The following is a 57671-nucleotide window of genomic DNA, read 5'->3' as shown; positions in this document are numbered from 1 at the left end:
GGGCCGTCAATGACTTCCTGAAATCACGCGACTGTATGCAGCAGCTCGACGAGAAAGTTGACCTGCGCCGCTACCTGACTCAGCCTGGCCCCGACCCGTTCAATCATCTCGCCGAGAATTCCAGCGAGGACGATCTCTACCGCGCCTATCGGGCAGCGGTACACGTGTCGTTCAATCCGCTGGAGCAGATCGACGTGTTGCGCGTCAGCGCGTTTTCGCCGGAGGACGCCGCGACGCTGTCAAAGGCGCTTATCGAACTGGCTGAAGAGTTCGTCAGCTCGATGAACAAGAAAGGCGTCGCCGACAAGCTAAAGGTCAGCGAGGCGTCGGTCAAACTCGCCGAGCAAAAGGCGCTCGCTGCCCGCGATGAGTTGACGACGTGGCGCACCACGCACGGCAATATCGATCCGACTGCCACGGTGTCCATGCTGCTGAACCTCTCCAGCCAGCTTGAAGCCGAGCTCAGCACGGCGCAGATCAATCTCGACAAAATCCGCGCGCTCGGCAACAAGGACCATTTCATGCTGAAGCCTGCAGAACTGCAGGTCGCAGCATTGAAGAAACGGTTGGCGGCAGTGCGCTATCGTCTGAGCGGCGAAGGCAATACGGAAGCGCAGCAGTTGAAGTCATATGAGGCACTCCGAAATGCGCAGGTCTTTGCCGATTCAAACCTCACGCTGGCGCAGCAATCGCACCAGCAGGCCGTGACCGACGCCCTGCGCTTGCAACGCTATCTGTCCATTATCGCGCAGCCGGTCCCGACTGATCGGCCCAGCAGCCCACGCACTGCGCTTTTATTGCTGCAAGCACTGGCGTTGGGCTTTGTCCTCATGTTCGCCATTCGCGCAGCGATGGCATTGTTGAGAGGATTGCGTCATGGTTGATACGGCTACTGCAAATCGAGCTGCCGAGCCTGATGCCACGACGCGGCTGCGCGAAGTCATCAAAGCTATTCTGGATGCGGACGATCCGGTACATGAGATGGCCGCACTGGAGCCCGCGCTGGCGCAGGTGGGCGACGGCTGGCGTGATGGCCGCCGCTTGCTGGTTACACCCCTGGTACGAGCCGGCAGGATCGAGCCGGCAATTGCCGCGCTCGAGATACTCATCAAGGTCTATCCCTCGCGAGCCGATGAGCGCCGGTTGCTCGCGAGTCTTTTCGGCCGTACGGAACAGTGGGAGCGTGCCATCGGCGAGGCGGATGCCGCCGCACGCATCGACCCGGATGCTGCAGCACTGCACGCAGCGCGGATTCAACTGCGCGTACAGGCCGGGCGTGTGACTGATGCCGCCGAAGTAGCTAGAACGACTATCGACATGGCGAGGCGCCACCTCGACGAAGCGTACTGGTGGATGCTGGCCTTCGTGCGCAATGGTGACGTGAGCGAAGCGGCGAACCTCGCAGCAGACTTGAACGCGGACCAGCTGCCTAACGAACGCGTGGCCACGATGGCCGTGCGAGCCTTGCTCGAGGATGGCAGAGTCGACGCCTCGATCCAGCTTGGCAACGCCGCATTGAGCGTGGGACACGATTGCCCGCCCTTGCGCACGACGTTGGGCATGGCTCACCTGCGGCGCGCTCACGAAGACGATCGCAAAATACATGCGCTGACGCATTTCGAGGCGGGATTGAAGGCGTCGCCAGCGGATGTAAGGTTGCTGTCGCTGTATGGCGAGACCTTATTGCGGGCGGGACGCTATAAGGAATCGGTGGCGCCTTTGAAGCAGGCCGTCGACCTGGCACCAGAGCTGGAGCAGACACGCGGCCTCTATGCCCGCGCGTTGCGCTATACGCTGCAATATGACGAGGCCGCCGATCAGTTGATGAAACTGCTCGAGCGATCGCCCGAGAAACTGATGTGGCAGCGTTCAGCCATCGGCGCGCTTTCCCAGGCGGGCCGCAAACAAGCGGCCGAAACGCTGTTTGAACAGCATGTCGCACAACGCAGCGCGCAGCTCCCGACAACATTCCAAGCGGCCATGACTCAGCTTGAGGCACGATTGGATACCGCGCCCATACCGCAATCACGGCTCGACTGGGCCTGGTCGATGCGCGGCGATCGTACCGTCGATCGCGCGCAGTGGGAACGCCGGGCACGCTGGGGCCACCTGGTCGATCATCTGCTACTCGATTGGCTCGAATGCCGCGAAGACAACGCGGAGGAAGCCATGCATCTGCTGGGCGAGCTTGATACCGCCGAGCGTTTCTTCGCGCCACTGCTGGCGGCCGGTCGCGGCGTCGTCGTCGCCACCGCGCACGTCGGTCCCATGTACGCTGGGCTCATGGCCCTGGAACTGCTGGGCATTCCCTCGCGCTGGCTCGCCACGGCGCCCAGTGTTGCGCAGAGCAGCTATTCCACCGCCTTGATTTCCACCGCAGACCAAACCGAAGCGCAGGTCGCCAAGGCCTGCATGCGAGCACTCGGGTCAGGCTATGTGCTATGTCTGGCGATAGACGGCGCAGCGAACCCGGCCGCACCACGCACCCACTTCGAAGGCCAGGACGTGACCTATTCCAGCTTCGCGTCTCACCTGGCCCATCGGCACCGCGTGCCGTCGGTCTTCTACACACCCAGATGGGAAAATGGCCGGGTGACGTATACACTGGAAATGCTGCCCACCGCCGAGCCTGGCGAAGACGCCGAAGCGTACTCCCAGCGATGGCAGAAAGCGTATTTCGAACATCTCAGAGAACATCTGGCCGGACCGCCGGAGAACCTGCGCCTGAGCGGAGGAATCTGGCGTCACGTGACCGCCGCGGATCGATCCGCGCAGGTTTAGAGAGCGAACGTCAATGAAGCCAATGACGATGCTACGCGGGTTGCTCACCGCGCTCATGTTGTATGCCTGCGGGGCCGCGGCGAATGAGTCGTGCCAAACTCCGGCCGAGAGCTGCCCGTTTATTTCGTCCCTGCTCGAACATCGTGAAGGCTACGGGGCCAAGGCCACCGGGGGATTGAACGGGAAACTCATCGAGGTCACGTCCGACAAAAACGCCGGCCCCGGCACGCTGCGCGCTGCCCTGCAGCAAGCGAAAAAAGCGCCCGCCTGGATCCGCTTCGCATCCGACATGACCATCGTCCTGGAATCCCAGCTGCGTGTGCCGTCGAATACGACAATCGATGGGCGTGGCAGAAAAGTCACCTTGATCGACGACGGGCTAGGCGTATACGGCAGCAAGAATGTCATTCTCACGCATCTGACGATCGATGGCCGCCTGACCAGGCTCACACAGGCAGTCAATGTCGCCAATGGCAGCCGTGACGTGTGGATCAACCACCTCGATCTCTCGCGTATGTCTGACCGCCTGCTCAACGTGAAGAATGGCTCTACCGATGTCACTGTTTCTTGGACGAAATTCCATGACTCAAACAAGGTCATGTTGCTCAACAACATTACCTCGAAGGATTTGTTCAAGAATTATGACCGGGACTCCGTTGCACGGGTGACGCTGCATCACAATTATTTTTTCAATACCGTCCAACGCAATCCAAGAGCCCAATTCGGTAACTTCCACCTGTTCAATAACCTGCTGGAAAACTGGGATTTCTACGGTATGAGTTTCAGCCTGGAGGCCAAGGCCTTGGTCGAAGGCAACATTTTCAGCAATGACGCGCAACGGCCGTGCGTGGAGCCTGAGTTTTTCCCTACGGTGGAAGGCATCAACGTGAACTACTGTCGCTATATACCCATCGCGCCCAAAAGAACCGCGCTGGAAAACGGCGAGTCCGATCGCGGGGCGTACGAAAAGCGCAAGACCCAACATGGCTACACGCGAGACTACAAGGCTTTCTTGCGATTGAAAGACAACCTATATCTCGGCGATGCGGTGCCAGTGTTGGAGGACTACCGTGGCGAACTCGTACCCACGCCGCCGTATTGCTACAGTTATGAGGAGCCAACGCCGGGGTTGGCGCAAAGGATCCGCGAGTTCGCGGGAAATACCGCTGACGATGTCCCGTTGTCGAAACCCTGGGTCGGCGCAGATTGCTCCCGGTGAGCTGGGCCCGTTCATCTGAACGCAGGCTCTCCGCTGAGGCCGTGCTTGCCGAGTGGCGGCGCACCGCCATCTTTGCAGGCAACGACGATCTACGTTTGGCTCGTGTCCATCGCCACGCTATCGCTCTTTTGCGTCGGGCCAGTCACGATTGAAATGTGCACCGCGGCTTTCGTGGCGTGCCTCGGCGGCCTGGACGATCAGTGCGGCCACTTGCAGCAGATTGCGCAGCTCCAGCAGATCGAGACTGACGCCTTCTGCCTGCCATAACCGCTCTGTCTCTGACATCCACTCGGCAATGCGCCGCGCCGCGCTGGACAGCGTGGCGTCGCTGCGCACGATGCCGACCTCGCGACTCATCAGCTCACGCAACGCCCGTCGGGTATGCGCAATGTCAGCGTCAGCCTTGCCAGCGATCTGCACATGCCAGACGGGCGCCTCGGCGCGACGCGGATCAGGCATTGCTGCGCCAGACCGAACACGTACGCCAGACGACGCCAGGACAGTCTGCGCGGCCCCGCGCCCCATGACCACGCATTCCAACAATGAGTTGCTGGCCAATCGGTTGGCCCCGTGCAGGCCCGTGCAGGCGGTCTCGCCGATCACATAGAGGCCCGGCAATTCTGTACGGCCATCAACATCGGCAACGACACCTCCGCACGTGTAGTGCGCAGCCGGCACGACCGGAATCGGTTGGACCGCCATATCAATGCCGATCACCAAACAACGCGCATAAATGTTGGGAAAATGCGCCAGCAAAAAATCACGTGGCCGGTGACTGATATCCAGATACACGCAATCGAGCCCATGGCGTTTGATTTCCTGATCAATGGCGCGGGCCACTACGTCGCGCGGCGCCAGCTCGGCACGGTCATCGTACGCAGGCATGAAACGCGTGCCATCCGGCCGGCGCAACAAACCGCCTTCGCCGCGCACCGCCTCGGAAATCAAAAACGTCTCTCCCGCCGGGTCGTACAGACTGGTGGGATGGAATTGAATGAACTCCAGATTAGCGACACGGCATCCGGCGCGCCAGGCCATGGCAATACCATCGCCCGTTGCGGTCGATGGCGTGGTGGTATGCGCATATACCTGCCCCGCGCCCCCCGTGGCCAACACCACATGTGCCGCCGCTAAAGTCACGATCTGATTACGCCGCATATCCAGGACATGCAGGCCTCGGCACCCCGCTTGCGGCGTCCAGACCAGATCAATCGCGCAATGCTGTTCGAGCAAAGTGATGTTCGGATGGCTGCGCACTCGCGCACTGAGCGCGGCGATGATCGCGCGGCCTGTCGCGTCATCAACGTGCGCGATGCGGCGACGGCCGTGTCCCCCTTCCCGCGTCAAATGCAGCGCGCGCTGTCCTGTCGAGACCGGCGTGAAAACCACGCCCTGGCGTTGCAACCAGTCAATGGCATCGGGCGCGCTGGACGTCATCCGGCGTGTGGCCTCAACGTCGCACAACCCCGCTCCTGCGGTCAGGGTGTCCTGTACGTGCTCATCCACGCTGTCTTCGGGATCCAACGCGGCTGCGATACCGCCCTGGGCGCAATTGCTGGCGCTGTGGTCGATGGCGTCCTTGGCGATCAATGCCACACGCCGATGCGGCGCCAGTTCCAATGCCGCCGAGAGGCCAGCCAGACCAGTGCCGATGATAAGCACGTCGTAGTCCATATGAATTGCGCTCCTGTCCCTCAGGCCGGCCCTACATTGGCATACAGCGTCGTATCGCGTGCCATATCGCCGCTGGCGCGCACGCGTTGTTTGCGCTCGTCGGCAAACGCCAGCATGCGATCAATCGGTTTCTTGGCTAGCCTTCCCAGCTCCGGATCGAGCGTGATAGCGTTGCGACCGTGTTCCAACACAGCGGCCAGGTTTGACAACGCGTTCATGGCCATCCAGGGACAATGCGCGCAACTCTTGCAGGTGGCGCTGTTGCCAGCGGTCGGCGCGGCGATAAAGGTCTTGCCGGGCGCGGCCTCGCGCATCTTGTACAAAATGCCCTGATCGGTGGCGACGATGAATGACTCGGCATCCAGCTTGCGGACGGCGTCGATCAGTTGTGTGGTGGAGCCAATTACGTCCGCCTGCGCCAGTACCGGCTGCGGCGACTCGGGATGCGCCAGCACTTTGGCCTGCGGATAATCGGCGCGCAACAATTCGAGCTCGGTACCTCTGAACTCGTCATGTACGATGCAGGCGCCCTGCCACAGCAGCATGTCGGCGCCAGTCTGACGCTGCACGTAATCGCCCAGATGCCGGTCGGGTGCCCACAGAATGCGCTCCCCGCGCGCGTGCAGATCGGCCACGACGTCCAATGCGATAGACGACGTCACGACCCAATCGGCCCTGGCTTTGACCGCAGCGCTGGTGTTGGCATAGACGACCACGGTACGGCCCGGATGAGCGTCGCACCAGGCGCTGAAGGCGTCCGGTGGACACCCCAGGTCGAGCGAGCAGGTGGCCTCTAGATCGGGCATGAGGATACGTTTGTTCGGGCTCAGGATCTTGGAGGTCTCGCCCATGAAACGCACGCCGGCCACGACCAGTGTGTCGGCGGGATGGTCGCGTCCGAAGCGGGCCATTTCCAGAGAATCCCCCACACAGCCGCCGGTGGCCTCGGCCAGCTCCTGCAGATCGGCATCGACATAGTAATGAGCCACCAGTACCGCGCGTTCGCGCTGCAGCAGGTCGCGGATACGTTCGACTAATGCAGCCTTTTGCTCTGTCTGCAGCGGCTCTGGCACATGAGTCCAGGCCTGGGCTACGGGCGTGAGGCCGGCAGCAGACCGAACGGGTAGATCACATTCGATCGTTCTAGGGGCGAGCGTTTCCATCGCTAAGTCTCCATTGGGCGCCATCTCGACAGCATTCTTATATGCTCAGAATGAGCATATTTAGACCAAAAAAAGAGCACAGGCAGTTATGCTACCTTTGAGCATAAGTTCGTGTAAAGCCCTATTTCTGCGTCCGAGGCACTCGTGTGTCGAAGCACTCGTGGCGCACTATGAAAACACCGCAAGCAGCGCTTGGGCATTTTCAACCAGCGGTTTACGCATTCCAGCCAACGCGCGGTTTCGTTACAGACTTCCCCGCAGCTTTCACTCTACTGTCACGTCCCCCTTTTAGGCTTGCATCGGCTTGACGCCTCGTCGCGTCGAGCCGTTTTTCATCCTTCGCAAACCTCGGACCTATGCCCACCCTTTCCTCTATACGCCTGTTGGCCGCGTCTCTGGCGATGGCCGTTCTGCTGGCGGCCTGTGGCAGCGGCGATGACGACGACTCATCGCCCGCCCCCAGCGAGCCCGGTACCGAACAGCCCGCGCAACCCCAGTTGCGCTGCGCGCCCTGATGCCTGCCATCCGCCCACGACTGCCTCACCAATCTCCATGACCTCACGCCGCCAATTCCTGCAAACCACCACCGGCGCAGGCCTCGCCGCCGCCGTCCTCGCGACATTCCCGCCCAGCATCCGCAAAGCACTGGCCATCCCCGCCAACAACAAGACGGGCACCATCAAGGATGTCGAACACGTCGTCATCCTGATGCAAGAAAATCGTTCGTTCGACCACTATTTCGGAACGCTCAAAGGCGTACGCGGTTTTGGCGACCGGCTCACCATTCCCATGGTCAACGACCGCAAGGTCTGGCAGCAGGAGCGCGAAAACGGCGCGCTGTTGACGCCCTATCACCTGGATAGCACGGCCAATAATGCCCAACGCGTGTCAGGCACGAACCATACGTGGGTCGACAGCCAGGAGGCCTGGGACAATGGCCGCATGACCCAATGGCCCCGCTACAAGCAGGATCAATCCATGGGGTATTACAAGGAACAGGAGGTCCCCTTTCAATTCGCGCTGGCCAATGCGTTCACGCTCTGTGATGCCTATCACTGCAGCATGCACACAGGCACGGATGCCAATCGCTCATTCCACCTGACTGGCACCAACGGCCCCACCGCGCAGAATGTCGCCTACGTGAACAACGAATGGGACTGGATCGCCGGCACGGCAGGCAATGAGGAGACCGGCTACACCTGGAAAACCTACGCCGAGAATCTGGAGGACGCAGGCGTCAGCTGGATCTGCTACCAGAACATGCCCGACGAATGGGGCGACAACATGCTGGGCGCATTCCGTCAATTCCGTGCGGCCAATCTGGCATCGGGCTTTCCGGTTTCCAGTGGCGGCGAGCCGAATTCGCCGTATGCCGATACGGGCCAAGCGCTGCCGTATCACGCCTATGATGCAGCCACGGACAACCCCGGCAATCCGCTGTACAAAGGCATCGCCAACACCTTGCCCGGCACGACACCCGACACGTATCTGGATGCGTTCCGGCGCGATGTGCTAGAGGGGCGGCTGCCGCAAGTGTCGTGGGTGAATGCGCCCTCGATCTATTGCGAACATCCCGGCCCCTCCAGTCCGGTGCAAGGCGGATGGTTCGTCCAGGAAATTCTGGATGCGCTCACCGCCAACCCGGAGGTCTGGAGCAAGACCGTCCTGCTGATCAACTTCGATGAGAACGATGGTTTCTTTGACCACGTGCCCTCACCGTCCGCCCCCTCGCGCAATGCCGACGGCAGCCTCGCAGGCAAGACCACGCTGTCAGAGGGCGATATGGCATACGAATACTATACGCAGCCCTCGCCGACGGGCAGTTCTGGCCAGCCCCAGGCTGACGGACGTGTGTTTGGCCCCGGCCCTCGCGTTCCCCTGTACGTGATTTCCCCGTGGAGCCGTGGCGGGTGGGTCAACTCGCAAGTGTTCGATCACACGTCTGTACTGCGTTTTCTGGAGACGCGTTTCGGTGTCCAGGCACCCCACATCAGCCCATTTCGCCGTGCCGTCTGTGGCGATCTGACCAGCGCACTCAATTTCGCCACGCCTAATGAAGAAGTGCTGCCGACGCTGAATGGCCGCCTCACGCGCGCCGATGCCGATCAGTTGCGCGATGCTCAGGCTGCGTTGCCTCAAGTGCCGCTACCGACCGATTTGCAGATGCCGCTGCAGGCCAGCGGCACGCGTCCATCGCGCGCACTGCCCTATGAGCTGCACACCAGCGCACGCGCCACCGCCGACGGTCAGGTTCAACTGCTGTTCGCCAACACGGGCACGCAGGCTGCCGTGTTTCATGTCTATGACCGCCATCATCTGGACCGCATTCCGCGCCGCTACACATTAGAGGCCGGCACGACGCTGGACGACACGTGGAACGCGGGCCTGGACAATCTGGGACACTACGATCTGTGGGTGCTCGGCCCCAATGGCTATCACCGTCACTTCGTCGGCGACACGGCGCGCATCGCCGACAGCGGTGCGCACCCGGAAATACGTGTCTGCTATGACATCGCCAACGGCAATGTATACGCGGAACTGATGAATGGCGGCTCGGCGGATTGCACCTTCACGATCACGCCGCTGGCGTATCGCGAGGACGGCCCATGGACAGTCAGCGTCGCGGCAGGTGCCCAGGAATCCCTGCATTGGGAACTGGCCGACAGCGGCCGTTGGTACGATTTCCAGGTGAAATGCGACAGCGATGCCGCATTCGTACGCCGCTTTGCAGGCCGGGTAGAGACTGGCGAACACTCGGTAAGCGATCCGGCAATGGGCACTGAATCTCAAGCCTAACGCCACAAACAACAACGCCAACTCCGAAGAGTTGGCGTTGTTTTGCATCTGGTGGTGGGCCCTGCGAGACTCGAACTCGCGACCAACGGATTAAAAGTCCGCTGCTCTACCGACTGAGCTAAAGGCCCGACCGAAGCCCAAGATTATGACGGAACTGAATCAGCCTGTCAAATCTAAAATTACGTTCTTGCTCAAAATATTGTCGACGACAACGCGGTTGCCGTCGATTGGCGCCGTCCCAAATTACCAGGCGGCAACCACTGCGCCCTTGAATTTTTCAGCGATAAAGGCCTTGGTAGCGGCACTCTGGTAGATGCTGGCCAGCCTTTTCAAATCCGCGCGGTCTTTGTCCTGCTCGCGCACGACCAGCACGTTGGCATAGGGCGACTCTGACGACTCGCGCACGATCGCGTCCTTGTTGGGGTCCAGGCCTGCTTCCATGGCGAAATTGGTGTTCACAGCGGAGGCATCGACGTCATCCAGCGAACGCGGCAGTTGCGCGGCGTCCAGTTCCACAAAGCGAAGCTTGCGCGGGTTCTCCGTAATGTCGATCGGGGTCGCTTTCAGGCCCGCGTCGGGGTTCAGCTTGATCAGCCCATGCTGTTGCAACAGCAGCAAGGCACGGCCACCGTTGGTCGGATCATTGGGAATACCGATCTGCGCGCCCTCTTTCAGCTCGTTCAGGTTCTTGACCTTTTTGCTGTAGATGCCGATAGGGAAAATCACCGTCTTACCGATGCTGACCAGTTTGTAGCCACGATCCGCATTGGCCGAATCCAGGTAAGGCTGATGCTGATAGCTGTTCATATCCAGATCGCCAGCGGACAGCGCGGCATTGGGCTGCACGTAGTCGCTGAACTCGATGATCTGCACTTGCAGGCCTTGCTTGGCGGCTTCTGCCTTGACCACGTCAAAGATCTGCGCATGCGGGCCGGCCGTCACGCCTACCTTGAGCGGTTTGTCTTGAGCGAGCGCCGGCTGGGCCACGACTGCCGCACCCAGGGCCAATGCGGCCAACGATTTGAAAAACTTGATGCTCATGAAATACCTTCCTGATTAGCGATGCGACATCCGGCGCACGAGCCAATCGCCCATGCCCTGGACAAACTGCACCAGAACGACCAGCACGACCACGACGGCCAGCATGACTTCCGGTTGAAAACGTTGGTAGCCGTAGCGTATGCCCACGTCGCCCAGACCGCCGCCGCCGATGGCGCCAGCCATGGCGGAATAGCCGATCAGGCTGATGATGGTCACGATCGTAGCCGCCACCAGCCCTGGCAGGGATTCCGGCAGCAGGACTTTGACAATGATCTGCAACGGACTCGCACCCATGGCGCGCGCGGCGGTCAACAACCCCGAGTCGACTTCGCGCATGGCGTTTTCAGCGATGCGGGCCATGAATGGAATCGCTGCGACAGACAGGGGCACAATTGCCGCCGTGGTGCCGATCGAAGTCTGAGCGATAAACCGCGTGAACGGGATGATGGCCACCATCAAAATGATGAAAGGCACGGAACGGGTGATGTTGACGATGGCGCCCAACACGCGATTGACGGTCAGGTTTTGCAGCATCGCGCCGCGTGCGGTCACCACCAGGATGACACCCAGCGGGATACCGATGATGACGGCAATCAGGCTGGGCACGCCGACCAGCAGCAGGGTTTCCAGCAGCGAGGTGACGAGCAAGTCGATCAGTTGCGAACTCATGGGGCGATGTCTTCTACGGAAATATCTAGTGCGGTCAGGGTATTCAGCGCCTGATTGACGGCGTCAGGCTCGCCTTGTACCAACACAAACAAGGTACCGACAGCCACCCCCTGGATGTCTTCGACGCGAGCCTGGACCAGGCTGACATCCAGCGCATGCTGACGGGTCAGGTCGGACAACAACGTTCCAGCCGCGCCGCCCGCCAAGCGTATACGCAGCAAACGCGCCTGCGTCCCAGGCCGTGCGGCGGCCATGTCGGCCATGCGTGCATGTGTGGCCGCCAGGGTGGCGTCAGTCAGGTCCGAGGCGGTCGCAGCCGACACCATAGCGCTGGTCACCTCGTGCCGAGGCGAGGCAAAAATATCCTGAGTGCGGCCGGATTCGACCACTTGGCCATGAGACAGCACCGCCACGCGGTCACAGATCTCGCGCACGACCTCCATCTGATGCGTGATCATGACGACGGTCACACCGGTTTTCTGATTGATATCCCGCAGCAAGGCCAAAATATTGTGCGTGGTTTCCGGGTCCAGCGCCGAGGTCGCCTCGTCGCTCAGCAGCACATCGGGGTCGTTGGCCAGGGCGCGGGCAATCCCCACGCGCTGTTTCTGCCCGCCGCTGATCTGGCTGGGATAGCGATCGCGCAGATGTTCCAACCCGACCAGCGCCAGCAAGCGCTCGACTTTGGCGGGAATCTGATCACGCGGCACGCCTGCGATCTCCAGAGGCAAAGCCACGTTGCCGTACACCGTACGGCGAGCCAGCAAGTTAAAGCCTTGAAACACCATGCCGATACGGCGGCGTTGGTTGCGCAGCTCGGTCTCGTCCAGGCAAGTCAGCTCAGTGCCGCCAATAGATATTTGGCCGCTATCGGGACGCTCCAGCAAATTAATGCACTGGACCAGCGTGCTTTTTCCTGCCCCGCTGGGGCCGATGATGCCGAAGACTTCGCCCTGTTCGATCTGCAGGCTGATGTCGCGCAGCGCCTCAAAGCGGCCGTGCGGCGTCGCGTAAGTCTTCGATAGATGTTGGATGTGAATCATGGCGTTGCGATTGTGGAGGATCGCGCTTCTAAAGAGAACGACAGTTTCGTCTCTTTTTAATAACTATTAGAAATATAACCGCCCCACCTGCGAACCTGTCCGGCCCCAGCAGCAAGCAGAGGTCACGGGCGGATCAATGGGAACAGCAAGATCGGCGTCCATCGGCGTTTGCCGCCAATGGACGCCAGGAGACGCTGGTTACCGAGCGCGCGAGATGCGGACTTCGGCGCCGCGGCGTTTGACTTCCAGCCCCTCGGAGGGCAGGATGCGCAGGCCTTCGAGGCCCTTGATATAGCTGGACCCCTGCATTTGCATGACACGGATCTTGTTGCGCATCACCACGGGGTTGTGCACCGGCATGCCAAACATCCAGACCTCGTCCAGAATGCGCGCAGAGTTGAACTCGCCCGCATGCTGCGCCACAGGGCCCAGACACAACATATGCCCTTCGCGGCCAAAGACGGGGTATTTGTCCGTTCCCCATTCCACGGCCAAGGTGGTGCCGCCTTCGTAGCGATAGCCGGTGTTCAAATCCCACCAAGCATCGCCCTTGGGCAGATACACGTTCACGCTATTGCCCGGCTGCATCACCGGAGCCACCAGCAAGGCCGGCCCCAGCAGGTACTGCAGGTCCCAATTGTGGGCCTCGGGGTCATGCGGAAAGCTCAATGCCATCGAGCGCTGTACCGGCAGCCCAGTACGAGCCGAGTCTTCGATCGCGCCCAGGACATAGGGGACCAATCGATAACGCCATTGCAGCCAGGTGCGAGCCTGCTCGAGCGCCTCATCGCCAAACGCCCAGGGCATCAAGCCAGGAACGCCCTGGAAGCAGAAATTCGCCGAAAACACACCAACAGTCAGCCAGCGCAGATAAAGCTCGGCACTCATGCCATCGAGCGGAGCCTTGGCCGAACCGATGTTATGCACCTGCACCGGCACACCGCTCGCCCCGATGGACAACGCCGTGCGCAAGGTCTGTTCCAATCCGGCCCAGTCGTTGGTGACTTGCGGGCCGAGCTGCCACGGCAGGCGCTGGGCCGCCGGGAACAAATCGGTGCTGGGCACCACGCCCTCGGGCGGGACCTTGTGGCCAGCGACAGCCTCGAACAAGGCGCGCCGTGCCAGCAACGGATATTGGGAACGCAGGATCGCGCCGTTGTCGCCATTGCGTGCGCTGACATCATCAGGGATGGCAATCTGCGCATCACAGACCGGGGCGTCCAAGCCGTCCTCGATCAATTGGCGATGGCGCTCGATCCAGAGGTTATAGACGTCGCGATAGGTCAGATCCAGCAAGCCATAGGGCCGACCGGCCGTGGCGTCGTTGCCGTCAAAAACCTGGGCACCGCCGTCGTCGCGGGTCAATAGCCAGCCGCGATCCTCCAGTTCCTCGAACAGGGGGCTGGATTGGATGACACCAGGGAAACCGGTTGCCGCAACGTGAACGTGGTGCTTGTGAAACAGCGCCAGCATTTGTTTGGCATCCGGGAAACGCTGAGCGTCCCATTCAAAGACAGCCTTGTCGGACTGGAATCCCCAGGCCGACGGTGCGGCCAGCTTGACGGCATCCAGCGGCAATTGCAGCTCGCGCATCCGCTCGACCAACGCGGCGGTCTCGGTAGGCATCTCGCCCTCGGCCTGCTGCAGCCAGGCACCCATCGCCCACAGCACCGGCTGGCCGGCACGGCCCGTCAACGCCGTGTATTGGTTCAGGATCTCGCTGGGGTCGCCGACGAACAGGAACACGTCCAGCACGGTGTCTTCGACACTGACCGTATAAGCAGACGCCGTCGGCGCCACCCCCAGATCGTGGTGCACGCGATGCATCGTATTGACATAGATGCCCCAACCGCGCGGGCTCCAGGCCAGCGGCAGCGCGCGATGATCCGGGTCATCGGAAACGATCGCTTCTTCGCGACGATTCAGATCACCGGAGGTTTCGCCCAGGCCGTAGAGACGCTCATCAGCCTGCAGCGTGAAAGCCGCGCTCCAGACTGCGTCATCAACCTCATCCAGCGCGTCATGGCCGAAAGCGGGTTCGTGCTCGGAGATATCAGAAGCAAGCACCTGCGTTTCGCCACGATACAAGGCGATCCGCACGGGATCCGTCTGGATATCGAGCGACACCTCGCCCTGAGCAATACGCCAGCCTTTGCCGTCGTCTTGGGGCGTGACCGTACACTCGCCTACTGCTTCCTGGCGAGCCAGCAACATTTCCGCAACGGCGCGTACGCGCGCGCTGGGTTTCTCCTCATTAAGGACACTCGCCTGGCCACAGCGCAGGCGAAAGACACCAGGCGCATGCGCCTCGACTACCAGGTGCAACCCGTCACCCGCATCGAAATCGATGCGGCTGGGGCGTGACGACAGCAACTCGACGGACTCGAGCTGGGTAGTATGGGCAAAGTCGAACTTGGGCGGCACAGAGCATCCCCCGGCTTAAGCCAAAAAACCGTTAAAAAACGCTATTTTGACGGATTTGGCCCACGAAATAAAATCGCTTTCGTTTTTCGGGTCGAATTGCCTGTCCGAACAGGCCGAAAAGTTGAATACAAAACACCGAAAACCGGGGTGATTTCGGCATTTTTGCCGGGCGGATTTAGGCGATTTATTGGAGCTTCTGCCGCCAACAGCCGCCATCGTGACGTCAACGCGGCGCAATGCTGGCAAGCAGATCGGCTTCCAACGGCAGCGGTTCGCCGCATAGCGCACTGGCGATCAGGTCTCCGCTCAATGCCGACCAACTGAGGCCCCGCGACGCATAACCCGCCGCTACCCACACCCCGGGAGCATGCGACAACGGACCAATCGCCGGCAAGCGTCCGGGCAGCACGGCCCGCCATCCCGCCCATCCCGGCAGTTCGCCGGGCGTCAGCGACGCCCAGGCCGGCGGCAAGCCTCCCAAGAGCCCAGCGACCTTGTCGAGGTTGGTTTGCTGACCCGCTGTGCTGATGTCCGAGGTCAGGGCGCCATGCTCATACGTACTGCCGGCCACGCACTGTCCCTGTATTGCAGGCAGGAGATATCCCTCACCGCCGACGATACAGCGCGGGCCGGCATCTGCCTCGCGAGTGCCGCCCGTCTCGCGCCCCCCAGAGGCCGGTAACAAGCTGACTTGTCCAGCCAGCCGATGCATTTGCGCCAACCTCGGCAATGGGTCCAGTAATCCGCTCTCTCGCAGCAAGGCCTGCGCCCCGAACGCGTTGGCCAGCACCACGGTCGTGGCCTGAGCCAGCACTCGGCCGTCGGCAGCTCGGACTTGCCAACCCGAGGCAACACGCTGCAAATCGAATGCACATCCCGACACACGCCGCACACCAGGCGTATGCAACAAGGCGGGGATCAATGCCGCAGGCTGCACCAATAACCCATCTGCGAGAAACATGCCCCCTCTGGCGACGGACATGCCAGCCAGCGCCGACGCCTCGTCACGATCAACGACTCGCACCCAATCTGCCGGAAACTGCAGTTGCCGCAACGTGTCGTCCAACGCCGCGGTACGGCCCGCATCGCGCTCGAGCTGCACCGTGCCGCAACGCAGCGGGGCAGCATCCGGTGCCAGATCAGCCCAGCGGGCTTGGGCTCTGAAACTGCCCGCGCGCGATAGCCGCGCGCGGGCATTATCATCACGGGCGATCACTGGCGTCAGGGCTGCCGCGACGTGTCCGGCATGTGCCATGTCGCCCGCCGAATTCGCGGGATCAATCACCACCACCGACCGGCCGCGTAGCGCCAACGCCTGTGCGATACCGGCTCCTGCCAGCCCCGCGCCGACAACGACGATCTCGTCGGTGCCGAGACTGTCTGCGTCACGCGCCAGGGACCAAGCCTCGTCTAATGCAACGGCCCTGTCGCCGAACGACGTGGCGCCTTTCGCGTGTGCAGGCTGCCTCGTTGGTGCAGACGGCCGCGTTTGCGCCGTCCGCACGCCCACCGTCATGTGCACTTTGCCCGCATATCCTGGCTGCTTGCGGACCTCGAACCCCGCATCGGTCAAGGCCCGACGCACCGCGCCCGCGCTGGCCCAGGTAGCCAGGGTGGCATCAGGCGCGGCCAAGCGCGCCAGGTCGTGCATCAATGCGGGTTGCCACAAATCGGGATTGCGTTTTGGCGCAAAGCCGTCCAAGAAATACGCATCTACGCGGGCGCGCAATTGCGGTACGACGGTCTCGGCTCGGCCAAAAGCCAATGTCAGGGTGACGGCCCCCCGTTCGAACTCCAGGCGATGCAGCCCCGGCAGGCAGGCTGGCCATTGGGCCACCAACTGATCAACCAATGCACGCAATGACTCGGGCGCCAACCGCCGCAACACCTGGGCCAGAGTATCGCGCGCAAACGGATGCGCTTCGACCGAAAGCATATGCAATCGCGCACAACGGGCGGGATCTTTGCGCCATGCGTCCCACAACGCCAGAAAATTCAACCCCAATCCGAAACCCGTTTCGCACACGGTAAAGGCGCCCCGCCCACGCCACCGTTCCGGCAAACCATTGCCTCGCAAAAATACATACTCTGCTTGCCCAAGCGCACCTGCGGTCGAATGATAAACATCGCCATACGAAGTATTGCGAAAATGGCCATCGGCATCGAAACCAACGTCAGGAGCAGTCAGCGGAACGTAAGAAGACATAAATAAAGAGACACGACCACAAGGCGCGCAACGCGGCTATTTTGCGGGAAATTACGAGATTTTCACGATCCGGCGCCACGCAGCCCATCAATGCGTTGCGACATACAGCATACCTAAGACGACAAGCATATGACGTTGGGTGAAAGCCACGTATAAACGCCTGATTCTGACAGAAGTGGCGAGCGTGCAGCCGCAAGGGCTTACACTGGACTCATGCTGAAGACCGGACGTACTACGATGCCTTCACCCTCTGCGCTGGATCTGTGCGCTGCGATTGATACTGCCGCATCGGCAGCTCATTCAGGTGCTGCGATCCTGCAATCCTATGCTCATCATCGCAGCGACCTTGTGATTGATCATAAGGCCCGCAACGACTTGGTGTCCCAAGCCGATCGCGAGGCCGAGGCTGCGATTATCGAGGTGCTGCGTTCGCGCACCCCGGATTTCGGCATTGTGGCCGAAGAAACAGGCGGCACTCCTCAAGGCCCCGCCACCTGGTACATCGACCCGCTGGATGGCACGACCAACTTTCTGCACGGCATTCCTCACTATGCTGTATCGATTGCGCTCGTTGCCCATGCGGGCGCACGAGTTCCCGGTCCGGACCCCCTACAAGAAGACACGCCGGTCATTGGTGTCGTGTACGACCCCTGCCGCGAGGAGCTATTCACCGCTGTGCACGGCATTGGTGCATGGCTCAACGGCCGACGCGTTACCTGCTCGCGCACCAAATCGCTCGCTGACGCCGTCCTCGCGACGGGGTTTCCGTTTCGCGATTTCTCGTTCGCAGATCAATACATGCCTATGTTGAAAGAAGCGATCTGCATCACGCGCGGCGTGCGGCGCATGGGAGCCGCAGCGCTGGATCTCGCATGGACTGCATGCGGACGCTACGACGGCTATTGGGAAATGGGCCTGGCGCCATGGGACGTTGCAGCAGGCACGCTGCTCGTGCGCGAGGCAGGTGGAGTCTGCCACGACATGCATCAACATGACCCCTGGCCCATCGGCGGACGCGTGGTGGCCGGCAACCCCGACATTGTCGAGGCCTTGCACGGCATGATCGCCCCACACCTGCGCAAAGAATGAACCAACTAGTCCGGCCGTAATTCGCGCCGCAAGATCTTGCCCACATTACTCTTGGGCAACTCGGCGCGAAATTCCACGCTATGCGGGCGCTTATAGCCGGTGAGCTTGTCTTTGCACCATTCGATCAGTTGCGATTCAGTCAGGGATTCGTCCTTCTTCACCACAAAGGCTTTCACGGCCTCGCCAGAGTGTTCATCGGGCACGCCCACGACCGCGCATTCCAGAACGCCGGGATGTGATGCGATGACGGCCTCAACCTCGTTCGGATAGACCTTGAAACCGGATACGGCAATCATGTCTTTCTTGCGATCGACGATACGGGTATAGCCCTGCTCGTCCATGATGCCGATATCGCCCGTGCGAAAGAAACCGTCTGCTGTCATGCACTGGCGCGTTTCATCGGGCTTTTGCCAATATCCCAACATGACTTGCGGGCCGCGTATGCATACCTCGCCACGCTCGCCCAGCGGCACCGTATTGCCCTCGTCATCCAGAATCGCTACATCGGTCGATGGCAGAGGCAAACCGATTGAACCAGAATACGCCGTCGTGTCGGTAGGGTTGACGGTCGCCACGGGCGAGGTTTCCGACAAACCATAGCCCTCTACCAAAGGATGCCCCGTGATCTGCAACCATCGCTCAGCCACATGGCGCTGCACCGCCATTCCACCGCCCAGCGTCAATCGCAATCCGGAAAAATCCAGTTTGGCAAAATCGGGGTTGTTCGCCAGGGCATTGAACAAGGTATTTACGCCGGGGAAAATATTGATGCCGGTCTTGCGCCACGCATCGATCAAGGCGGGTTGATCGCGGGGATTGATGATCAGCACATTACGCATCCCCGCATAGAGTCCAAACAAGCCGCACACCGTCATGGCAAACACGTGATACAGCGGCAAAGCGCTGATGATGGTGAGTTGCACATTGTCCAGATCCTTCAGCGCCGGCCGGGCCACGGCCTCGAGTTGCAGCACGTTGGCGATCAGATTGCCATGCGACAACATAGCCCCCTTGGGTACGCCTGTGGTGCCCCCTGTGTACTGCAAAACCGCGACGTCATCATGCCCCAATGGCGGGGGAGTGAACGTGGCCGAGGCGCCCTGCGACAACACGCGAGACAATTGATGTGCTCCCTCAATCCGCCAATCGGGGATCATGCGCTTGATGTGGCGAGCCACGAAGTTCACCAGGGGCGCTTTCAAACCACCCAGCAGGTCGCCCGGCCCCGTCACCACCACATGCCGCAGCGCACCACGATCACTGACGGCCTGCAGGGTATGCGCAAAATTTTCCAGAATGACGATGACCTCGGCGCCGCTGTCGAGCAATTGCCGCTGCAATTCATCTGTCTTGTAGAGCGGGTTGACGTTGACCACCACCAGGCCCGCACGCAATGTACCCAACAGGCAAACCAGATACGCCGGCACGTTAGGCATCATCAGCGCCACGCGCGCGCCCTTTTGCAGGCCCTGGCTCTGTAACCATGCTGCAAACGCACGCGCCTGGCGATCCAGATCCGCATACTTGATATCCGCCCCCATGGCCGTGCATGCCACACGCGCGGCATGCTTGCGGCACGCCCGATCCAGCAAGTCAGGCAATGACGCATAAGGCTCGATAGATATTTCCGCAGGAACGCCAGCGGGATAATGAGCAAGCCAAGGACGCGACATAGTGAGGTCTCCACGTGTGATACATGTTCTGAGGGTTTTTGTTTGATAATACCCTTGTTGCCCTTGGCTTAACTCCAATCGAGACTCCGATGAATCTGTTAGAACCCATCGTCGCCTGGCACCAAGACATCGCCCGTATCCGGCGCGACATCCACGCACATCCAGAATTGTCTTTCGAGGAATTCCGCACGTCCGACGTCGTGGCCACCCAGCTCCTGGAATGGGGCATCGAGGTCGATCGCGGATTAGGCGGTACCGGCGTTGTCGGCATCATTCGCGGCAACATCGATAGTCCTCGCACCGTGGGACTGCGCGCCGATATGGACGCGCTACCGATGCAAGAGGCGAACACCTTTGAACACGCCAGCCAGAATGCGGGCAAAATGCACGCCTGCGGTCATGACGGCCATACTGCCATGTTGCTGGCCGCGGCACGCTATCTGGCGCAGCACCGCGATTTTCCAGGCACGGTCTATGTGATTTTCCAACCCGCCGAAGAAGGCGGCGGCGGCGCGAAACGCATGATCGACGATGGCCTGTTCAGCCGATTCCCGATGGAGGCCGTGTTCGGCATGCACAACTGGCCCGGTCTGAAAGTGGGTCAGTTTGGCGTAACCGCGGGCCCCATCATGGCGTCAAGCAACGAGTTCGTCATCACGATTCAGGGCAAAGGCACGCATGCAGGCATGCCCCACCTGGGAATAGATCCCGTCATGACCGCGGTGCAGTTGGCGCAATCGCTACAGACCATCATCACCCGCAATCGCAATCCGCTGGATGCAGCAGTGCTCAGCATCACGCAGATCCATACTGGCAGCGCGGACAACGTGGTGCCGAATGTCGCGATCATGCGAGGCACGGTACGGACGTTTACACACGAGACGCTGGACCTGATCGAGCGCCGCATGCATGACATCGCGCGGTATACCTGCGAGGCCCTGGATTGCACCGTGGAATTCGAATTCCACCGCAACTACCCGCCGACGATCAACCATGCCAACGAAACGGCATTCTGTGTCGAGGTCATGCGCAGCATCGTCGGCGAAGAAAATGTCCACGACCGCGTCCAGCCGACCATGGGCGCCGAGGATTTTGCATTCATGCTACAGGAGCTCCCCGGTTGCTATGTGTGGATAGGCAATGGTGACGGCACGCATCGTGACGTGGGGCATGGCGCGGGTCCGTGCATGCTGCATAACGGCAGCTACGACTTCAATGACGATCTGCTGCCGCTGGGCGGGACGTATTGGGTGGAGCTGGCTCGGAAATGGTTGGCCCGACCGGATTGACGCGCCGCTGATCACCCCTCGGGTCGCAGGGTCAGGCAAGACTCCAGAAAGCGCTCGGCCGCGCGGGCCGAGGTCTGCGAGTGCGGGACGAGGATACTGAGCGTGCGCGTCAAGGGCTGCGGCAGGAGCCGGATCACCGCCAAGGTGCCATCCTCGTGCCGCATCGACAGCAGCGAGACAAATCCAATTCCCAGGCCGGCGCGCACGGCCTGTTTCACGCCCTCGACGCCGGCCAGTTCCAAGCCCACCGCGGGCGCCAAACCCTCGTCGGCAAAGGCCCGTTCGACCAATTGCCGCACACCCGAGCCTGGTTCTCTCATGACCAGGGCGAAATGGACCAGTTCCTGCAAATGCGCGACGCCATGCCGCGCCAGAGGATGGTCGGCGCGCGCAATCGCCACGACCTCATCGTCTCGCCACTGGTGGACCATCGTATCCAGGGGCAGGCCTGCCGGCACTTCGCCCTCGATAAAGGCCAAGTCCAAGATGGGCAAACGCGCCACGATCTGACTGGTATTGCCGTCGGACAGATGCAGACTGACCGCGGGGAACCGCTGATGAAACTCGGCAACGAGCCCAGGCAGCAGATAGCTCGCTGGCGTCGTACTCGCCCCCAGCCGCAGCCGGCCCGTTTCCAACCCTTGCCAGGCCTCCCGCAGGGTTTGCGCCTGCTGATAGACCTGGCGTAACTGGCGCGCTTGCTCGGCCAGGCGCTCGCCAGCAGGGGTCAAGATCACGCCATGCCCCTTTCGGCGATACAGCGGCTCGCCGAACCATTCTTGCAGCAAACGCAACTGCCCCGAGACGGCTGGCTGGGATAAATACAGCAATTCCGCTGCGCGGCTGATATTGCCCACGTCCGCCACATACGCAAAAGTCAAAAGTTGATCTGGAGTCATAAGGGGAGCCATCGCCGCCAGCGATATCGTTATTTCGAATATTTAATATCCAAATTAAAAATTTCTCAAATAACGCGGTCAGATTTAATATTCCTCAAAGTTATTAAGTTATGCAGCAACCCCCATGTCGACTTCTACTACCCTCCCCCTGGCCACTCCATGGCGCGACAAGCTCAATGGCGTCTTCTTTGTCGCGCTGATGACGGTGGCGGTGATGCAGCTGAGCGATCTGCCGGCGATTCGGCAGCTGGGTTTTTCGCCTCTGATCATCGGCATCGTGTGCGGCATGCTGTATGGAAATTTCCTGCGCGGCACCATGCCGGCTGATTGGGCGGTGGGAGTCAATTTCACTGCCCGCCGCCTGCTGCGTATCGCAGTCGCGTTTTATGGGCTGAACATCAGCATCCAGCAGATCGCCGCCGTGGGGCTGCCGGGCTTGGCCGTGTCGGTAATCATTGTGGTGGGAACGCTGCTGATAGGGACCACCGTAGGCCAGCGACTGCTGGGCCTGGATCGCGATACCGCCATGCTGACGGCTGCGGGCAGCGCTATTTGCGGCGCGGCGGCGGTGCTGGCGTTTGAGCCCACACTGCGTGCCGCCCCTCACAAGAGCGCCGTGGCCGTGGCGACGGTAGTACTGTTTGGCACCCTCTCCATGTTCCTGTACCCAGTGGCCTATCAGGCAGGCTGGCTCGCGCTGACGCCCCAGGAACTGGGTCTCTATATTGGCGGCACTGTACACGAAGTCGCGCAAGTCGTCGGCGCCGCCAGCAATATCGATCCCGCAACGACCGACGTGGCCACGATCGTCAAAATGACCCGGGTGGCGTTGCTGGTGCCGGTATTGCTGGTCTTGGGCCTGTGGCTGCGTAGCGCGGCCTCGGCCAACGGATCAGGCCAGGCCAAGGCACGTTTGCCCATTCCCTGGTTTGCCGTGGGTTTTCTGGTCCTGGCCATCATCAATTCCCTGAACGTCCTGCCGGAAGACGTCATCACCGCCATCCGCCGCCTGGACGTCTTTGCCTTGACGATGGCGATGACGGCCCTGGGCATCGAAACGCGGTTCGGCCAGATCCGCCAGGCGGGCCCCAAGGTCATGCTGCTGGGATTGATCTTGTATGTCTGGCTGGTACTGGGTGGCTATGGGGTGGTGAAGTTGGTGATGTAGGGGCGTTTTCGCCGCCGGGCCGCCCCAAGGCGAAAAATCCCCGCCAATCAACCGCAGAGGGGCGCGTTTTGCTGCATAATCGGCCGGTTTTCATCAGGACTGGAGCCGGCCCATGTCTAGCGTCAAAGATTTCACGACTACCCTGCCTGCCGGTCGGGATCCCGTGTTGCGTGTCATGCCCATGCCCTCAGACGCCAATATCCATGGCGATGTGTTTGGCGGATGGATCATGTCGCAGGTCGATATCGCGGGCTCGATTCCTGCTGCACGGCGTGCCGCGGGACGTGTCGCGACCGTTGCTGTCAACGCGTTTCAGTTCAAGCAGCCGGTATTCGTAGGCGATCTGCTCAGTTTCTACACGACCATCGTCAAGACAGGCAAAACTTCGGTTACCGTATCTGTCGAGGTCTATGCCGAACGTAATCGCATGGACGCCGAGGTGGTCAAGGTCACCGAAGCCGTCCTGACCTACGTCGCCACTGACGAAGCCCGGCGCAGCCGCCCCCTGCCTATTCTGTAAGTTTGTAGCCTATGACGCAGCCCGCCGCCGCGCCCGTGACGCCCCGCCGCCTGGACCCCGAAGACGCTCAGCACGCCTTGGCTGAGGTCCAGGAACGCCTGCGCCGCCAACAACTCGTCGAGGACCTCGTTCATCGCCAGGAACAAGGCGACGACAAAGCGTCGCTGGTCGAGGACCTGGTCCATCGCCAGCACGAAGCCGAGCTCAAGTCCCTGGTCGACGCCTTGCATCCGGCCGATATCGCGTTCATTCTCGAATCGCTGCCCAAGGACGAACGTCAGACCGTCTGGAAACTCGTCAGCCCCGAGCATGACGCCGACGTGCTGCTCGAGGTCGAGGACTGGGTGCGGGAATCGCTCATCGAGGCCATGGATCGTCAGGATCTGGTGGCCGCGACGGGCAATATGGATGCGGACGAGCTGGCCGACCTGGCCCCCGATCTGCCTCCCGATGTGGTGGCCGAGGTCCAGAAAGGCCTGACCGAAGAAGAGCGTGCACAACTGCTCGAGGCCATGGGCTACCCCGAGGACAGCGTGGGCGCCATCATGGATTTCGAGATGGTGCGCGTGCGCGAGGATGTCACCCTCGAGGTGGTACTGCGCTACCTGCGCCGCCTGCACGAGTTGCCCGACCATACCGATCAGGTCTTCGTCGTCGACCGGCAGGACAAATTACAAGGCGTCTTGCCCTTGTCCCGCTTGTTGGTCAGCGAGCCCGAGACCGAAGTCCATGCGGTCATGAGTACCGATTTCCTGACGCTGAACCCGCTGGACTCCGATGCGGACGCGGCCGGTGCATTTGAACGTTATGACCTCGTCTCAGCACCCGTCATGGACGACCAGGGCCGGTTGATCGGCCGGGTTACCATCGCCGACGTGGTGGACGTGATGCGCGAAGACTCGCAAGAGCAAGCCCTCTCGCGCGCCGGTCTGCAAGAAGAAGACATCTTCGCCCCGGTGGCGATGGCCTTGCGCAACCGTGCACCATGGCTGCTCTTCAATCTGTGTACGGCCGCGACAGCATCGTTCGTCGCCTCGCGATTCGAAGACACAGTAAGCCATATTGTGATCCTGGCGTTTCTGATGTCCATTGTGGCCGGTATCGGCGGCAATTCGGGCAATCAGACGATGACCATGATCATTCGCGCTCTCGCCATGGGCCGCATCACCGGCCGCAACCTGTGGCAGTTGGTCAAACGCGAGATGATGGTCACGTTCATGGTCGGCCTCTGTGGCAGCGTGGTGGCGGCGCTATTCGCCTGGGCCATCTCTGACTCCATTGCCATCGCGGTTGTAATGATGGCCTCCATGATCTGCAACATGCTGGTCGGTGCGTCGGTCGGCGTGCTGGTCCCCATGGTGCGCGCGCGCTTCGGCAAGGACCCGGCGATCGGTTCTTCGGTCTTGCTGACTTTTGCGACGGACTCGCTGGGTTTCTTTATCTTTCTGGGCCTGGCGACGGTTTTCCTGCTATAGGCTCGCTATCCACATCGTGTCCGCCCCGTAGGCGTGGCCGAATGCCATCACGCCCGATCTCCACGCCTGGCTGGGTCCATCGGTATGCTCCGCGAATAATAAGAAACATTCCGTTGCACCCAACTCAGCCAGAGACACGCATCATGTGTCTGACTTAGTTCTGAAATATTTAAATACTGTGGGCGCAAGCCTCCATGCTTCCGCTTGACGGTGAGACTTCCGTTTTCCGGCGTATCTGCCATCTCACCTTGCTACGGAGTCGCTATGACCAAGAAACTCCGGGCAGTGTTGTTCTGCCTGCTTTGTTCGCCCGTTTTTTCAGTATTCGCCTGTGACAACCTGCCGTCATGGGCTCAATCCGCCTGCCAGCGTATCGACCAGATCTGGACCGAAGGCGGCAACGAACTCTATCTGACAGGCTATTCCTGGCACAACCGCGCCACGTATAGCAAAAAGAAAATCGATAGCTTCAATGAGATCGCCTGGGGTGGTGGACTAGGCAAAAGCCTGTATGACGAGGATGGCGACTGGCACGCACTCTACGCCATGGCGTTTCTGGATTCGCACAGCGACATCGAACCGCTGGCAGGCTACGGGTTTCAGAAAATCGGCCGGGTTGGGGAAAACTGGCGTTTTGGCGCCGGCTACACCGTATTCCTGACCTCGCGCTCGGATATTTTCAATCGGATTCCGTTCCCGGGGATTCTGCCGCTGGTATCAGCGGGATATCGCGATGCCACGCTCTACGCCACCTATATTCCCGGGGGTAGCGGCAATGGCAACGTGTTGTTCATGTTCGGTAGCTGGGCGTTCTAGGGACTCAGGCGTATCTGTCGACCGTCAAGCCGTCCAGGTCAACCTCCGGTTGCCGCCCCGACACGATATCGGCCACGATTTTTCCGGTACCGCACGCCTGCGTCCAGCCATTGGAGCCATGGCCGCAGTTCAGATACAGATTCGCATAGCGTGTCTTGCCCAGGATAGCTGGACCATCTGGGGTCATGGGACGCAGACCCGCCCAGGCCTGGGCATCGTCGAGGCTCACGCCGTCGGGGAACCATTCGCGCACGACACCTTTTAAAAATGCGACGCGAGCCGGATCAACGGCTAGCCCATAGCCCTTGAGCTCCGCCATCCCGGCCGCCCGCACGCGATCGCCCAGGCGCGAAATCATGACTTTGTTGTATTCGTCCATCAGCGCCGCGCGAGGAGCACGATCCGGATCATCGATACGAGCTGTAATGGAATATCCCTTCAGGGGATAAATCGGCAAAGACAAACCCAAAGGACGCAGCAAGAATGGCGTCTGCGGCCCCAGTGCAACCACATAGGCATCTGCCGTAAATAACTCGGCCTGGCCCTCGATCCGTACACCTTGTACCCGGTCCGCAGCCTTGATCAGTGCCACGACCGGCGTGTCGTAGCGAAACACCACACCTTGCTGCGCCAAATACGCAGCCAACCCCGTAGAAAACTTGTGGCTATCACCCGAGCCGTCACGGGGCAGATACAAGGCCCCCGCAATCGGCGCGCGAGATGCCGCCAAGGCAGGCTCCAAGGCCCTGGCCTCATCGCCATCCAGCAAACGCCACGGCACCTCATATTCATCCAATGCCTGCGTAATGCCTTTGACGGCTTTCAGATCGGATTGGCTGCGAAAAACCTGCAGTGTGCCGTCCCGGTGATAGTCAAACTCGACGGGCAACCCCGCAGCCGCCAGATCTTGCAGACAGGCGTTGCTATAGTGCGCCACACGCTGCATCCGCAGTTTATTCGCGCGAAAACGTTCTGCAGTGCAATTGCCCATCCAACGCGCCAACCAAGCCAGTTTGCGCGGATTCGGCGTAAAGGAAAAACGAATCGGGGCCTCTTTTTGCAGGGCCATTTTCACGACCTTGCCTATCATGCCCGGTGCAGCCCAAGGGCCGGCAAAACTGGGGCACAATCCGCCGGCATTACCAAAACTGGTCTCGCGTGCCGCGCCGCTTTGGCGATCCAGCACTACGACTTGATGGCCGTCACGCCACAGATAATAGGCAGCGGCCACCCCGGCTACGCCTGCACCCAGTACCGCGACCTTCATCAGGGTCTCCGAAAAAACTCGCCGTTCAGATTCAGTTCACAATCGCCGACGGCTCAGGCCAGAGTTCTTAAACGCCGACGTTCAGCTCTCGCGAGCCGTCTTTGTATTCCAGCACCAATCGTCCCAATCGCGGGATCAATGCCGTGTCGTCATTGACGACATTCAAACGCAAATTGCCCAGCACCACGTCCCAGCCAGTGTCGACCTCCTCGACCCGGGCATCGGCGATGATCCCCAGGCGCCAGGCCACCGCCTGCTCATCAGCAGCTCGCACCTCGATTTGATGGATACGCAACGCCCCATTGGGGTGTGCCATGAGCGCAGGCATCCAGACGCATTCGGGAGTCAGATGCTGGCAAAAATACATCCGGATCCCGGGCAACGGCTGCTCTGCAAAGCGCACCGTGCGAAAGCTCGCCTGCATCTCGCGGCCATCTACGAGGGCCGGACGGGTCAGCGCTTGCACCGGATTGACGGCAAAACCCTCGTCCCGCAAACGCGCATAGGTCGCGTCCGCATCGAAAGACCGAAACACCAAGGCCTCCAGGCCAAACGGAGAATCAGCGATTTCCTTGCGTGCTGGCGACGCTCCTGGTGGCCAACCCAGCAACTCGACATAGGTGCCTTGTAAGGGAATCAGGCGATTGCACGATCCCAGGTTATGGACCGATTTATCGCTCAACAGAAAACCCTGTTTCTCGAAATGCGGCGCCAATTCATCGAGCCGATCGCGCACCATGATCACTGCATGATCGAATTCAGTCTCGTCAGAGGGATGCAACATGACTATGCCCGCCTAAAAAACACTGGGGATGGCAATTTACCATCCCCAAGTGTTTAGCTCACCAGTACACAACCGCTCATCAAGCGGTTGCAGCCGAAAAAGACATCACGCCAGCTTGCCGTGGCATTGTTTGTACTTTTTGCCGCTACCGCAGGGGCACGGATCGTTACGCCCGACCTTGGGCATGACATTGCGTGCCGGCTGTTGAGCCGATTGCTCATCTTGCGCAGCTGCATCGGCATTGGCCAAGGCCTCATCGTAATCAGAATGGTGGTACTGCACATTCTGCACATGCGGCTGGTTGGTCTCGGCCTCGGCCTGCTCGACCTGTTCGGGCGACTGTACCCGCACGGTCAACAGCACGCGGACGACGTCGTCACGAATACGATCAAGCATGCCCGAGAACAGCTCGAACGCCTCTCGCTTGTATTCCTGCTTGGGGTTCTTTTGCGCATAGCCGCGCAAATGAATCCCTTGACGCAGGTGATCCAGCGAGGACAAATGCTCGCGCCAATGCGTATCGATCGCCTGCAACATGATCGAACGTTCGAATTGCGCCCAAGGCTCGTCGCCTACCAGAGCGATCTTGCCGGAATAGACCTCTCGCACGGCATCGTGTACGCGCGTCAGAATGTCGTCGTCGGTCAGGCTGGACTCTTTCTCCAGCATCTCGGTCAACGGCAAGACGATCTGCCAATCGGCAGCCAAGGTCTTTTCCAGCGCGGCAACGTCCCACTGCTCTTCGACGGAGTCTGCAGGAATATGCTGACGAACCAAATCCGTCACGGCGGCTTCGGCGAGATTTTCCACGGACGTCCGGATCGACGAGGACTCGAGCACGTCGTTACGTTGCGCGTACAGGACCTTGCGCTGGTCGTTGGAAACGTCGTCGTATTCGAGCAGTTGCTTGCGAATATCGAAGTTGCGGCCCTCGACCTTGCGTTGCGCAGTCTCGATGGAACGCGTCACCATGCCTGCCTCGATGGGCTCGCCTTCGGGGAGCTTCAGGCGTTCCATGATGGCGCGCACGCGGTCGCCCGCGAAAATCCGCATCAGCGGGTCTTCGAGAGACAGGTAGAAACGCGATGAGCCCGGATCACCCTGACGGCCTGCCCGGCCGCGCAACTGGTTGTCGATACGGCGCGATTCGTGGCGCTCGGTACCGATGATGCGCAGGCCGCCCGCAGCCTTTACCTGCTCGTTGGCAGGCTTCCAATCGGCACGTACTTTTTCGATACGGGCTTCTTTGTCGGCGTCGGACAGCGACTCATCGGCACGGATCAGATCGATTTGTTTCTCGACGCTGCCCCCCAGCACGATGTCGGTACCCCGGCCGGCCATGTTGGTCGCAATCGTGATGTGACCAGGCTTGCCGGCCTCGGCCACGATCTCGGCTTCGCGAGCGTGCTGCTTGGCGTTCAACACCTCGTGCGGCAGCTTGGCTTGCTTGAGCAGGCCGGACAGCAACTCGGAGTTTTCGATGCTGGTCGTCCCCACCAACACAGGCTGACCACGCTCGTGACAATCGCGAATGTCGTTCAGGATGGCGTTGAATTTTTCCTGCGCCGTCTTGAAGACCTGGTCGTTTTGATCCTTGCGGATCATCGGCTTGTTGGTCGGAATGATGACCGTTTCCAGACCGTAAATTTCCTGGAATTCGTAGGCCTCGGTGTCGGCCGTCCCCGTCATGCCCGAGAGTTTCTCGTACATGCGGAAGTAATTCTGGAACGTGATCGATGCCAGCGTCTGGTTTTCGTGCTGGATCTTGACGCCCTCTTTGGCCTCGACCGCCTGGTGCAGACCATCGGACCAGCGGCGGCCCACCATCAGGCGGCCGGTGAATTCGTCGACAATGACCACCTCGCCGTCTTGCACCACATACTGCTGATCGCGAAAGAACAGCGTATTGGCGCGCAACGCGACCATCAAGTGGTGCATCAGGGAAATATGGCGCGGATCGTACAGCGACTCGCCCTCGGGCAAGATACCCTGCTGGCTCAGCAGGCGCTCGGCGGTTTCATGGCCTTTTTCCGAGAGATAGACCTGCTGCGATTTTTCGTCGACCCAGAAATCGCCCTCGGGCTCGGGTTCGTGCGCTTTGGGCTCCGACGCCATGCGCGTCAACAGCGGCGGCACGGCATTCATGCGGATGTAGAGCTCGGTGTGGTCTTCAGCCTGGCCCGAGATGATCAGCGGGGTACGTGCCTCGTCGATCAGGATGGAGTCGACTTCGTCAACGATCGCATACGCCAGCGGACGCTGGCGGCGATCCTCGACGCGATATTCCATGTTGTCGCGCAGGTAGTCGAAACCGAATTCGTTGTTGGTCCCGTAGGTGATATCTGCGGCGTAGGCGGCGATTTTCTCGTCGTTGGGCTGCTGGGGCACCACAACGCCGGTGGTCATTCCGAGGAAGCCGTACAGACGGCCCATCCAGCCCGCATCACGGCGAGCCAGATAATCGTTGACCGTCACAACGTGCACGCCCTTGCCCGCAATCGCGTTCAGGTAGACGGGCAGCGTCGCCATCAGGGTCTTGCCCTCGCCGGTACGCATTTCCGCGATCTTGCCGTTATGCAGCGCGATACCGCCCAACATCTGCACATCGAAATGGCGCATGCCGAATACACGCTTGCCGGCCTCGCGCACCACGGCAAAGGCCTCGGGCAACAGATCGTCAAGCGATGTCCCCTGGGCATGCCGGCTGCGGAATTCGTCGGTCTTGGCCGTAAGCTCTGCATCAGAGAGCGCGGCAGTCTTGGATTCCAGTGCGTTGATCTGGGTTACCAGCTTGCGATACTGCTTAAGCAACCGGTCGTTGCGGCTGCCTATGAGTTTTTTGAGCAGAGAAACCATGCGTGTCGGTGGCAGCGCCGTCGGCCTCCTGTCCCAAAACAGGCCAGGTACCGCTCGGCGCGGAATGTTACTTGGTTGAGCGGAGCAATCCCGCTGGGAAACGATCGAGTTTAACGCACCTGGGCGGAATCGGTCCCAACCCGGATAAAACGAGCCGTGTTCACTCGATGCAATGCGCGCTTGTGGTGTTTGTCCGCGCCACAGGGGCCGGAAACTGAAGGCGCTGAAACGGAGAGCTTATCCCGTACTCAACGCGTCACGGACTGAGACGGCGCCGGTCCTGCCCGTGCTACGGCGCTGCCCGTCGCCGTGCCGGCTGCCTGCCCGGAGGCGGTCAGACCTGATGCCTGGGCCACCACGGGCCGCGTCGTGTCCGGAGACTTCAGGAATAGGCGGGGATCCAGCGGCTGCCCCTCCAGACGCACCTCAAAGTGCAAATGCGGTCCCGTAGACTGGCCAGTCGAGCCCACCAGGGCGATTTGCTGGCCGCGGCTGACCAATTCGCCCGGTTTGACCAGCAACTTCGAAGCATGGGCATAACGAGTGATCATGCCGTCGCCATGATCCACCTCGACGGTATTTCCATAGCCTGATTGAAAACGGGACTCGAGTACGACACCGCCAGAAGCCGCCAAGATCGGGGTCCCCGAGGGCGCGGCGAAGTCCAGGCCTTCGTGCATGGCATATCGGTGCGTAACGGGATTGCGGCGCCAGCCATACGACGAGCTGAGAAAGGGATAGTCGCTGACCGGCATGGTCGACGGCAGGCGGGCCTGGTCCGCCGAGCGGCGCGTCAGCGCCACATCCAGCATACGCAGATTGTCGGTTTGCTGCAGCAAGCGCGCCTGCAACTCATCCAATTGGCGGCCCAGTGCCTCGGCCGATTCCTGCATGGGCGGCGGCTGGCGGTCGGTGAACAAGTTATCCATCACCTGCTCGGCCTTCGCAGGCGCATTCAGGCCCGCTGCCAGCTCGGGATCGGTATAAGCCACCCCGGCGACCTTGGCCACCCGGCGTCCGACGCTGTCGATGCCCACCAGCTTGGCTTGCAATTCGCCGACCTTTGCCGCCAGCAACCCGACGTTTTCACGCAAAAAAGCGGAATCGCGCTCGGGTTGTCCGCCGGGAGAATAGGCTGCCCAGTCGACAGAATACGCAGCCGGGGCAATAGGAGTAAGGTAGCGCTGTACGGTGGCACCAATCAGCGCCGCCGTGGCCAGGAAAGCGGCCAGCACCAGCCACAAACGAGCGCCGCCCAGGACCTGTTGTCCGGGCTGACCCTCGCGGGCGTGCATAATCACGAGTTTCAAGGTACGTAAATCCTGTTATTGAGCTGGCATGAACAGACCTGCATCAAACCGCTCTCGTTCTTCTGCCAGCCGGCGGGGAGAAACCCCGCTGGGGTGGCTGGGTCACGATACGCGCGGCGCCGGCGTGCTGGCTACGGCGCGCGTGCACCTGCAAATACAGCATGCTATCGCCGCTGTGTTACCGCCAGCGCTCGGCGCTGTCTGCGTCGTGGCCAAGCTGGAAACCCCACGGCTGCAACTAGCGGTACCGAGCGCGGCGCACGCGGCCAAGCTGCGTCAGCTGGCTCCGCGGATTGCACAAACACTCAATACCCAAGGTTGGAACCTTAACGAAATTGCCGTCAAGGTTCAAGCCGGAATGCCCCGCCCTGGGGCAAAAGCGCCCCGTCCCCCAAAAGAAGCTCAGCCTCTGGGAGAAACAGCGCTCGATGCTTTCGAATCGTTACAAGGGAATCTGCGCCCGGGGCCGCTGGCCGATGCCGTCGCCAGACTGCTGGCGCACCACAAAAACAAGTAGCAGGCACTGACTCAGCAAAACGGCTCGCAGAGCCGCGCACAACTCAGTGCAAAAATCAGGCGAGTTTCCACTCGTGGCGGAATGCCTGCGGGGCTGCAGCCTGGGATTCGTAAGTCACCAGTTCCCACGCATCACGCTGCGCCAACAGCGCGCGCGCCAGCTGGTTGTTCAGGCCGTGGCCGGATTTGCAGGCGACGTAGCGCGCCACCAAGGGCTTGCCCAGCAGGTACAAATCGCCAATCGCGTCGAGAATCTTGTGTTTGACGAACTCGTCGTCGTAACGCAAGCCATCGCTATTCAAGACCCGGTATTCGTCCATCACGATGGCGTTGTCCAGACTGCCGCCGCGGGCCAGGCCCATCGAGCGTAGTGCCTCGACCTCGTTGACGAACCCGAAAGTCCGCGCGCGAGCAATTTCGCGGACATAGGAATGCGTAGCAAAATCGATCTCGGCAAAATTAGCCGTGGAATCGATAGCGGGATGACGGAAATCAATCGAGAAAGCCAGAGCAAAACCCTCGTGCGGCTCGAGGCGAGCCCATTTCAGGCTGCGGCCCTCACCCTCGCGGATTTCGACGGGTTTCTTGACGCGGATGAATTGCTTGGGCGCGTTTTGCTCGACGATGCCAGCCGAGCGCAACAGATACACAAACGTCGCGGCGCTGCCGTCCATGATGGGGACTTCTTCGGCAGTGAGATCGACGTGCAGGTTGTCGATGCCCAGGCCCGCCAGCGCGGACATCAGGTGTTCGACGGTAGAAACACGGACGTTGCCTTGCTGCAGCACAGACGCCATGCGGGTATCGCCCACGCCGTCTGCTTGCGCGGGCAGATCCACGACCTGCGGCAAATCGACTCGGTGAAAAACGATCCCTGTGTTGGCTTCGGCAGGACGCAGAGTGAGCTCGACCCGACGTCCCGAGTGGACGCCTACGCCTGTTGTGCGGACGAGATTCTGAATACTGCGCTGTCGAAACATAGGTTATTTGTGCTTGAGCCTAGCCGGCAAAAATCAATGAAATCACCGGCATAAGATCATATTGTAACCCCGGCAGGCGCCCTGCGCCACGCCTTTGATACATCTGCCGACACATCTGCCCCACTGTACCGAACGCATTACATCTGCTATCGGACGGAATTGAAAGCAAGACAAAACTTTCGAGCGCACACCGCCCGGCGTCCGGCCCGTCAGGGGAAACGGGCCGGCGCTGAGGGAGTCGGGCCAGTTCCCCAGCCCGTTTAAAACAACATCAATCCGCTTGCTTGCGCAGGAATGCGGGAATATCGAAGTGATCCATCCCCGAGCTTTCCAGAGCACGCACCTGGGCAGATGCCTGGGTGCGCGGGTTACGCATCACCGAAGGCATGTCCAGATTGCGGTAGTCGCCCTGCTGGCCAACCATTCCGCCCATCACAGGCATGTTGTCGGTACCGGTACGCAGACCTTCGGCCACGTTTTGCACCAACTTCGGTGCAGCAACGGCACGGCCCAGGCCGGTAGCGACCACAGTCACGCGCAGGCTGTCGGCCATCGACTCGTCGTAAGCCGTACCGAAGATCACGGTCGCGTCGTCCGAGGCGTAGCTGCGGATCGTTTCCATGATTTCGCGCGTTTCGCGCATCTTCAGTGTGCGGCTGGCCGTGATGTTGACCAACACGCCGCGAGCGCCGTTCAGGTCCACGCCTTCGAGCAGCGGGCAAGCGATGGCTTGCTCGGCTGCCACGCGGGCACGATCGGCACCGCTGGCGGTCGCCGTGCCCATCATGGCCTGGCCTTGTTCGCCCATGATCGTCTTGACGTCTTCGAAGTCGACGTTCACGTTGCCTTCGACGTTGATGATCTCGGCGATACCGGCGCACGCGTTGTGCAGGATATCGTCGGCGGACTTGAAGCAATCTTCTTGCGTGGCGTCCTCGTCCATCAGCTCATAGAGGTTCTCGTTGAGCACCACGATGAGAGAATGTACGTGTTTGGCCAGCTCGTTGATGCCGTCTTCAGCCATCTTCAGGCGCTTGTTGCCTTCGAAGTTAAAGGGCTTGGTCACGACGCCCACGGTCAGGATGCCCAGCTCTTTGGCGACTTCCGCCACCACCGGACCAGCGCCCGTTCCCGTGCCACCACCCATACCGGCAGTGATGAACACCATGTGGGCACCGTTCAAGGCCGAACGGATTTCTTCGCGTGCGGTTTCTGCCGATGCGCGGCCTTGCTCAGGCTTGGCACCAGCACCCAGGCCGGTACGGCCCAGGCGAATCTGCACCGGCGCATTGGTTGCGGCCAGCGCCTGGGCGTCGGTATTAGCGCAGATGAAATCCACGCCGTTGACGCCGCTGCGGATCATGTGCGCGACGGCATTGCCGCCTGCACCCCCAACACCCACGACCTTGATAACGGTCCCTTTGGTGTTGTTCTCAAGCATTTCAAAGTTCATCATGATGACTCCCTCACAAGTCTGGATATGCAAATCACAAAAATTCCCCAACAACCTATGCTTTTGTGAATCGCTTCAAAGCCGACGCCGATCGGATAATCCGCAACGGGTTTGAAGCGTCTCCCCTATTCGGCCTGCGCCGTCTTGCGACGGATCAAGCCAGGAGCAGGCCCCGGTCTGCCCCCTGATCAATTCATGAACCACTCCTTCATACGAGCCAGCAGGCTCTTGAAGTTGCCCGTCTGCGCAGCCACTTTGCGGCCACGCACACGCTGCATGCGTGCTTCTTGCAACAACCCCATCACGGTCGAGAAACGCGGATTGCGCATCACGTCGGACAGGCTGCCTTCGTATTCGGGCGTCGCCACGCGCACAGGCTTGAGGAACACATCCTCGGCCAGTTCGATCATGCCGGGCATCTGTGCAGAGCCTCCGGTCAGCACCACGCCCGAAGCCAGGAGGTCTTCGTAGCCCGACTCCCTCACGACTTGTTGCACCAACGAAAACAATTCCTCGACACGCGGCTCGATCACAGCACCCAATGCCTGGCGTTTGACCTGGCGTGGGCCGCGATCGCCCAGTCCCGGCACCTCGACCGACTCGTCAGGACGCGCCAGGATTTGCTTGGCCACGCCGTAACGCAGTTTGATTTCTTCGGCATCCGGCGTAGGCGTGCGCAGCATTGCAGCGATGTCGTTCGTGATCTGGTCACCCGCGATCGGCAGCACCGCGGTGTGACGAATCGCACCACCGGTATAGATCGCCACATCCGTCGTGCCGCCACCGATATCGACCAGCACCACGCCGAGCTCTTTTTCGTCGGCGGTCAGGCAGGCCAAGCTGGAGGCCAGCGGCTGCAGAATCAGATCTTGCACTTCCAGGCCGCACCGGCGCACGCACTTGACGATGTTTTGCGCCGCGCTGACAGCACCGGTGACGATGTGGACACGGACCTCGAGACGCAAACCGCTCATGCCGATGGGTTCGCGGATGTCTTCCTGGCCATCGACGATGAATTCCTGGGTCAACACGTGCAGCACTTGTTGATCGGTAGGGATGTTCACCGCTTTGGCCGTCTCGATCACACGCGCGACGTCGGTCGCCGTGACTTCCTTGTCTTTGACTGCCACCATGCCGCTCGAATTAAAACTGCGGATGTGGCTGCCCGCGATGCCGGTGTAGACGTCGCGGATTTTGCAGTCGGCCATCAGCTCGGCCTCTTCGAGCGCCCGCTGAATGGAGTTGACGGTGGTCTCGATATTGACAACCACGCCTTTGCGCATGCCGCGCGATTCGTGCTGGCCGAGGCCGAGCACTTCAAAACGCCCTTCCGGCAGGATTTCGGCGACCACGGCTACTACTTTGCTAGTGCCAATATCGAGGGCGACGATGAGGTCCTTGATGTCACGGGTCATGGCGTTAACGCTTCTTTGAAGATGTGGATGAAGATTTCGATTTCGGTTGCCCTTCCGGCAGCGGCGCCAGAGCCAGGGCGAACCCATTGGGATAACGCAGGTCGGCCTGTGTCACGCCGCGGCCCTCGAGCCGGCTGACCACAGCCGGCCAGGCTTGCACGAACCGCTGGATACGAGCCGCGAACGGCAGCGCGCCGGGCACGCCATGCGGATCGGGCGCATCGGCCCCCGGATCGCGGCCCAGGTCCAGCACCAACCCGTTGGACAAAGTGGCCTTCCAGGCATAACGTGGACTCAAATCCAACTCGCGCACGTGCAAATCCAGCGGCGCGAACCAGCGAGCCAATTCGGCGTAACGCTGCACCACCAGTCCCTCTGTGCCCTCGGGCCCGGAGAATTGCGGCAATTCCGTATCGTCGTCGAGCTCGCCCGTATTGGCTGTGAACGCTTCGCCCCAGGTGTTGATCATCTGGTTTTCGTTCCACAGAGCCAGCGGTTGCTCCTCCTCGATCTGCACACGCAACGTTCCAGGCCAGATACGCCGGATCGATGCGCGACGCACCCAGGGTACCGATTCGAACACTTCGCGGGCTTCGTCCAGATTCACGGTGAAAAAGTTCCCGTCGAATCGATGAGCTATCACCGCACGCACGGATTCGGCGGAGACGTAGTGCAAGTCGGTGTCGGGAGCCGGCTCCAATTCGATCGCCGCCAACGTGAAGTACGGACGATGCCCGATCCACACTACGCATGCCGCGAGCATGGCCACCACTGCCAACACGGCTAGCGTGTTGGCAATCAGGTTGGTGGTGCGAGCGTCGTTCCACACAGAAGATTCCGATTCAAATTACGATTGACGGGCGGGGCTGTGCACCTTGCACGAAGCCTCGGACAAAATAGCGACACACAATTCGGCGTAACTCATACCTACTGCCTTCGCAGCCATGGGGACCAGCGAATGACTGGTCATCCCCGGCGAGGTATTGGCCTCCAGTAACCAGGGCTGGTTGTTCGCATCCAGCATGAAATCAATACGCCCCCATCCTGCGCAACCCAGCGCGCGATAGGCACGTTCAGCGATATCCTCAACATGGCGTGCCACGTCGCCGGGCAAATTGGCGGGGCAAAAATACTGCGTTTCGTCGGAAAAATACTTGTGCTCGTAGTCGTAGTTGCCGCCCGGCGCCACGATCTCAATCACCGGCAAAGCGCGCGCCGAGTGCCCGGTACCCAATACGGCTACGGTCAACTCGCGTCCAACGATGAATTGCTCGGCCAGTACCTCGTCGTCAAAACGCGCCGCCTGCGCGTAGGCCTCTTTCATGTCGGAATAACCGACGACCTTGGTAATACCGACGGTCGAACCTTCATGCGGCGGCTTCAAGATCAATGGCAGACCCAGACGATCAGGCACGGTGCGCAGCTCCGATTGCGCATCCAGCGACTCGAAGGCCGGTGTGGGCAAGCCATACTGCAACCACACTCGCTTGGTCATGGTCTTGTCCATGGCCAGGCTGGAAGCCATAGGCCCGCTGCCCGTATAGGGCAATCCCAGCAATTCCAACGCACCCTGCAAAGTGCCGTCCTCGCCATAGCGGCCGTGCAATGCAATGAATACACGGTCAAAGCCCGCCGCCGCCAAATCCGCCAGCGAACGTTCACCCGTGTCGAACAGATGCGCATCGACACCCGCGCTCTGCAAGGCCTGATGCACACCTTGCCCGGACATGATCGACACATCCCGTTCGGCGGATCGACCGCCATACAAGACGCCAACTTTGCCCAAGGCCTTCACATCGATCGGTTGTTTTGCCGCCTGGCTCATGCCAACTCTCCTACCAAGCCGGGCACTTTGCTGATCGAGCCAGCGCCCATGACCACCACAACGTCACCATCACGCACGAAATCCACAATGGCTTGCGGCAATTCGGATACGTCTTCCACAAACAGAGGTTCCACGCGTCCTGCGACACGCAACGCACGCGACAAGGCACGGCCGTCGGCCGCCACCAACGGCGGCTCGCCCGCGGCATAGACCTCGGTCAGCAATACGGCATCGGCATTGCCTAGCACACGGACAAAGTCCTCGAAGCAATCACGTGTACGGGTGTAGCGGTGCGGCTGGAAAGCCAAGACGATGCGCCGGTCCGGCCAAGCGCCTCGCGCAGCGGCCAACGTAGCAGCCATTTCCACGGGATGATGGCCATAATCATCAATCACCGTGAACGTTCCACCGCCGTGGGCAGCAGGCACCGCGAAATCACCCGTTTGCGTAAAGCGTCGCCCCACACCGGTAAACGACGCGAGGGCTTGGCAAATCGCCTGATCGTCTACGCCCAATTCGGTCGCGACCGCCACGGCAGCCAGCGCATTGCGCACGTTATGCAGACCTGGCAGATTCAGTTCCACGTTCAAGGGCGGCAAGGACACATCACGATCCTGACGCAGCACGGTAAAGCGCATGCGGGTGCCATCGGCCTGCACATTTTCAGCCCGGACCTGCGCATCAGGGCTCAGGCCGTAAGTCGTAATCGGGCGCGATACGAACGGCATGATCTCGCGTACGTTCGCATCATCCGCGCACAACACGGCGCTGCCGTAGAACGGCAGGCGTTGCGTGAATTCGATGAACGCGCTTTTCAGACGAGCGACGTCATGACCATACGTGTCCATATGATCGGCATCGATATTGGTCACGATCGCCATGACCGGCAACAGATTGAGGAATGACGCATCAGATTCGTCAGCCTCGACCACGATGTACTCGCCTTGCCCCAGCCGCGCATTGGCGCCCGCCGAGTTCAAGCGGCCGCCAATCACAAACGTCGGATCCAGGTCGCCGGCAGCCAATATGCTGGCGACCAGGCTCGTCGTGGTCGTCTTGCCATGCGTGCCTGCCACAGCAATCCCGCGCTTCAAGCGCATCAACTCAGCCAGCATGATGGCGCGCGGCACCACCGGAATTCCTGCGGCGCGTGCCGCAATGACCTCGGGGTTGTCTCCGGCGACGGCCGTCGACGTCACAATCGCATCGGCACCGGCGACATTGGAGGCGGTATGGCCGACGGCGACCGTCGCCCCCAACGAGGCAAGGCGACGAGTGACCGCTGACTCGCTCAAATCAGAGCCGCTGATGGTATAGCCGAGGTTCAACAGCACCTCGGCGATGCCGCTCATGCCCGAACCGCCGATACCGACGAAATGAATATGCTGGATTCTGTGTTTCATGTTGCGCGCCTCGCTGCTTGTTCGCAGACATCGGCGATATCTGCCGCAGCTTGCGGACGCGCATGATCGCGCGCCCGTTCCGCCACGGACTGGAGTTCAGGACGCGTACGCTGGCGTAACCATTGAGCCAGCCACTCAGGCGTCAGTTCGGTTTGCGGGCAAAGCCAGGCGGCCTGCACATCGCTCAAAAAGCGGGCATTTGCTGTCTGGTGGTCATCAATGGCATGCGGAAACGGCACAAACAACGCCGCCACACCGGCGGCCGCAACCTCGGCCACTGTCATCGCGCCCGCGCGGCAAATCAACACGTCGGCCTGCGCCATCGCGGCAGACATGTCATCAATAAAATCACGACAATCCGCTTGCACACCCGCTTGGGCGTAACCGTCACGCAATGCCTGCAGATGTTGTTCACCGGCTTGGTGAGTGACTTCCGGACGAGACTGCGGCTCGATCAGTGCGAGCGCGCGAGGCAGCACGGTATTCAACGCTTGTGCCCCGAGGCTGCCTCCCACGACCAAAACGCGCAACGGACCGGTGCGTTCGCCATAACGCGCAGCAGGCTCAGGCAGCGCGCACAGATCTTCGCGCACGGGATTCCCGAGGACTTCCCCACGGGGCAACACATTCGGAAAACCGCTCAGCACTCGGCGGGCACGCTTGGCCAGCCATCGATTGGCGGTGCCGGCTACTGCGTTTTGCTCATGCACCACCAAGGGCATGCCGCGCAGCGACGCCATCATGCCACCAGGAAAGGCCACATATCCGCCCATACCCAACACCACATCGGGACGGACCTGCGACAAACGCTGCCAGGCCTGCATGCAGGCGCGCGCCAACAGGAACGGCAACTTGAGCAATGCCATGACGCCGCGTCCGCGTACGCCCTGAAAGCGCATCGGCACCAGATCAAAACCGCGCGAAGGCACCAGGCGGCCTTCCATTTTGTCGGGATTACCCAGCCACAACACGCGCCAGCCGCGCTCACGCAGAATCTGCGCGACGGCCAAACCAGGCATGATGTGTCCGCCCGTGCCGCCAGCCATGATCAGGATAGTGGGCGCCGTCATACACGCCCCCCTCGCATCATGATGCGATTCTCGATATCGACACGCAGCAAAATGGCCAGCGCAACCAGGTTCATCACAATGCCCGAGCCGCCGTAGCTCATCAACGGCAGCGTCAACCCCTTGGTCGGCAACAGCCCCAGGCAAACACCCATATTGATAAACGCCTGCACGCCAATCCAGATAGCGACACCCTGCGCGACCAGGCCAGCAAAAGTACGCTCCATGGCGATGGCCTGCCGGCCAATGTCAAAGCCGCGCTGGATAATGACGACAAACAGGAACAACACCAGCAGCACGCCGGCAAAACCCAGTTCTTCGCCCACGACCGCCATCAGAAAGTCGGTATGAGCCTCTGGGAGGTAGTGCAGTTTTTCCACGCTGGCGCCCAAACCAACGCCAAACCATTCTCCACGGCCCAATGCAATGAGCGAGTGCGACAACTGATAGGCGCTGCCATACGCGTTGGCGTCATCCCAGGGATCCAGATAGGCAAACAGACGCGCACGCCGCCACGGCGACAACCAGATCAACAGGAGGAACGTCCCGACCATGACACCCGTGAGGCAGCTGAAGTATTTGCCGTTGATGCCGCCGACAAACAGGATGCCGATCGCGATCGCCACGATCACGATGAACGCCCCCAAGTCAGGCTCCAGCAACAACAGCATCCCCACCGCGCCCAAGGCAAAAGCCATAGGTAAAAAGCCCCGCACGAAAGACTGCATGTATTCCTGTTTGCGCACGGTGTAGTCCGCGGCGTAGAGCAAGGCGCACAGCTTCATCATTTCCGACGGTTGAAAATTCAACGGACCCAGCGGAATCCAGCGATGCGCGCCGTTGACTTCACGGCCGATGCCAGGAATCAGCACGGCGAGCAGCAAGGCCAGCGCGACCATGAACCCCGGTACCGCCATGCGTTGCCAGAATCGCATGGGCATCGACAACGCGACGGCGCCTGCGACCAAGCCGGCCGCGAGAAACAAACCATGGCGGATCACGAAATAGAACCGGCCATACGAGGCATAACGAGGGCCATCCGCCAAGGCGATCGACGCCGAATAGACCATCAACAGGCCGAGCAACAGCAGCGTCACGGACGCCAGCACCAGCGGCGCGTCGTAATTGCGCATGCGCGTGCGTCCCGGCCGGACGGCGTTGAGGCTGGTCGTGAGCTCGGCGAATAGACTCATCTCACACCTCTCCGTGATCGCGGGCGAGGTCTTCGACCTCTTCTGCGAACACCGCACCGCGATGCGGATAGTTGCGGAACATGTCCATACTGGCGCAGGCGGGCGACAACAGCACGGCGTCGCCAGGCTCGGCCAGCTCGGCGCTGCGGCGAACTGCCTCACGCATATCTTTTGCGGAGACGCACGGCACACCGGTCTCGGCCAGCACGCGCCCAATCTCGGGGCCGTCGGTACCGATCAACACTACGGCGCGCGCGTAGCGCGCCACGACGGGGGACAATGGTGAAAAATCCTGACCTTTGCCCAATCCGCCAGCGATCAGGACAACGGGCTGGCCCAGTCCTTCCAATGCAGCGACAGTGGCGCCGACATTGGTGCCTTTGCTGTCGTTGATGTAATCCACGCCACTGACCGACCGCACGAACGCCGCACGATGCGGCTCGCCCGTGTATTCACGCAACGCGCGCAACATGGGGCCCCAGCCAATATTCAGCACACGAGCCAACTGCAAAGCCGCCAATGCATTCAAACCATTGTGCAGCCCACGGATGCGCAACGCGTCCAACGGCATCAAGCGGCTGATGCGCCCGGTCTCCCGTTGCGGAGGCGGCGCGTTTTTCTTGCGTTTGACCGGAGGCGCCGGCTCGTCGAAGTCCGTGGATTCGCAGGCCACAAGCCACGCCATACCTTGGCCCAGCTCCATGCCCATATCACCGATCAATTCGGGCATGTCGCGACCGAACGAGCGCACATTCAAATCCGGCAATGCCTGCACCATGGCAGCAACCCGCGGGTCATCGCGGTTCACGATGGAGACGCGCGCGAGTTTCAGCAAGCGGGCTTTGGCTTGGGCATAGGTTTCGATATCGCCGTGCCAATCCAGATGATCCTGCGTCACATTCAATACGGTTGCGGCATCGGGCGACAGACTCTGCGTCGTTTCCAGTTGGAAACTGGACAACTCCAACACCCAAACCTGGGGCAGCTCGTCTTCATCGAGCGCCTCCATCAGCGAGGCCAGAGCGGCCGGGCTGATATTGCCCGCGGCGCGCGCGCTGAAGCCGCCGGCTTCGACCAGTTGCCGCGTCATCGCCGTCACTGTGGTCTTGCCATTGGTGCCGGTCACGGCCAACACGTGAGGGCGATATTCCCGAGATGCCGCCAACTCGGCCAACGCCCGGGCAAACAGCTCGATTTCACCAACGACCTCAATGCCGCGCTCAGCCGCCAGTTGCAACAACGCCTGCGCGGGCGCCTGATTGGGCGCCAAGCCCGGGCTGAGCACCAGCTGCGACACGCCATCGAGCAGCGCCGGATCAAAGACATCCCCGCAACCCAGACGGTAATCCACGTCCGATCCGCTTTCAGCCAACGCAGATTTCAACGCGGCCAATCCGCCCGGCTCGGCACGCGTGTCGGCCACTCGCAGCGCTGCACCTTGGCGGGCGCACCAGCGAGCGGCAGCCACGCCCGTCTCGCCCAATCCGAGGATCAGGACGAGCGGTGACTCCGCGCGGAGGGTGTCAGGACTATTCATCGCAACTTCAGAGTAGAAAGGCCAATCAGCACCAGCATCATGCTGATGATCCAGAACCGTACGACGACCTGCGTTTCTTTCCAGCCGCCGACTTCAAAATGGTGGTGCAGCGGCGCCATGCGAAAAATCCGCCGCCCCTGTCCGTATTTGCGTTTGGTGTACTTGAACCAGGTCACCTGCATCATCACGGACAGGGTTTCCACCACAAATACGCCGCCCATGATGAACAACACGATTTCCTGACGCACGATCACCGCGATCGTGCCGAGCGCGCCGCCGAGTGCCAGTGCACCCACGTCGCCCATGAAAACCTGTGCCGGATAAGCGTTGAACCACAGGAACGCCAACCCGGCCCCGCCAATCGCCGCGCACAACACCATCAACTCGGCCGCCCCCGGGATATAGGGGAACAACAGATATTTGGAGAAGTCGACACGCCCCACCACGTAGGCAAAAATCCCCAGCGCACTGCCGACCATGACCGTCGGCATGATGGCCAGACCGTCCAGGCCATCAGTCAAGTTCACCGCATTGCTCGTGCCCACAATCACGGCCCATGTCAGGACCACGAAACCCAGCACGCCCAGCGGATAGCTGACAGACTTGAAAAACGGCACGATCAAATCGGCACGCGTCGGCAAAGGCATGGTGAAACCGCTGCCCACCCACGCCTTGAATAGCGGCCATAGTTCGGTATTGGCCGGCGCCGACACCGCAAACGCCAGATACACCGCAGCCACCAGACCGATGGTGGCTTGCCAAAAGAATTTCTGCCGTGCCGGCATGCCTTCAGGATCGCGATGCACGACTTTTTTATAGTCGTCCATCCAGCCTATCCAGCCAAATCCGAATGTCACCAGCAACACGACCCAGACAAAACGGTTGGTCCAATCTGCCCACAACAGCGTGCTGATGGCGATGGAAATCAGAATCAACGCACCACCCATCGTGGGTGTGCCATTCTTTACCAGATGCGACTCCGGACCGTACGCACGCACTGCCTGGCCGATCTTCATCTCGGTCAATTTGCGAATCACGCGGGGCCCGGCCACCAGACCGATCAACAAGGCCGTGGCGCAGGCCAGCACGGCGCGCATGGTGATGTATTCCAGGACGCCGATGACGCGCACATCGTCAGACAGCCAACGAGCGATTTCAAGCAGCATGAGAGCCTCCTTGGCGCGCAGCCGTCATATTGTTGTTATTGTCGGTAGACAGCACCTTCACCACCCGCTCCATGCGCATAAAGCGCGAACCTTTCACTAATAAACTCGCCGGACGCATGCTCTGCAGCGCCGCCACAATGGCTTCGACAGACTCGCAAGATACGGCCCCATCGCCAAACGCGGCCGCCGCATCGCGACTGGCCTCTCCCAGCGTATACAGCGCGTCGATACCATGCTCGCGGGCATACGCGCCCACTTCGCGATGCATCGCCGGGCCGTTATCACCCACCTCGCCCATATCGCCCAACACCAAGGCGCGCGGACCGGGCAATTGCGCCAAGACGTCCACTGCTGCGCGTACCGAGTCCGGATTCGCGTTATAGGTATCGTCGATCAGCGTCGTCCCGTCGGGCAGAACCTTGCGCTGCATCCGCCCCGCCACCGCGCTGAACGATTCCAGTGCCCGCACGGCTGCCGCCAGCGGCGCACCGGCTGCCAAGGTCGCTGCAATGGCCGCCAGCGCATTACGTACGTTATGCAAACCTGGCACCGGCAGCGCCAGATCCGTGGATCCCGCCGGCGTCACGACGTGGCAGCGCGTGCCTTGCTCAGTCGCTGTCATGTTCTCGGCATAAACGTCCAATCCGGGCTGCAGGCCGAACCGCAATACGCGCCGCGCTGCGGCCTGGGCTTCCCACACACCGCAATGCGCGTCATCGCCTGGGAATACGGCGACGCCATCAGCCGGCAGCGCCTCGATAGCCGCACCGTTTTCCTGCGCCACAGCCTCGACCGAATGCATGAATTCTTGGTGCTCGCGCTGTGCATTCGTGATCAATACGACCGAGGGCGCCGCCATGGCGGCCAACACCGCGATCTCGCCGGGATGGTTCATGCCCAGCTCAAATACCGCCGCACGATGCTGGGCACGCAGACGCAGCAGCGTCAGCGGCACACCAATGTCATTATTGAAGTTGCCCGCTGTCGCCAGCCGGCCTGCTTCGCCCAGCCAATCGGCCAGGATCGCAGAAACCATTTCTTTCGTCGTGGTCTTGCCGTTGCTGCCAGCCACCCCGATCACAGGCAGCGCGAATCGCGCACGCCATGCTGCGCCGATGCGCATCAACGCGACACGGGTGTCTCCCAAAACCAGTTGTGGCAACGATACGTCGGCGACCGGATGCGCCACCACGGCCGCGCACGCCCCCGCCTGCTGTGCCTGAGACAGATAGTCGTGACCGTCGAAACGCTCCCCTGCCAGCGCCAGGAACACCTGATCAGCACCTACCTGCCGCGTATCGGTAGACAAGGCTGCCGCATGCGGCAACAGCAACGCCAACCTTGCCCATTCGCGGTCGTCGAAAGGCAGCTTGACGCCAGCGACTTCCTGGTATGTCTCGTGCCCCTTGCCGGCCAGCAAAATCACATCATCGGGCTCCGACGCCCAAATCGTCTGCATGATCGCGCTCGCGCGATCCGGTTCCACGGTGAGCCGCGCACCACGCGGAATACCAGGCAGGATCTGCGCAATGATGTCTGCGGGATCCTCGCCACGCGGGTTATCGCTGGACACTGTGATCTTGTCGGCCAGATCGGCGGCAATGCGCCCCATCTCCGGGCGTTTGCCAGCGTCGCGCTCGCCGCCGCATCCGAACAGGCACACCAACCTGCCGCCTCGTGCGTCCGCGATGGGCCGCAGTGCAGTCAAGGCACGCGCCAACGAGTCCGGCGTGTGAGAATAATCCACCACCACGAGAGGACCACGACCTGCGGCCGCCCCCGCATTCAGCGTCAACGGCTCAACCACTTGCAAGCGGCCATCCACGGGCCGGGTCTCGGACAATGCGCGCGCGATCTGCGTCAGCGGCCAACCCAGCTTGGACAGCACGCCGGCGACCAATAACAGATTCGAGACGTTATGACGCCCCAAGAGCGACGTCACAATCTGCGCTTCACCGTCCGGCGACATCAAAGAAAAAACCTGGCCGTGTGCCGTCGCCTGCAGGTCCCGGACCTGAAACGCGGCGGGCGTGTCCTGCTGGGTGTACCCCAGCGCCAAGGCATCGGGCAATGACCGCAACAACCGCTCGCCGGCAGCGTCGTCGGCGTTGATGATGGCCGCCGCCAGGCCGGGCCAATGGAACAGCCGCGCCTTGGCCTGCTCGTAGCTGTCCATCGAGCCGTGATAATCCAGGTGATCGCGGGTCAAATTGGTAAAGCCAGCGACTTCGATACGCACGCCGTCCAGCCGCCCTTGTTCCAGACCAATGGAGGAGGCTTCAAGCGCGACGGCTTGGGCGCCCGCCTCACGCATCAGCGCCAGGACGCGATGCACCGTCAGTACGTCCGGCGTCGTCAAACTGCCACCCAGCGACTGGCCGTCCGGCAACAGCGCGCCCAGCGTGCCGATGCTGCCGCAGGGTTTGCCTGCGGCGGTCAACGCCTGCGAAATCCATTGCACGCACGATGTCTTGCCATTGGTGCCTGTAATCGCCACCACGCTCAAGGCCGCCGACGGCTGTCCATACCATTTGTCGGCGAGCTCGCCGAGCAAGGTACGCAACGCTGGCACAACATGCACCCGGGCATCATCCTGAGCGCCGGTCGGCGCGGGCGCTTCGCACAATACCGCCGAAGCGCCTTGTTCGAAAGCCCGTGCGATGTAATCCCGGCCGTCCACTGAACCGCCCGGGCAGGCGACGAACACATCGCCCGCCGCGATCTCGCGCGAATCCAGACGCAAATCGGCCCCCGCCGCAGCATGCGCGCGCAGCCAAGCCAACGCTTCGTCAGCCGCAGACGGGTGGCGGACGGCGGTCATCGCGTCTTCTCCTGTACGCCAGCCACAATCGTCGATTCGAACGGCGCATCCGGCTGCACGCCCATCATGCGCAGGCTGCCGCCCACGATCGTGGAAAACACAGGCGCAGCGACCGCGCCGCCGTAGTAACCGCCAACCTTGGGTTCATCAATGGACACGGCCACGACAATGCGCGGGTTCGACACCGGCGCAAACCCGACAAACGAACTGCGATAGCGCTGCGTACTGTATTTGCCGTCAACGATCTTGCGTGCCGTGCCGCTCTTGCCGGCAACCCGATAGCCTTGTACCTGTGCAGCTTTTGTGCCTTCGGGACCTGCGGCTGCCTCGAGCATGCTACGCACCAGTTGCGACACCTCGGGGCTATAGACTTTGACGCTGGTCGGATCGCTATCGCGCTTGATCAAGGTGGGCGTAACCATATCGCCATTACGCGCGAAAACGGTATAGGCGCGCGCCACCTGCAACAAGGACACCGACAAACCGTACCCATAGGCCATGGTGGCCTTTTCAATCAAACGCCACCGGTCCCAGGGCCGCAGACGTCCCGGCGCAGCCCCCGGGAAACCCAGTTGCGGCACACGGCCAAAGCCCAATTCCGTAAAGCGTTCCCACATCTCGCGCGACTGCAGCTTTTCCGCGATCATGGTCATCCCGATATTGCTGGAACGACGCAGCACTCCGGCCACATTCAGCATGCCGTTGCGGCTCACATCATGAATCGTGCTCCCTTGATAGCGGAATGCGCCATTGCCCGTGTCGAACTGCGTTTTGGTATTGATACGCCCCAGGTCCAGCGCCAGGGCTGCGGTAAAGGGCTTCATGATCGAGCCCGGCTCGAATGTATCGGTAATCGCGCGATTGCGCAGATTGGGGGTTTGAAAGCTTTCGCGATCATTCGGATCGAACGTCGGCAGACTGGCCAACGCCAGAATCTCGCCCGTTCGCACATCCATAATGATGGCGCTGGCCGCAGAGGCCTGGTGCTTTTTCACCGCCTCACCCAGTTCGCGGAACACCAGATACTGCAAGCGAGCATCGATCGACAGGCTCAGATCGCGCCCATTGACAGGCGCCGTCACGGCCTGGACGTCTTCGATCACACGGCCCAGCCGGTCTTTGATCACGCGGCGGCTGCCTGGCGTGCCCGACAGCAATTTGTCGAAGGTCAGCTCGACCCCTTCCTGGCCCGAGTCCTCCACACTGGTAAAGCCCACCAAGTGGGCCGTGACTTCACCATCCGGGTAATAACGCCGCGTCTCGGCTTGCTGGTGGATGCCGGGGACTTCGAGCTTTTTGATCTGGTCGGCGATGTCCGTGGGGACTTGCCGTTTGAGATAAACGAAGTTGCGGTCGACGTCGGCCAAACGGCCGCGCAGATCGGCGACCGACAGGCCCAGCAGTTTGGCCAGATTGGAGAGCTGTTCGCCCGTCGCCGGCTTCGCGTCCTCGGGGATGGCCCAGATAGCGCGCGCCGGCACGCTGGATGCCAACACCACACCATTACGGTCGAGGATCTTGCCGCGTGTCGCGGCCAGCGTCAGCGTGCGCTCGTAGCGGCGCTCACCCTGCTGCTGCAAAAACTCGGTGGACAGGCCCTGCAAATACAACGCGCGCCCTGCCAACACCACAAAGGCCGCGAGCAACAGCACGAGGACCAGCCGGGCACGCCAGGTAGGCAATTGCCCGCGCAACATGGGGTTGTCGAAGAACGGCACACGTTTCATTGCACGCCTCCGGCGGCCGGAACGGAAATCGGCGCTTGATTCAAATAGAGCGTACGGTCAGGCACGATGGGGATCATCTTCAGATCCTGGCGCGCTGCATGATCGATCCGCGCATTGCGCGCCAGCTCGGCGCGCTCGAGTTGCAGTCGCCGCCAATCGGTGTCCAAGGTATTGGACAGCGTATTGCCGCGCTCTAATTCAATAAAGAGTTGACGCGATTGATACCGGCTGGTGACCAGCGAGATGGCCGACAGCATCAACAATATAGAAACGATGAGGCTCAAGCGTGCCATTAGCGCGGCCTCCGTTTGGCGCCGCGTTTGGCAGCGGGCGACTCACCCGGCACACGCATGGCCGGCACAAAGGTTGCCGCATCGGCAGCCAGAGGTGTGCTGGTGCGCTCGGCAACTCGCAGCACCGCCGAACGCGACCGGGCATTGCCTGCGATCTCTTCATCGCTGGCGAGCACCCGCCCCAACGAACGGACGAGCGGCTGGGGCAATTCGCTCTCCCGTAACGGCAAACGTGCATGCGCGACAGCAGGCTTGGCCGCCGCCGCGATGCACTGTTTGACCATACGGTCTTCGAGCGAATGAAAGCTGATCACCGCCAACCTCCCCCCTGGGGCAAGCAGTTCTAAAGCTGACGCGAGGGCGCGCGCGAGCTCTTCGAGTTCCCGATTGATGTAAATCCGTAAAGCCTGAAAGGTGCGAGTGGCCGGGTGCTGGCCTTTTTCGCGCGTCCGGACGGCGCTGGCGACGCACTCGGCAAGCTCGAGCGTGGTGCGCAGCGGCCGTGTTGCGCGGCGAGCAGCAATCGCCTTTGCAACCTGAAAAGCAAACCGTTCTTCGCCATAATCTGCTATGACCTCCCGCATCTCGTCCACGCTGGCATCTGCCAGCCAATCCGCAACCGTTGGGCCACGGGTCGTATCCATACGCATGTCGAGCGGGCCTTCGCGCATAAACGAAAAACCTCGTTCGGCATCATCCAATTGAGGTGAAGACACCCCAAGATCCAACATCACGCCATCGATATGCTCGATGCCGAGTCCTGCCAATGCCTCGCGCATGGTGGCAAAACCATCATGCACAACCGTCACTCGCCGATCGCGCGCCGCCAACTCGGTGGCCACCGCAATCGCCTGAGGGTCCTTGTCGAACACCACCAACCGGGCCTCAGGTCCCAGACGGCTCAACAACTCACTGCTATGTCCACCGCGCCCGAAGGTGCCGTCGACAAACACGCCGCGCTGCATGCGCGCGTGAGCTTGTGCTTCGGCCTGCGCGTCGTCCGCCTGGCCAGACCGTGCCGCGCCCTTGCCGCCAAAATTGGCCTGCAATAACGCATCCACCGTCGGCGCCAGCAGCACGGGCCGATGTTCGAATTCCATACTCGGTTTCAGAACGAAAACTGGTTCAACACGTCCGGCATCCCCTGAGCTAGGTCCTCCGCCTCGCGGCGGGCCAGGGAAGCGGCATCCCAGAGCTCGAAGTGCGCGCCCATACCGAGCAGCATCACATCGCGCGTCATACCGGAAGCGTTGCGCAGTTCAGGCGCGATGAGCACACGACCCGAACCGTCCATCTCGACGTCCTGAGCGTTGCCCAACAACAGCCGCTGCAGTGCGCGCGCCGACATGGGGAACGCAGCGATCTGATCGCGCTTTTTTTCCCACTCTTGCCGCGGATACACCAACAAGCAGCCATCGGGGTGGCGGGTCAGGGTCAACCGGCCTTCGGCCTGCGCAACGAGCGCGTCACGATGCCGGGTCGGAATCGAGATCCGTCCCTTGGCATCGAGCGTCAGCGCGCTGCTTCCCTGAAACACCACATTCACCCCACTTAATTGCACAAATTCCTACTTTTTCCCACTCTACGGTAATGGACAAAGCGGGTCAAGCGGACGGTTGCAATTTTTTCAATCACAACAAGGACTTAGAACAGTTTTTAAAAAGGCAAAAATAAAAACCCCCTGATAAATCAGGGGGTTGCAGTAACAATTAAAAGTCCTTAGTCAGGAGTGGGACAAATAGAGCGCCCTTTCAATGTTTTACGTTCGGCCTTGCCGCAGCAAAGCCGCCCCGTTGACGGTATTCAGCTGCAAGACAGGTCTATAGGCCGGATTCTGTACACCGAGTCACCCCGGCGGGCAATCATTCCTCTGCGCGGATCATTGCTGAGCCGCTGTAGCCACCTACCCGCATGCTAGAGCGAGCCGCCCTTCAGGCCCGAAAGCCGTGCACATGCCTATTTGGTGTTGCTCCGGATAGAGGTTGCCGCGTTTCACCCTGCCGCGCCGCCCATCGTCGCCGATGGACGCAGTACGGAGATGGCCGTACCGGTGCGTGCCGGAGCCCGCCCGCGCCGCAGACTCGTCTCTGTGGCCCTATTCCTCAGCCGTCAACCGGACGTAAGTCCGGCAGCGACTGGACGGCCGTTAGCCGCTATCCTGCTCTGTGGAGTCCGGACCTTCCTCGATGGATTCGCACCCACCGCGATTGCCCGACCTGCCTTGCGGATGCCATTGTACGGCACGCCGGTGCGGCAACTCAGTCCCTATTTAGATAGGCACAGTTGGCGCCTCCATCCCTGCCGCCGCGCCTTTCGCTCGTTACTCGTTCCAAGAGGCCTGTTTGGATGCGAGCCTGAAACGTGCGTCGCTCTGCTTGCCGGACGCCATGCGGAACGCAAAGCGCGCGACCTGCGACAATAGCGGTATCGCAGAAAACCACCGCACTTTGTCTATTTCATGGCCAACAACACTTTGATTACCTTGACGGACGTACAACTCGCGTACGGCCACCATCCGTTGCTGGACCACGCTGATTTCGTCATCCAGGAAGGCGAACGTATCGGATTGATCGGCCGCAACGGCGCCGGCAAGAGCTCGCTATTGCGTCTGCTGGATGGGCGCAACGTGCCTGACGATGGCGACATCGCGCGCAATTCCGGCCTGAAAGTCGCCACCGTCGAGCAGGAACCCGATCTCGACGAAAACGCATCGGTATACGACGTAGTCTTTAACCGCGAAGACGACCACGAAGACTGGCAACGGCCATCGCGCGTCCAGGCCTTGCTGGAACGGCTCGGCCTGCCTGGCGACGCGCGCATTGCCGGTTTGTCCGGCGGCACACGCAAACGCGTCGCTTTGGCGCGCGCACTGGCAGACGAACCCGACCTCCTGCTGCTCGACGAGCCTACCAACCATCTGGACTTCACCGGCATTGCCTGGCTGGAAGAACTGCTTCGCAGCTGGCGCGGCGCGGCCGTCATCATCACCCACGACCGGCGCTTTCTGGACGCGATTGCCACGCGCATCGTCGAACTCGACCGCGGCAAGCTGCTGAGCTTTCCCGGCAACTTTTCACAATGGCAAGAGCGCAAAGCCCAATGGTTGGAGTCCGAACGCCTGGAAAACGCCCGGTTCGACAAACTGCTGGCTCAAGAGGAAGTCTGGATTCGCAAAGGCGTCGAGGCCCGCCGCACCCGCAACGAAGGCCGCGTGCGACGTCTGGAGCAACTGCGCGTCGAGCGCTCGGAACGTCGCGATCGCCTGGGTAATGTGAGCCTGGCCATCGCCGAGGGCCAACGCTCGGGCAAATTGGTCGCCGAATTGGACAACGTCTCCAAAAGCTTTGGCGACCGCGTTGTGATCCGAGACTACAGCACCACGCTCATGCGCGGCGACCGCATCGGCATTATCGGGCCCAACGGAGCCGGGAAAACCACGCTGTTGAAAATCATGCTGGGCGAGCTCGCGCCGGACACCGGCAACGTCCGCATCGGGACCAACGTGTCGGTTGCCTACTTTGATCAGATGCGAGCGCAGCTCGATGAAAACGCGAGCCTGGTCGACATCATCAACCCTGGCAGCGAGTGGGTAGAGATCGGCGGCACCCGCAAACACGTCATGAGCTATCTGGGCGATTTTCTGTTTTCGCCTGCACGGGCGGGGTCGCCGGTCAGCAGCCTATCGGGCGGCGAGCGCGCGCGCTTGTTATTGGCACGCCTGTTTGCCCGTCCCGCGAACGTGCTGGTCCTGGACGAACCCACCAACGATCTGGACATCGAGACCCTGGAACTGCTGGAAGAACTCCTTCAGGAATACACCGGCACCGTTCTGCTCGTCAGCCACGATCGCGCCTTTCTTAATAATGTGGTGACACAAACCATTGCCTACGAAGGCGATGGCAAATGGCGCGATTATGTTGGCGGCTACGACGACTGGGTCGCTCAACGTCCGGCGTCGGCCGTTCCTAATACCCAACAGGAAAAGCCCGCACGCGCGGCCGCCAGCGACGCGAGCACCTCAGCCGCAAACAACTCAGACACTGGGGCGACGGCCACTCGTGCCAAGCCCAACCGCGTAGCCAAGCTCAGTTCGTGGGAACAACGCGAACTCGAAGGGTTACCCGACGCGATTGCCAAAATCGAAGCGCGCCAAGAAGACCTGTCTGCCCGTTTGGCGGACGGCACACTCTATCGCGATGCGCCTGATGAAGTCGAACGCATCAATACCGAACTCGCGGCCCTGGACAAAGAACTGGAAGAAAAATTCGCCCGCTGGGAATTGCTGGAGGCTCGGCGCGGCGACAGTTAATCAATCGACTGCCAGCGGGTAATCCTGCCCCTTGGGCAGGCGCCTTGGGGAGGAATTCACACCTCGCCAAGGCGCAGCCCAATTCCATGCCAATCCAGCCCATTGGGCAAAACAGAGCCGCCTGAGGTATGTGGCCTCTGTGAAACGCGGCAAGGCAGGAACCGGCATAGTGCACTGAGCCTGCACAAAGCCCTGCCTCAAACTTTCCTGCGCATCAGGCGATGAGTACCACCGCCAGAGGCCCTCATCAAGCCACGCGCCAATCCAGCGATTCGCCGGCCGCCAAGGGGACCAGCGAGGTATCGCCAAACGGTAATTCAGCGGGAATCGAAAAGGACTCGCGCCGCAACGTCAGCGTATCGGTGTTGCGTGGCAGACCGTAAAAATCCGGCCCATGGAAACTGGCGAAACCTTCCAGCCGATCCAGACGCCCGGCACGCTCGAATGCCGTGGCGTAGAGTTCCATGGCGTGCAGCGCGGTGTAGCAACCCGCACAACCACAGGCGTGCTCTTTCAATCCACGAGCGTGCGGAGCGCTGTCCGTGCCCAGGAAAAAGCGCGGGCTACCACTCGTGGCGGCCTCGACCAGTGCCTGGCGATGCACTTCGCGCTTCAGGATAGGCAGGCAATACCAGTGCGGCCGCACGCCGCCCTGAAAAATCGCGTTCCGGTTGTACAGCATGTGCTGCGGCGTGATCGTCGCGGCTATCGGACCCTCAGCGTCACGCACGTACTCCGCGCCGTCCTTGGTCGTGATGTGTTCGAACACCATCTTCAAGCCAGGATAGGCTTTGCGCAATGGCCGCATCACACGATCGATAAACACCGCCTCGCGATCGAACACATCAATCCCCGGATCGGTGACTTCGCCATGCACCAACAGAGGCATGCCGCAACGTTCCAACGCTTCCAACGCCTTGCCGCATTTGCCCAGCAGGTCCGTCACCCCGGCGTCGGAGTTCGTCGTCGCGCCGGCAGGATAAAGCTTGACCGCGTAGACCTGGCCGGAATCATGCGCGCGCACGATTTCCTCAGCCGTCGTATTGTCAGTCAGGTATAGCGTCATCAGCGGCGTGAAAGCCGGGACATTTTCCTGTTGGCGCAAGGCGTCTTCGATGCGCTGGCGATACGCCAATGCCTGCTCGGTCGTCGTCACAGGCGGACGCAGATTAGGCATGATGATGGCGCGCGCAAACTGGCGTGCCGTATCGCCCACCACGGCCTGCAATGCCGCACCATCGCGCAAATGCAAATGCCAGTCGTCCGGACGGGTAATCGTGAGTTGAGTAATGTTTTGATCAGACATGAGAGCAACCTGGCTTATTCAGCCAAAGGCATGCCACGCTCGGCCAAGGCGCAAAACATCGCGCTACCCAGCGGAATCACAGCATCATTGAAGTCGAAGTGGGAATTATGCAGCACGCAGCCAGATTCGGCCCCGCCCTGGCCCAATCGGAAATACGCCCCGGGACGGGTTTGCAGCATGAACGAAAAATCCTCAGAGCCCATCGAAGGCACCAGATCACGCACCACGTTTTCCTTGCCAATCATATCGGTGGCGATATCAGCGACCAAATTCGCGTGTTGCGGCGTATTCAGGGTCGCGGGATAGATACGTTGGTAGTTGATTTCGGCTGTCGCCCCAAAACCGCCGGCGATTGCACTGACCAGCTCGCGCATCCGCGTCTCGACCATTTCCTGCACCGACTTGCGGAAGGTGCGTACCGTGCCCACCAATTTGGCTTCGCGGGGAATCACACTCATGGCGCCCGGGTGCCCCGCCTGCAGCGATCCGATGGACAACACCGCCGAATCCAGCGGATTAACATTTCGCGACACAATCGTCTGCAGCGCGGTAATCACGTGTCCGGCGACGGTGACAGGGTCGATCGTCTGATAGGGGTGCGCGCCATGGCCCCCACGCCCCGTAATGGTGATATCGAAACGATCTGCCGCCGCCATCATGGGGCCGGGGTTGATCCCGATGGTGCCGGGTTTCAAACCCGGCCAATTATGCAGTGCGTAGATGGCGTCACACGGAAAGGTATCAAACAACCCGTCTTCCATCATGGCCTTTGCGCCACCCCGCCCTTCTTCAGCCGGCTGAAAAATCAACACGGCAGTACCGTCAAAATTGCGGGTTTGTGCCAGATAGCGTGCAGCCCCCAGCAAAATCGTGGTGTGCCCATCGTGACCGCAACCGTGCATCAATCCGGGTTTGTTGGATTTGTACGCAAAATTGTTATCCTCTGTCATGGGCAGCGCGTCCATGTCGGCGCGCAGACCGATCATGCGCCCGCTATCGCAGCTTCTGCCGCGTATAACGCCCACAACCCCTGTCTTGCCTATGCCCCGGTGTACTTCGATGCCCAGGGCCTCTAAGGAGCCCGCCACGATGCCTGACGTACGCACCTCTTCGAAGCCCAATTCCGGATGGGCATGCAAATCCCGGCGTATCGCCGTCAACTCGTCATGGAATAGACGGATAGAATCTAGTGCTGATCTTGCGTACATGAGACGTTACGCACCTTGAACAGAAGGGGGTCAAGCCCCTATTTTAGTTGCTACAGAGCATAAATGGCTTTGTCTTTGAGAGAGAGACACGTTATGCTCCGCCCGCAGGACAATTTTTCCAACAGCCAGAGAAGGAGCGCCGTAATATGGCTACAACCTCCAAACCCGCGACCGCACGCAAGCCGAATGCCGCATTCATGAAGCCCCTGACCCCCAGCGCCGAGCTGGCGGCAGTCATTGGCTCCGACGCCGTGCCGCGCACCGAGGTCACCAAGAAGATCTGGGAATACATCAAAAAGCACAACCTGCAAGATGCCAGCAACAAACGCAACATCAACGCTGACGCCAAGCTGCGTCCGATCTTTGGCAAAGATCAGGTCACGATGTTCGAATTGACCAAGCTGGTCAACGCCCACCTGAAGTAAGCAGGTATCGGGTCGTACCCAGTACGTCCCCGTCTGCTGTCGTGGGCCGTTTATGACGGCCCATACGCCCAGGGCTTGCCGCACCGGGCGTGCATCAAGACGCGAGCCCAAATAAAAACGGCTGACTACGGTCAGCCGTTTTTATTTTTACCTGTACAAATAAAACTGGCCGCCTGAGCTTAGCAAGCGGCCATAGACAGGATTTAGCTGTACTGGGTAGGCACGGAGCCTTCCATGAGCGCCAACCAGCCTTTAATCAAGCGATAGAGCACCCAAACCACGGTTGCCACCACACCCAGCCAGCCGATAAAAATCAACGTGGCTATCGCGCTGATAGCAAGCCACAACAGTGCCCACCAGAACGTGCGTAACAGCCAATCAAAATGCGCTGCATACATCGTTCCCGCTGCATCTGTACGTTTGAGGTACATCAACACCACAGCTGCCAATGTCGCTATGCCCAAAAAGCCTCCCGTCACAAAACCCAAGGCATATAAGCCATAGGTGACGTGGGTCAGCGTACGCAGGTCGAGCGAATTGTTGGGTTGATTAGGGATCTGGGGATCGCTCACGATAACCGCTCCATCGAATAGATTTAGCCAATCTTACCGCACAAAGACGCCAGATCGGGGATAGAAATCGAGATGAGGTTTGAGCGCCACAGCGCAGAAAAGCGACACCGCGTCGAACGCGCGTCGGCGCGAGCGATGCCGATCTGCGTGGGTCAAAGCACAGGCGTCAGAGGCCGCTCCTGGCAGATGCGATATGGAGGTCATTGCAGCGGCGCAAAGACGAACGCAATTACAGAAGATGCGGGACGCAGGGATTATTTATTTGGTCGCGCAAAGACGAAGGCACAAAGACA

At 60.8% G+C, this 57671-nt stretch carries 44 protein-coding genes, 1 tRNA gene, 1 other RNA gene and 1 pseudogene (1 of these 47 running past the window's edge); 14 read left to right on the top strand and 33 right to left on the bottom strand.

Annotated elements, in window-relative coordinates:
- The 3 genes in view from ACYVIT_RS02375 to ACYVIT_RS02365 are tightly spaced (at most 22 nt apart) and all read left to right on the top strand, a layout consistent with a single transcriptional unit that may run on beyond the window.
- A protein-coding gene (locus tag ACYVIT_RS02375; protein WP_415805579.1) for a sugar ABC transporter crosses the window boundary here: on the top strand, positions 1–884 show its 3' portion. The gene continues 316 nt to the left of window position 1, outside the view; only the last 884 of its 1200 coding nucleotides appear in the window; its start codon lies off the left edge, out of view; the stop codon is at positions 882–884.
- On the top strand, positions 877–2781 hold the full coding sequence (locus tag ACYVIT_RS02370) for a tetratricopeptide repeat protein (RefSeq protein WP_415805580.1): 1905 nt from the start codon (positions 877–879) through the stop codon (positions 2779–2781). Before ACYVIT_RS02375 ends, ACYVIT_RS02370 begins: the two co-directional genes overlap by 8 nt.
- 22 nt (positions 2782–2803) lie before the next feature.
- A complete protein-coding gene (locus tag ACYVIT_RS02365; protein ID WP_415805581.1) occupies positions 2804–4000 on the top strand; it encodes a pectate lyase family protein in 1197 nt (398 codons plus the stop codon).
- Positions 4001–4117: 117 nt separating this feature from the next.
- On the opposite strand, the gene nadB is transcribed toward ACYVIT_RS02365, so the two are convergent.
- Positions 4118–5674 carry an L-aspartate oxidase gene (gene nadB / locus ACYVIT_RS02360; RefSeq protein ID WP_415805582.1) on the bottom strand — a complete coding sequence of 519 codons (1557 nt, stop codon included), beginning with the start codon at positions 5672–5674 and terminating at the stop codon, positions 4118–4120.
- 20 nt (positions 5675–5694) lie between these two features.
- A complete protein-coding gene (nadA, locus tag ACYVIT_RS02355; RefSeq protein ID WP_415805583.1) occupies positions 5695–6837 on the bottom strand; it encodes a quinolinate synthase NadA in 1143 nt (380 codons plus the stop codon).
- A 356-nt stretch (positions 6838–7193) separates the two neighbouring features.
- On the opposite strand from nadA, the gene ACYVIT_RS02350 reads away from it, so the two are divergent.
- Complete coding sequence (locus ACYVIT_RS02350; RefSeq protein ID WP_415805584.1) at positions 7194–7352, top strand: hypothetical protein; 159 nt, start codon at positions 7194–7196, stop codon at positions 7350–7352.
- 37 nt (positions 7353–7389) lie between these two features.
- Positions 7390–9633, top strand: a complete 2244-nt coding sequence (locus ACYVIT_RS02345) for a phosphocholine-specific phospholipase C (protein WP_415805585.1) — start codon at positions 7390–7392, stop codon at positions 9631–9633.
- Positions 9634–9685: 52 nt separating this feature from the next.
- Here ACYVIT_RS02345 and ACYVIT_RS02340 read toward each other — a convergent pair.
- The 6 genes and pseudogenes from ACYVIT_RS02340 to mnmC all read right to left on the bottom strand — a co-directional run bounded on the left by ACYVIT_RS02340 (position 9686) and on the right by mnmC (position 17016).
- Positions 9686–9761: transfer RNA gene (locus ACYVIT_RS02340), tRNA-Lys, on the bottom strand.
- A 115-nt stretch (positions 9762–9876) separates the two neighbouring features.
- Positions 9877–10674, bottom strand: a complete 798-nt coding sequence (locus tag ACYVIT_RS02335) for a MetQ/NlpA family ABC transporter substrate-binding protein (RefSeq protein WP_415805586.1) — start codon at positions 10672–10674, stop codon at positions 9877–9879.
- 15 nt (positions 10675–10689) lie between these two features.
- Positions 10690–11343: a methionine ABC transporter permease gene (locus tag ACYVIT_RS02330; RefSeq protein WP_094823069.1), complete on the bottom strand. Its 654-nt coding sequence runs from the start codon at positions 11341–11343 to the stop codon at positions 10690–10692.
- Positions 11303–12386, bottom strand: a pseudogene (locus ACYVIT_RS02325) (methionine ABC transporter ATP-binding protein); the annotation flags it as partial. The pseudogene ACYVIT_RS02325 and the gene ACYVIT_RS02330, both read right to left, overlap by 41 nt.
- Positions 12387–12584: 198 nt before the next feature.
- Entirely contained in the window at positions 12585–14810 is a 2226-nt protein-coding gene (locus ACYVIT_RS02320; RefSeq protein WP_415805587.1) for a glycoside hydrolase family 31 protein, read from the bottom strand.
- 223 nt (positions 14811–15033) lie between these two features.
- Positions 15034–17016 (bottom strand): bifunctional tRNA (5-methylaminomethyl-2-thiouridine)(34)-methyltransferase MnmC2/FAD-dependent 5-carboxymethylaminomethyl-2-thiouridine(34) oxidoreductase MnmC1, encoded by a 1983-nt coding sequence (mnmC, locus tag ACYVIT_RS02315; RefSeq protein WP_415805588.1) that lies wholly within the window; start codon positions 17014–17016, stop codon positions 15034–15036.
- 237 nt (positions 17017–17253) lie between these two features.
- Between mnmC and ACYVIT_RS02310 the strand changes: the two genes are divergently transcribed.
- Entirely contained in the window at positions 17254–18105 is an 852-nt protein-coding gene (locus ACYVIT_RS02310) for an inositol monophosphatase family protein (protein WP_415805589.1), read from the top strand.
- Between the two features lie 5 nt (positions 18106–18110).
- On the opposite strand, the gene ACYVIT_RS02305 is transcribed toward ACYVIT_RS02310, so the two are convergent.
- On the bottom strand, positions 18111–19778 hold the full coding sequence (locus tag ACYVIT_RS02305) for an AMP-binding protein (protein ID WP_415805590.1): 1668 nt from the start codon (positions 19776–19778) through the stop codon (positions 18111–18113).
- An 89-nt stretch (positions 19779–19867) separates the two neighbouring features.
- Here ACYVIT_RS02305 and ACYVIT_RS02300 point away from each other — a divergent pair, with 89 nt between their 5' ends.
- On the top strand, positions 19868–21067 hold the full coding sequence (locus tag ACYVIT_RS02300) for a M20 aminoacylase family protein (RefSeq protein WP_415805591.1): 1200 nt from the start codon (positions 19868–19870) through the stop codon (positions 21065–21067).
- A gap of 11 nt (positions 21068–21078) precedes the next feature.
- Here the strand turns inward: ACYVIT_RS02300 and ACYVIT_RS02295 are convergent, their stop codons facing one another.
- Positions 21079–21966, bottom strand: coding sequence for a LysR family transcriptional regulator (locus tag ACYVIT_RS02295; protein WP_415805592.1), 888 nt, complete (start codon positions 21964–21966; stop codon positions 21079–21081).
- 124 nt (positions 21967–22090) lie between these two features.
- Between ACYVIT_RS02295 and ACYVIT_RS02290 the strand changes: the two genes are divergently transcribed.
- From ACYVIT_RS02290 to pagP, 4 genes are all read left to right on the top strand, one after another.
- Complete coding sequence (locus tag ACYVIT_RS02290) at positions 22091–23134, top strand: YeiH family protein (protein WP_415805593.1); 1044 nt, start codon at positions 22091–22093, stop codon at positions 23132–23134.
- Between the two features lie 112 nt (positions 23135–23246).
- Positions 23247–23654 carry an acyl-CoA thioesterase gene (locus tag ACYVIT_RS02285; protein WP_094823077.1) on the top strand — a complete coding sequence of 136 codons (408 nt, stop codon included), beginning with the start codon at positions 23247–23249 and terminating at the stop codon, positions 23652–23654.
- Positions 23655–23665: 11 nt separating this feature from the next.
- Positions 23666–25129, top strand: coding sequence for a magnesium transporter (gene mgtE, locus ACYVIT_RS02280; RefSeq protein WP_415805594.1), 1464 nt, complete (start codon positions 23666–23668; stop codon positions 25127–25129).
- 264 nt (positions 25130–25393) lie between these two features.
- A complete protein-coding gene (gene pagP, locus ACYVIT_RS02275; protein WP_415805595.1) occupies positions 25394–25945 on the top strand; it encodes a lipid IV(A) palmitoyltransferase PagP in 552 nt (183 codons plus the stop codon).
- A 4-nt stretch (positions 25946–25949) separates the two neighbouring features.
- On the opposite strand, the gene ACYVIT_RS02270 is transcribed toward pagP, so the two are convergent.
- From ACYVIT_RS02270 to ACYVIT_RS02255, 4 genes are all read right to left on the bottom strand, one after another.
- Positions 25950–27215 (bottom strand): D-amino acid dehydrogenase, encoded by a 1266-nt coding sequence (locus ACYVIT_RS02270; RefSeq protein ID WP_415805635.1) that lies wholly within the window; start codon positions 27213–27215, stop codon positions 25950–25952.
- A gap of 64 nt (positions 27216–27279) precedes the next feature.
- Positions 27280–27996, bottom strand: a complete 717-nt coding sequence (locus ACYVIT_RS02265; RefSeq protein ID WP_415805596.1) for a VOC family protein — start codon at positions 27994–27996, stop codon at positions 27280–27282.
- 105 nt (positions 27997–28101) lie between these two features.
- Complete coding sequence (gene secA / locus ACYVIT_RS02260; protein ID WP_415805597.1) at positions 28102–30852, bottom strand: preprotein translocase subunit SecA; 2751 nt, start codon at positions 30850–30852, stop codon at positions 28102–28104.
- Between the two features lie 248 nt (positions 30853–31100).
- Positions 31101–32147 carry a M23 family metallopeptidase gene (locus ACYVIT_RS02255; RefSeq protein ID WP_415805636.1) on the bottom strand — a complete coding sequence of 349 codons (1047 nt, stop codon included), beginning with the start codon at positions 32145–32147 and terminating at the stop codon, positions 31101–31103.
- Positions 32148–32190: 43 nt separating this feature from the next.
- Between ACYVIT_RS02255 and ACYVIT_RS02250 the strand changes: the two genes are divergently transcribed.
- On the top strand, positions 32191–32679 hold the full coding sequence (locus ACYVIT_RS02250) for a DciA family protein (RefSeq protein WP_415805598.1): 489 nt from the start codon (positions 32191–32193) through the stop codon (positions 32677–32679).
- 55 nt (positions 32680–32734) lie between these two features.
- On the opposite strand, the gene lpxC is transcribed toward ACYVIT_RS02250, so the two are convergent.
- The 16 genes from lpxC to rnpB all read right to left on the bottom strand — a co-directional run bounded on the left by lpxC (position 32735) and on the right by rnpB (position 51781).
- The gene (lpxC, locus tag ACYVIT_RS02245; RefSeq protein WP_094837321.1) at positions 32735–33658 is read right to left on the bottom strand and encodes a UDP-3-O-acyl-N-acetylglucosamine deacetylase; all 924 of its coding nucleotides are present in this window, start codon (positions 33656–33658) and stop codon (positions 32735–32737) included.
- A gap of 271 nt (positions 33659–33929) precedes the next feature.
- Positions 33930–35114 (bottom strand): cell division protein FtsZ, encoded by a 1185-nt coding sequence (gene ftsZ, locus ACYVIT_RS02240; RefSeq protein WP_415805599.1) that lies wholly within the window; start codon positions 35112–35114, stop codon positions 33930–33932.
- Positions 35115–35299: 185 nt separating this feature from the next.
- Entirely contained in the window at positions 35300–36526 is a 1227-nt protein-coding gene (gene ftsA / locus ACYVIT_RS02235; RefSeq protein ID WP_415805600.1) for a cell division protein FtsA, read from the bottom strand.
- Positions 36527–36530: 4 nt separating this feature from the next.
- The gene (locus ACYVIT_RS02230) at positions 36531–37355 is read right to left on the bottom strand and encodes a cell division protein FtsQ/DivIB (protein ID WP_415805601.1); all 825 of its coding nucleotides are present in this window, start codon (positions 37353–37355) and stop codon (positions 36531–36533) included.
- 18 nt (positions 37356–37373) lie between these two features.
- Positions 37374–38351: a D-alanine--D-alanine ligase gene (locus ACYVIT_RS02225; RefSeq protein WP_415805602.1), complete on the bottom strand. Its 978-nt coding sequence runs from the start codon at positions 38349–38351 to the stop codon at positions 37374–37376.
- The gene (gene murC, locus ACYVIT_RS02220; RefSeq protein WP_415805603.1) at positions 38348–39754 is read right to left on the bottom strand and encodes a UDP-N-acetylmuramate--L-alanine ligase; all 1407 of its coding nucleotides are present in this window, start codon (positions 39752–39754) and stop codon (positions 38348–38350) included. Before murC ends, ACYVIT_RS02225 begins: the two co-directional genes overlap by 4 nt.
- Entirely contained in the window at positions 39751–40824 is a 1074-nt protein-coding gene (gene murG / locus ACYVIT_RS02215) for an undecaprenyldiphospho-muramoylpentapeptide beta-N-acetylglucosaminyltransferase (protein WP_415805604.1), read from the bottom strand. The genes murC and murG overlap by 4 nt, the downstream gene beginning before the upstream one ends.
- Complete coding sequence (gene ftsW, locus ACYVIT_RS02210) at positions 40821–42014, bottom strand: putative lipid II flippase FtsW (RefSeq protein WP_415805605.1); 1194 nt, start codon at positions 42012–42014, stop codon at positions 40821–40823. The genes murG and ftsW overlap by 4 nt, the downstream gene beginning before the upstream one ends.
- A 1-nt stretch (position 42015) precedes the next feature.
- Positions 42016–43551, bottom strand: a complete 1536-nt coding sequence (murD, locus tag ACYVIT_RS02205; RefSeq protein ID WP_415805606.1) for a UDP-N-acetylmuramoyl-L-alanine--D-glutamate ligase — start codon at positions 43549–43551, stop codon at positions 42016–42018.
- Positions 43548–44717, bottom strand: coding sequence for a phospho-N-acetylmuramoyl-pentapeptide-transferase (gene mraY, locus ACYVIT_RS02200; protein ID WP_415805607.1), 1170 nt, complete (start codon positions 44715–44717; stop codon positions 43548–43550). The genes murD and mraY overlap by 4 nt, the downstream gene beginning before the upstream one ends.
- Complete coding sequence (gene murF, locus ACYVIT_RS02195; protein WP_415805608.1) at positions 44707–47538, bottom strand: bifunctional UDP-N-acetylmuramoyl-L-alanyl-D-glutamate--2,6-diaminopimelate ligase MurE/UDP-N-acetylmuramoyl-tripeptide--D-alanyl-D-alanine ligase MurF; 2832 nt, start codon at positions 47536–47538, stop codon at positions 44707–44709. The genes mraY and murF overlap by 11 nt, the downstream gene beginning before the upstream one ends.
- Positions 47535–49265 carry a peptidoglycan D,D-transpeptidase FtsI family protein gene (locus tag ACYVIT_RS02190; RefSeq protein WP_415805609.1) on the bottom strand — a complete coding sequence of 577 codons (1731 nt, stop codon included), beginning with the start codon at positions 49263–49265 and terminating at the stop codon, positions 47535–47537. The genes murF and ACYVIT_RS02190 overlap by 4 nt, the downstream gene beginning before the upstream one ends.
- Entirely contained in the window at positions 49262–49558 is a 297-nt protein-coding gene (gene ftsL, locus ACYVIT_RS02185; RefSeq protein ID WP_415805610.1) for a cell division protein FtsL, read from the bottom strand. The genes ACYVIT_RS02190 and ftsL overlap by 4 nt, the downstream gene beginning before the upstream one ends.
- Positions 49558–50658, bottom strand: a complete 1101-nt coding sequence (rsmH, locus tag ACYVIT_RS02180) for a 16S rRNA (cytosine(1402)-N(4))-methyltransferase RsmH (protein WP_415805611.1) — start codon at positions 50656–50658, stop codon at positions 49558–49560. The genes ftsL and rsmH overlap by 1 nt, the downstream gene beginning before the upstream one ends.
- 8 nt (positions 50659–50666) lie before the next feature.
- The gene (gene mraZ / locus ACYVIT_RS02175) at positions 50667–51095 is read right to left on the bottom strand and encodes a division/cell wall cluster transcriptional repressor MraZ (protein WP_415805637.1); all 429 of its coding nucleotides are present in this window, start codon (positions 51093–51095) and stop codon (positions 50667–50669) included.
- A 270-nt stretch (positions 51096–51365) separates the two neighbouring features.
- An RNA gene (gene rnpB / locus ACYVIT_RS02170) (RNase P RNA component class A) lies at positions 51366–51781 on the bottom strand.
- Between the two features lie 235 nt (positions 51782–52016).
- On the opposite strand from rnpB, the gene ACYVIT_RS02165 reads away from it, so the two are divergent.
- On the top strand, positions 52017–53867 hold the full coding sequence (locus ACYVIT_RS02165) for an ATP-binding cassette domain-containing protein (RefSeq protein ID WP_415805612.1): 1851 nt from the start codon (positions 52017–52019) through the stop codon (positions 53865–53867).
- 247 nt (positions 53868–54114) lie between these two features.
- Here ACYVIT_RS02165 and pyrC read toward each other — a convergent pair whose 3' ends face one another.
- Together pyrC and ACYVIT_RS02155 are read right to left on the bottom strand one after the other, a co-directional pair.
- A complete protein-coding gene (gene pyrC / locus ACYVIT_RS02160) occupies positions 54115–55173 on the bottom strand; it encodes a dihydroorotase (protein ID WP_415805613.1) in 1059 nt (352 codons plus the stop codon).
- 14 nt (positions 55174–55187) lie between these two features.
- Positions 55188–56381 carry a M20 aminoacylase family protein gene (locus tag ACYVIT_RS02155; protein ID WP_415805614.1) on the bottom strand — a complete coding sequence of 398 codons (1194 nt, stop codon included), beginning with the start codon at positions 56379–56381 and terminating at the stop codon, positions 55188–55190.
- A gap of 146 nt (positions 56382–56527) precedes the next feature.
- Here ACYVIT_RS02155 and ACYVIT_RS02150 point away from each other — a divergent pair, with 146 nt between their 5' ends.
- Complete coding sequence (locus tag ACYVIT_RS02150) at positions 56528–56806, top strand: SWIB/MDM2 domain-containing protein (protein WP_026641087.1); 279 nt, start codon at positions 56528–56530, stop codon at positions 56804–56806.
- Between the two features lie 203 nt (positions 56807–57009).
- Here the strand turns inward: ACYVIT_RS02150 and ACYVIT_RS02145 are convergent, their stop codons facing one another.
- A complete protein-coding gene (locus tag ACYVIT_RS02145; protein ID WP_415805615.1) occupies positions 57010–57378 on the bottom strand; it encodes a DUF4870 family protein in 369 nt (122 codons plus the stop codon).
- Between the last annotated feature and the right edge of the window lie 293 nt (positions 57379–57671).

The organism is Bordetella muralis, from assembly GCF_054781015.1.
The sequence above is the reverse complement of the archived record's forward strand: the minus strand, read 5'-3'. Positions and strand labels throughout refer to the sequence as shown.

Bases quoted from the DNA above. Each gene is read 5' to 3' on its own strand.
- ACYVIT_RS02255 (WP_415805636.1), bottom strand. From the start codon at position 32,147: ATGCACGCCCGCGAGGGTCAGCCCGGACAACAGGTCCTGGGCGGCGCT.
- ACYVIT_RS02225 (WP_415805602.1), bottom strand. From the start codon at position 38,351: ATGAGCCAGGCGGCAAAACAACCGATCGATGTGAAGGCCTTGGGCAAA.
- pyrC (WP_415805613.1), bottom strand. From the start codon at position 55,173: ATGTCTGATCAAAACATTACTCAACTCACGATTACCCGTCCGGACGAC.
- murF (WP_415805608.1), bottom strand. From the start codon at position 47,538: ATGACCGCCGTCCGCCACCCGTCTGCGGCTGACGAAGCGTTGGCTTGG.
- ACYVIT_RS02265 (WP_415805596.1), bottom strand. From the start codon at position 27,996: ATGTTGCATCCCTCTGACGAGACTGAATTCGATCATGCAGTGATCATG.
- ACYVIT_RS02365 (WP_415805581.1), top strand. From the start codon at position 2,804: ATGACGATGCTACGCGGGTTGCTCACCGCGCTCATGTTGTATGCCTGC.
- ftsW (WP_415805605.1), bottom strand. From the start codon at position 42,014: ATGAGTCTATTCGCCGAGCTCACGACCAGCCTCAACGCCGTCCGGCCG.
- ACYVIT_RS02305 (WP_415805590.1), bottom strand. From the start codon at position 19,778: ATGTCGCGTCCTTGGCTTGCTCATTATCCCGCTGGCGTTCCTGCGGAA.
- ACYVIT_RS02190 (WP_415805609.1), bottom strand. From the start codon at position 49,265: ATGAAACGTGTGCCGTTCTTCGACAACCCCATGTTGCGCGGGCAATTG.
- mgtE (WP_415805594.1), top strand. From the start codon at position 23,666: ATGACGCAGCCCGCCGCCGCGCCCGTGACGCCCCGCCGCCTGGACCCC.
- rsmH (WP_415805611.1), bottom strand. From the start codon at position 50,658: ATGGAATTCGAACATCGGCCCGTGCTGCTGGCGCCGACGGTGGATGCG.
- murD (WP_415805606.1), bottom strand. From the start codon at position 43,551: ATGAATAGTCCTGACACCCTCCGCGCGGAGTCACCGCTCGTCCTGATC.
- ACYVIT_RS02285 (WP_094823077.1), top strand. From the start codon at position 23,247: ATGTCTAGCGTCAAAGATTTCACGACTACCCTGCCTGCCGGTCGGGAT.
- ACYVIT_RS02300 (WP_415805591.1), top strand. From the start codon at position 19,868: ATGAATCTGTTAGAACCCATCGTCGCCTGGCACCAAGACATCGCCCGT.
- mraY (WP_415805607.1), bottom strand. From the start codon at position 44,717: ATGCTGCTTGAAATCGCTCGTTGGCTGTCTGACGATGTGCGCGTCATC.
- ACYVIT_RS02150 (WP_026641087.1), top strand. From the start codon at position 56,528: ATGGCTACAACCTCCAAACCCGCGACCGCACGCAAGCCGAATGCCGCA.
- lpxC (WP_094837321.1), bottom strand. From the start codon at position 33,658: ATGTTTCGACAGCGCAGTATTCAGAATCTCGTCCGCACAACAGGCGTA.
- ftsZ (WP_415805599.1), bottom strand. From the start codon at position 35,114: ATGATGAACTTTGAAATGCTTGAGAACAACACCAAAGGGACCGTTATC.
- ACYVIT_RS02335 (WP_415805586.1), bottom strand. From the start codon at position 10,674: ATGAGCATCAAGTTTTTCAAATCGTTGGCCGCATTGGCCCTGGGTGCG.
- ACYVIT_RS02370 (WP_415805580.1), top strand. From the start codon at position 877: ATGGTTGATACGGCTACTGCAAATCGAGCTGCCGAGCCTGATGCCACG.
- murC (WP_415805603.1), bottom strand. From the start codon at position 39,754: ATGAAACACAGAATCCAGCATATTCATTTCGTCGGTATCGGCGGTTCG.
- secA (WP_415805597.1), bottom strand. From the start codon at position 30,852: ATGGTTTCTCTGCTCAAAAAACTCATAGGCAGCCGCAACGACCGGTTG.
- ACYVIT_RS02310 (WP_415805589.1), top strand. From the start codon at position 17,254: ATGCCTTCACCCTCTGCGCTGGATCTGTGCGCTGCGATTGATACTGCC.
- ACYVIT_RS02165 (WP_415805612.1), top strand. From the start codon at position 52,017: ATGGCCAACAACACTTTGATTACCTTGACGGACGTACAACTCGCGTAC.
- ACYVIT_RS02350 (WP_415805584.1), top strand. From the start codon at position 7,194: ATGCCCACCCTTTCCTCTATACGCCTGTTGGCCGCGTCTCTGGCGATG.
- pagP (WP_415805595.1), top strand. From the start codon at position 25,394: ATGACCAAGAAACTCCGGGCAGTGTTGTTCTGCCTGCTTTGTTCGCCC.
- murG (WP_415805604.1), bottom strand. From the start codon at position 40,824: ATGACGGCGCCCACTATCCTGATCATGGCTGGCGGCACGGGCGGACAC.
- ACYVIT_RS02155 (WP_415805614.1), bottom strand. From the start codon at position 56,381: ATGTACGCAAGATCAGCACTAGATTCTATCCGTCTATTCCATGACGAG.
- ACYVIT_RS02330 (WP_094823069.1), bottom strand. From the start codon at position 11,343: ATGAGTTCGCAACTGATCGACTTGCTCGTCACCTCGCTGCTGGAAACC.
- nadB (WP_415805582.1), bottom strand. From the start codon at position 5,674: ATGGACTACGACGTGCTTATCATCGGCACTGGTCTGGCTGGCCTCTCG.
- ACYVIT_RS02345 (WP_415805585.1), top strand. From the start codon at position 7,390: ATGACCTCACGCCGCCAATTCCTGCAAACCACCACCGGCGCAGGCCTC.
- ftsL (WP_415805610.1), bottom strand. From the start codon at position 49,558: ATGGCACGCTTGAGCCTCATCGTTTCTATATTGTTGATGCTGTCGGCC.
- ftsA (WP_415805600.1), bottom strand. From the start codon at position 36,526: ATGACCCGTGACATCAAGGACCTCATCGTCGCCCTCGATATTGGCACT.
- ACYVIT_RS02290 (WP_415805593.1), top strand. From the start codon at position 22,091: ATGTCGACTTCTACTACCCTCCCCCTGGCCACTCCATGGCGCGACAAG.
- ACYVIT_RS02250 (WP_415805598.1), top strand. From the start codon at position 32,191: ATGAACAGACCTGCATCAAACCGCTCTCGTTCTTCTGCCAGCCGGCGG.
- nadA (WP_415805583.1), bottom strand. From the start codon at position 6,837: ATGGAAACGCTCGCCCCTAGAACGATCGAATGTGATCTACCCGTTCGG.
- ACYVIT_RS02295 (WP_415805592.1), bottom strand. From the start codon at position 21,966: ATGACTCCAGATCAACTTTTGACTTTTGCGTATGTGGCGGACGTGGGC.
- mnmC (WP_415805588.1), bottom strand. From the start codon at position 17,016: ATGTCTTCTTACGTTCCGCTGACTGCTCCTGACGTTGGTTTCGATGCC.